The organism is Streptomyces sp. NPDC060002 (assembly GCF_042737245.1).
GTDB lineage: Bacteria > Actinomycetota > Actinomycetes > Streptomycetales > Streptomycetaceae > Streptomyces.
On the sequence record NZ_JBHWUW010000004.1, the window covers coordinates 226,250 to 282,354 of the forward strand.

Consider the following 56,105-nt stretch of genomic DNA (forward strand, 5'->3'; position numbering starts at 1 on the left):
GCCGAAGGCCACCGCTCCGGCGACCAGCACCCGCATCCGGGCCGTGCCGCGCCGGGCCGCGAGCAGGGCGCCGGCCAGGGAGCCCACCGCCATCAGCGTGTTGAACAGGCTGTAGGAGCCGGCGCCCGCGTGGAAGACGTCGTCGGCGAAGGCGGAGAGGTAGACGGGGAAGTTGAAGCCGAAGGTGCTGACGAACCCGACCAGGACGATCGTCCAGATCAGCTCGGGGCGCCCGGCGACGTAGTGGAGACCCTCGCGCAGCTGGCCCTTGCCGCGTGGGGCGCGGTGGACGGCGTGCAGGTCGCGCGAGCGCATCAGCAGCAGGCCGGCGAGGGGGGCGACGAAGGACAGTCCGTTGAGCAGGAACGCCCAGCCGGTCCCGACGCCGGTGATCATCACGCCTGCCACCGCGGGGCCGACCAGCCGCGCCGACTGGAAGTTCGCGGAGTTGAGGCTGACCGCGTTCTGGAGCTGGTCGGGGCCGACCATCTCGGAGACGAAGGTCTGGCGGGCCGGGTTGTCCACGACGGTCGCGAGGCCCACGGCGAAGGCGGCGACGTAGACGTGCCAGACCTGGACGTGGCCGGAGAGGGTGAGGACGGCGAGCGCGATGCCGGTGAGGGCCATCGCGGACTGGGTGAACAGCAGCGTCCGGCGCTTGGGCAGCCGGTCGACGAGCACACCGCCGTAGAGCCCGAAGAGCAGCATCGGCAGGAACTGGAGGGCCGTCGTGACGCCGACGGCGGTCGCGGAGCCGGTGAGGCTGAGGACCAGCCAGTCCTGGGCGATGCGCTGCATCCAGGTGCCGATGTTGGACACGACCTGGCCCATGAAGAACAGGCGGTAGTTCCTGACCTTCAGAGAGCTGAACATGGATGACTTGCGGGCGCCCGCGGCGGGCTCCTCGGCAAGGGTCTCGTGGGTGGTCGGTGCGGGGGCGGAGTCTGCTCCGGATCCCGAACTCAAAAGGGTCGCCTCCTCGTGGCTGACGGCTGTCTACAGGTGTGCGAGTTTTTCCAGCACGGGGGCGGCGGCGCGCAGTTTCGCCCACTCGTCCTCGTCGAGGCCGTCGACGAGGGTCGCCAGGAAGGCGTTCCGCTTGACGCGGCTCTCCTTGAGCATGGCCTCGGCCTGCTCGGTCTTGGTGACGACCTTCTGGCGCCGGTCCTCGGGGTGCGGCTCCAGCCGGACCAGCCCCTTGGCCTCCAGCAGCGCCACGATGCGGGTCATCGACGGCGGCTGCACATGCTCCTTGCGGGCGAGCTCGCCCGGGGTGGCACTGCCGCAGAGGGAGAGGGTGCCGAGCACCGACATCTCGGTGGGGCTCAGCGACTCGTCGACCCGCTGGTGCTTGAGCCGGCGGGACAGCCGCATCACGGCTGAACGCAGGGAGTTCACGGCGGCAGCGTTGTCGCCATGGGTGAGGTCAGGCATCTCTTTAGGATAACTCATTACTCTGGCTAAACAAGCTGGGGGTGCCGGGATTCCCCATGACCCCGGCCGCGGAAACCTCTCCATCACTCGAACGAGTGAGTAGGCAGCGGAAAGTGACCGGATTGCGGTACGCGCCCGCGACCCTCGTCTCATGGGGACCAGTGTGCTCAGCCTGCGGATAGACGAGGAGCTGCTCGAGCGGCTCCGGCAGCATGCCGCGAAAAGGGGAATGAGCGTCCAGGACTATGTCGTCCGGACGCTCATTCGCGATGACTTCGACGAGCGGTTCCAGACCGCCGTCGAGGAGACGGACAAGTTCTACGGGCTCACCTGAGCCCGTAGCCCTGAGCCGCCGCGGGCGGGCGGGGATCAGGTGAGGCCGAGGGCCGGCATCAGGTAGTAGAAGGCGAAGACGGCGGAGACCACGTACATCGGCGCCGGGACCTCCCGGCCACGCCCGGCCGCCAGGCGCAGCACCACGAAGGTGATGAAGCCCATGCCGATGCCGTTGGTGATCGAGTAGGTGAACGGCATCATCACCATGGTGATGAAGGCCGGGACGGCGATGGTGGGGTCGGCCCAGTCGATCTCCTTGACCGAGCCGGCCAGGATCAGGAAGCCCACCGCGAGCAGGGCCGGGGTGGCGGCCTGGGACGGGACCATCGTGGCGACCGGCGTGAGGAACAGCGCGACGGTGAAGAGGCCGCCGGTGACGATGTTCGCGAGGCCGGTGCGTGCGCCCTCGCCGACGCCGGCCGTGGACTCCACGAAGGCGGTGGTGGCGGAGGAGGAGCTGGCACCGCCCGCGGCGACCGCGAGGCCGTCGACGAAGAGGACCTTGTTGATGCCGGGCATCTCGCCCTGGGCGTTGGTCAGCTTGGCCTCGTCGCTGACGCCCATGATCGTGCCCATCGCGTCGAAGAAGCACGACAGCAGGACCGTGAAGACGAAGAGGACGCCGGTCAGGACGCCGACCTTGCCGAAGCCGCCGAAGAGGCTGAACTCGCCGATGAGCCCGAAGTCGGGGCCGGCGACGGGGTTGCCGGGCCACTCGGGAGTGGTGAGGCCCCAGGACGGGATCGTCGCCACCGCGTTGATGATCAGCGAGAGGACCGTCATGGCGACGATCGAGATCAGGATCGCGCCGGGCACCTTGCGGGTGATCAGGGCCAGCGTGAGCAGGGCGCCCAGGATGAAGACGAGGACCGGCCAGCCGTTCAGGTGACCGTCGGCGCCGAGCTGGAGCGGGACGGTGGTGTGGGCGGCGTCCGGGATACGGCTGACGAAGCCGGAGTCGACGAGCCCGATCAGCATGATGAACAGGCCGATACCGATGCTGATCGCCTTGCGCAGGCCGAAGGGCACCGCGTTCATGACGCGCTCACGCAGACCGGTGGCGACGAGGAGCATGACCACGAAGCCCGCGAGCACGACCATGCCCATGGCGTCCGCCCAGGACATCCGGGGCGCGAGCTGGAGCGCGACCACCGAGTTCACGCCGAGGCCGGCGGCCAGCGCGATGGGCACGTTGCCGATCACGCCCATGAGGAGCGTGGTGAAGGCGGCGGTCACACAGGTGGCCGTGACCAGCTGGCCGTTGTCGAGCTGGTGCCCGTACATGTCCTTCGCGCTGCCGAGGATGATCGGGTTCAGCACGATGATGTACGCCATCGCGAAGAAGGTGGCGAAACCGCCGCGGATCTCGCGGGGCAGGCTGCTGCCCCGTTCGGTGATCCTGAAGTATCGGTCGAGGGCGCCGAAGAGGGGCGTGGCTCCCGGCTGTTCAGGGGCGGGGACCTTGGCGGGGGCCGACGTGGGCATCTTTTTGGAGTTTCCTACGAAGAGAAGTGGTCAGTACCAAACCGTTTCAGTATGAACATATAACGTTCGGATCGGCCATCTCCGCGCGTAGACCTGACCGCCTCGTAAGCTGAGCACCATGAAGAAGTGGATCCCTGAACACGAGGCGCCGGAACCCCTGGAGGGCCCCGTGGTCGCCACCGTCACCGGCGGCACGATCCTCTGGTTCGTCCTCTTCCTCGTCCAGCTCCCCTTCTACGGCTGGTACGACGACCACGGCCATCTGTGGTGGATCTGGACGTGCCTCGCGGGGGCCGGACTCGGCCTCATCGGCATCTGGTACGTCCGCAAGCGGGACGCGGCGATCAAACGGGACGCGGCACGCGAGCCGGCCGAGCCCGTGCGCCCGGTCACCGACTAGGGGCTGTCCCCAGGCAGGTACCGGGGCGCTACTACCGAGGTACTGGAGGGCACCGCGCCCGTCCTCCCGAGGTCTGATCTTCGGCGTCCTCAGGGGGTGGACCCCCAGATCCGCACGTACCGTCGAACCCATGGCCCACACCGACGCCCCCGCCTCCGCGCCGACGGCGACCGGCCTCACCGCCGCCGAGGTCGCGGACCGGGTCGCGCGCGGTCAGGTGAACGACGTACCCGTCCGCAGCAGTCGCTCCGTCGGCGAGATCGTCCGGGCGAACGTCTTCACCCGGTTCAACGCGATCATCGGTGTCCTCTGGGTGGTCATGCTGTTCGTCGCGCCCATCCAGGACGGCCTGTTCGGCTTCGTGATCCTCGCCAACACCGGCATCGGCATCATCCAGGAGTGGCGGGCGAAGCAGACCCTGGACTCCCTCGCGGTCGTCGGCGAGGCCCGGCCCACCGTCCGCCGCGACGGCACGGCCGTCGAGGTCTCCACCTCGGAACTCGTCCTGGACGACCTCATCGAGATCGGGCCCGGGGACAAGGTCGCCGTGGACGGGGTGTGCGCCGAGGCGGACGGACTGGAGATCGACGAGTCACTGCTCACCGGCGAGGCCGACCCCGTCGTCAAACGGCCGGGCGACCAGGTCATGTCGGGCAGTTTCGTGGTGGCCGGCGGCGGTGCCTTCCAGGCCACGAAGGTCGGCCGGGAGGCCTACGCCGCCCAGCTCGCCGAGGAGGCCTCCCGCTTCACGCTCGTCCACTCCGAGCTGCGCTCCGGCATCTCCACGATCCTCAAGTACGTGACCTGGATGATGGTCCCGGCCGCGATCGGCCTGGTCGTCACGCAGCTCTTCGTCAAGAACAACGACCTCAAGGAGTCCATCGCCCGCACCGTCGGAGGCATCGTCCCGATGGTCCCCGAGGGGCTCGTCCTGCTCACCTCGGTCGCCTTCGCGATCGGCGTCATCCGACTCGGCCGAAAACAGTGCCTGGTGCAGGAGCTGCCGGCCATCGAGGGCCTCGCCCGCGTCGACACCGTCTGCCTGGACAAGACCGGCACGCTCACCGAGGGCGGCATGGACGTCACCGGCCTGAGCACCCTCGACGGCTACGACGAGTCCTACGTACGCCGGGTGCTCGGGGCCCTCGGCGAGTCCGACCCGAGGCCGAACGCCTCGCTCCAGGCGATCATCGACGCCTACCCGGACGCCGAGGACTGGCGCTGCACCGAGTCCCTGCCCTTCTCCTCCGCCCGCAAGTACAGCGGCGCCAGCCTCAGCGAGGGCAACGGGGAGAACGGCACCTGGCTGCTGGGAGCGCCGGACGTGCTGCTGACCGACGACGATCCCGCCCTCGCCGAGACCGAGCGGCTCAACGAGCAGGGTCTGCGGGTGCTGCTGCTGGCCCGTGCCGCCCGCGACCTCGACGACCCCGAACCCGCACGCGGTGCCAGGCCCGCCGCACTCGTCGTACTCGAACAGCGGCTGCGGCCGGACGCCGCCGAGACCCTGCGCTACTTCGCCGAGCAGGACGTGCGCGCCAAGGTCATCTCCGGCGACAACGCGGTGTCGGTGGGGGCGGTGGCCTCGAAGCTCGGGCTGGACGGCCGTACGGTCGACGCGCGCCGGCTGCCCGCCGAGCCGGAGGGCATGGGCCGGGCCCTGGACGAGGGCACGGTGTTCGGCCGGGTCACCCCGCAGCAGAAGCGGGACATGGTCGGCGCGCTGCAGTCGCGCGGGCACACGGTCGCGATGACCGGGGACGGCGTCAACGACGTCCTCGCGCTGAAGGACGCCGACATCGGCGTCGCGATGGGCTCGGGTTCCGAGGCCACCCGGGCGGTCGCGCAGATCGTGCTGCTGAACAACAGCTTCGCGACCCTGCCGTCGGTGGTGGCGGAGGGCCGGCGGGTCATCGGCAACATCACCCGCGTCGCGACCCTCTTCCTGGTGAAGACGGTCTACTCGGTGCTGCTGGCCCTGCTGGTGGTCTGCTGGCAGGTCGAATACCCCTTCCTGCCCAGGCACCTGACCCTGCTGTCCACCCTCACGATCGGCATCCCGGCCTTCTTCCTCGCCCTCGCCCCCAACACGGAACGGGCCCGGCCGCACTTCGTACGACGGGTGATGCGGTACTCGGTCCCGGGCGGGGTGGTGGCCGGGGTCGCGACCTTCGCCACCTATCTGGTCGCCCGTCACCACTACACCGGTGCGGGCTCCTTGGAGGCCGAGACCAGTGCGGCGACCCTCACGCTGTTCCTGATCTCGATGTGGGTGCTGGCGATCATCGCCCGCCCCTACACCTGGTGGCGGGTGCTGCTGGTGGCTTCGATGGGCGGAGCGTTCGTGCTGGTGCTGGTGGTCCCGTGGCTTCAGGACTTCTTCGCGCTGAAGCTGGTCGGGATGACCATGCCGTGGATCGCGGTGGGGGTGGCGGCGGTGGCGGCGGCCGCCCTGGAGTTCTCCTGGAGATGGGTCGACCGCCGCTTTCCTGCCTAGCTGTCGTTTCCTGCCCAGCTGTTACTTGACGTCGACGAAGTCGCCCGCCGCGCTGACCGCCGGGGTCGTCGTGGTGCCGGCGAAGCTGTAGCGGTAGTAGCCGTCGGCGACGGCCTTGACCGTGGTCTTCAGGGCGCCGGTCGAGCTGGTCTTCACGGTCTTGACCGTGGTGTACGTGGTGCTGCCCTTCTTCTTGAACTGGAGCTTCACCGGCTGGGCCGCGTAACCGCCGAGCTTGTTGGTGTCCCAGTTGGCGCGGGTCAGCTTGCCCGTGATGGTGAGGGTCTTGCCCTTCTTCACCGGCTCGGGCGTGGCGTCGGCCGTCAGCTGCGCCTGGCGCTGCACGTTGACGGCGCCCAGGTTGCTCTGCCACTTGAGGTCGGCTTCGCTGCCGGCGTCGTCCGGGACGGCGAGCGCGCCCACCTTCCAGGTGCCTGCCTGGCTGTTGGCCAGGTCGTCGTACGCGCTGGAGACGGTGGGACGGAACTGGATCTTCGCGGTGCAGTTGAGGACCGTCGTGGAGACGGCCTTGCAGGTGCCCGGCTCGTCACCGGCGATGATCTGCGAGTTCGCGCCGAGCGCGGTACCCCGGTAGAGCATCGGACCGTTCTCGAAGGAGCTCGCGCTGAGGCTCGCGGGCTTCGTCACGGTGTACGTGGCGGTGACGGTGACCTTGGCCGAGGGGCCGACCACGACGGCCTTGCCCGCGTTGATGCGTTCCCCAGATGGAGGAGAGATCTCGGAGTCTGTTGACCCATCGGGTGAGATCCATGACGAAGGGCGCCGGTTGCGCGGCGGGAGGTAAGAGCAGAGGAAGAACAGAGGAAGAGCGGCGAACGGCCGGCCCCGGAGATCCGGGGCCGGCCGCTCTTGCTACGGCGTCCTGTCTCGGCGTCCTACTTGACGTCGATGAAGTCGCCCGCGGCCTTGACCGCCGGGGCGGTCGTGGTGCCGACGAAGCTGTAGCGGTAGTAGCCGTCCACGCCCGCCTTGACGGTGGTCTTCAGAGCGCCGGTCGAGGTGGCCTTGACCGACTTCACCGTGGTGTAGGTGGTGGAGTTCTTCTTGCGGAACTGGAGCTGGGCGTAGACGCCGGAGTAACCGGTGTACTTGCCGCTGTCCCAGTTGGCACGGGTCAGGCTGCCCGTGACGGTGATGGTCTTGCCCTTCTTCACCGGCTCCGGCGCGGCGTTGACCGTCAGCTTGGACAGCCGCTGGAGCTTGGTGGTGGCCAGGGCGTCGCCCTCGGCGTAACCGACCTTGGTCCAGTCGATGTCGTCGGTGGTGTACGGGTCGACGTCGTTCCAGTCGATGACGTAGCCGAGCGCCTTCCAGGTGGTGGCGTCGGCGTTGACCAGCTCCTCACCCGGGTAGATGTCGAGGGTGCCCTTGCAACTGGCGACCGTGGCCGAGGTGTTGGTGCAGGCCGGCCAGTCGTCGCCGACCAGGATGTTGGCCGGGCTGCTGTACGAGCCGCGGTAGATGACCAGGTCCAGCTCGGTGTCGTCGGCGGTGACGTCGACGTCCGCGCCGTGCGTGACCGTGAAGGTGACCGGGACCGTGACCGTGGCGGTGGTGCCCGCGACGATCGGCTTGCCGCTGTTGATCTTGACGTTGCCGAACTTGGCGTCCAGCGCGTACGGCGTGCCGGTGTCGGCGGTGGCGCCGGTGAAGGCGTTCTGGCCGGAGGTGGCCGCGTGGAGGGCCTTCAGAGTGTCGACGGGGTTGTGCGTGTCGCTACCGGCGGCCTGCGCGGCCGGCACGGCGAGGGCGGACAGGGCCAGGGCGCCGGTGACGGCGGCCACGGTGGCTCGTATGCGCATGAATGTCCCAAGGGGATCAAGGGGCTCTCCGGGCGGGTGCCACCAGCGAGCCCAAGTGGTCGACGAGCCTGTCGGCTCGCATGATCAGATTCCTGAAACCGGGAAATGGTTGTACGGAAAACGGTTTCCCGGACGAGCGGCCGTTCCGGAGGGCGGGCCTGCTACTTGACGTCGACGAAGTCGCTCGCGGCCGTGACCGCCGCCGTGGTCGTGTTGCCCACGAAGGTGTAGCGGTAGTTGCCGTCCGCCGTCGCCTTGACGGTGGTCTTCAGACCGCCGGTGGAGGTCGTCTTGACGGTCTTCACGGTGCTCCACTTGGTGGAGCCCTTCTTCTTGTACTGGAGCTGCACCGACTGGGCGCCGTAACCGCCGAACTTGAGCGTCTCCCAGTTGGCGCGGGTGAGGGAGCCGGTCACGGTGATCGTCTTGCCCTTCTTCACCGGCTCCGGCGTCGCGTTGACCGTCAGCTTGGAGACGCGCTGGAAGTGGAAGGAACCGGCCTTCTCCTTCCACACGAAGTCGCCGTCATTGGCGTCGATCCACGCGTCGACGTACCAGGTGCCGGCGTTCTTGTTGCTGAAGTAGTCGGTCCTCGGGTCCACCTTCACGGAGGCGGTGCACGTGGAGGTGGTGGCGTTGACCTTCTTGCAGGTCGGGGTGCCGGTCATCTCGAAGCCGTAGTCGGGGCCCGTCAGCGTGAAGTGCTCGGCGCTCTTGATGCCGGAGTCGTCCGTGGCGGTCACGCTGATGGAGATGGTCTTCGCCGCGTTGGTGGAGACGGGCACCTTGTTGTCACCGTCGACGACCACCTTCGTGATCCGTATGTCGCCGGTACCGCCGTCGCTCGGCGCGGCCTGCGCGGCGGGAACGGCCAGGCCGGCGAGGGCCAGAGCACCGAAGGAGACGGCGGCTGTCGCGCGGATGCGCATAGGTTTTCCCCCCGTTGGAAATCGCGATTCACGGGAAGAGACTCGTACCCCTGTCCGACGGTTGCACGTTCGATGGAGAAATCGCGGAGAAGATGTGAGCGCCCCCGCGTATACCCGCGAGGGCGCTCGGACCCGGACCGTGACGCTGTCAGTCGAACCAGCGGTCGCGGGCCAACTCCGCGGTCCGGGACGGGTCCTCGAGCAGGGCGGCGACCTCGAAGCGGCGTGGCCACTGCCTCGCCGCCCAGGCGAGTCCGGCGGCGACGCCCTCCAGGGTCGCGGCGTGCAGGACGCCGTCGTCGGTCAGCCGCCAGTCGATCTCCACGCCGTCGACGACGAGTTCCTCGTGCTCGACGTACGTGTCGGGCGTGCCCGGCCCGAGCAGCACCCGCACCGACTCCGGTACGTCGTGCTCGGCGCCCTCGGAGTCGACCCGCCCGGTCACGGACTCGCTCAGCCGCCGCACCTGGAACAGTTCGGCCAGTTCGGCGGCCCGGGACGGCCGTACCGGAAGCAGCGGCACACCCTCGGTGAAGGGCAGCAGATCGGGCGAGTCGACGACGACGGCGTCGGCCGCGTCCACGACGTCGACCCGGCCGTCGACGACCGCCCGCAGCTCGTCCGGGAGGGTCACCCGCTCGGGATCCAGCTCGGCCAACGCACCGTATAGACCGTGCAGTTGGGCGGCAGTGACGGGTCGTTCCGGGTCGGCGAGGCGGTCGAGGAGTTCGGCGGCGCCGCCGGGCTCGTCGAGCAGCGCGGCCACGGAGGTCCGCACGCCGAGGGCGCGCAGCACCTGCTCGTCGTCGAAGCCGGTGGCGTCGGCCTCCTCGTACAGCCCGTGCAGGAGCGGATCCCCGCCGGCCGCCAGCAGACCGGCCGGACGGCGGCCGTCGAGCACCGGGTTCCCGCGCAGCCACCAGGCGGTGTACGGCCGGACGACCTCGTGGGTGCCGTCGGGCAGCAGGATCCGGACGGGCTGGGTGAGGGCGTCCCGCAGGGGCGGCCGGGCGAGCAGCGCGAGGGCCTGCGGCCAGCGGTCCTCGTCGACGAGGTCGAGGTCGCGGACGGCGACCAGCTCGGTGGCGACGGGAGGCACCGGGCTGTCGGGGAACCGGTCGAGGATGTCCTCGCACCACACGTCGACCGCGTCCAGCAGGCCCGCGTCGTCGGGCTCGGCGAAGTCCCCCTCGCGGGGCTCCAGTTCGTCCGGGTCGAGGACGACGTCGGTGGCGCGGACGAGCGCGAAGTTCGCGAGGACACCACAGGCGGCGAGGGGCTGTTCGCCCCACCGGTCCGCCAGTTCGGCGTCGACGTGGGCGAGTTCGTCCTCCCGGATGACGGAGGCGAACGGGCTGCCCGGCAGCACCAGTTCGCCGGCGGGGACGAGTTCCCCCTCCTCGTCGGGCAGCGCGAGGGCACCGAGCCAGGGTTCGTCGCCGGGGTCCAGGCCGGCGTCGCGGACCAGCGCGAGCACGGTGTCGGCGAGCTCCTCGGCGTCCGGAGTGTCCTGGTCGTCCCAGGCGCCGCGGTCGTCGTCCAGGGACGCGGCGACGGCGGCCCGCACCTGCGGGGTGGTCAGGACGGCGCGGGGGGTGGCGGGCAGGGCGCCGAGCTTCTCCAGGAGGGGGTGCACGGCGTCCTGGTGGGCGACCTTGAGGCCGAGGCGGGCGAGGATCTCCGGGGCGGGACCCCCAGCGTCCGCGGTGGGCAGCAGCACCTGGCGGGGGCCGATGGTGGTCCTCCCTCCCCCAGTGCCGAAAGTCTGGGAGGTACCCCCGGCGAGCGGCACCGGAAGCCCGGAGAGCCGGTCCGGGTCGACGCCGGCGAGGCTGTCGTAGAGCCGGTACCACCACTGCGGGTCCTTCTCCAGACCGGCCAGCCGGTCCACGGCGTCGGCGAGCGGGATCCGGGCGACGCCCAGCGTGCGCAGCTCGACGCGCCGCTCCAGCCCGGCGGGCAGCAGGGTGGGCAGCACCTCCGCCAGCACCCGCACGGTGTCGGCGCCGGCGCCCTCGACGACCTCGGCGTCCCGGGGACGGAGGGCTTCGGGGAACTCGACCGCGTCGTCGCCCTCGCCCTCGTCCTCGGGGACGGGCCGGACGGCGGGCGGCAGGAACGCGGTCCGCGGCAGCCGCTCCAGGATCGCCTGGCGCAGCGCCCCGTCGAGCTCCCCCTTGCCCAGCGGCCCGGGCACGAGATCGATGATCCCGGCGCCCACCGGCCGCCAGCCGGCGAGGAGTTCGGCGTACGCGTCCGCCGCGCGCTGCACCAGATGGTCGGTGAGCGGGCCGGGGGCGGCGTGCCGGCGGGTGGTGTCGAGCGGGAAGGAGGCGATGAGCAGGGCGGGGACGCCGAGGGGCTCGTCGCTGGGGGTGGGGGCGTGCACGACGGGGGTGGTGCGGGGCCGGGCGGGCGAACCGTCGTCGTCGACCGGTACGGCCCAGGTGACCGACCAGTGGGGGCGCAGCCGCTCCTCCACCGGGCGGTCGACGAGGAGGTCGGGCGTGAGGGGGCCGTACGCGGCGGCGACGCGCCAGCGGGTGGTCCCGTCCCGCGTGTCCGCCACGACGGTGAGGGCGTCGTCGCCGGCGTCGGTGTCCCGGCGCAGGACGCGTGGCGCGTCGTCGCCGATCTCGATCACGACCTCTTCCAGGCCCGGGAGGGCGAGGAGGAGGGCGTCGTCGACGGCGGCGAGGAGACGTTCGGCGAGATCGGCGGCGGCGGTGTCCCGCAGGGGCAGGATGACGGCCGTGTCGTACGGGTCGGGGGCGGTGCCCTGGGCGGCGAAGGGAAGCCGGAGCAGGGGCACATGGCCGTCCCGCCGCCGGACCTCGTCGCCCAGCCCCGGGCTGTGCCGGGCGGTCTCGGAGGCGAGCGCGCGGGCCTCGGCCAGGTCCCAGCGGACTCCGCCGTGCCGCCCGACGACGGCGGGCTCGTCGGTGACGGCGAGGACGGCGGCGAAGCCGACACCGAACCGCCCGACGGCCACGGCCGACTGCCGGGCCTCGCGCTTGGCGGAGGCACGGAGGGTGGCGAGGGACTCCACACCGGTGGCGTCCAGGGGTGCTCCGGTGTTGGCGGCGACGAGGACGCCGTCCCGGAGGGTGAGCCGCAGCCGCCCCGGCACGCCGGCCCTGGCCGCGGCGTCGGCGGCGTTCTGAGCGAGCTCGACGACGAGCCGGTCCCGGTACCCGCCGAGGACGAGGTCCTCCTCGGCGTTGGCGTCCTCCCGGAATCGGGCGGGGCTCGTGGCCCAGGCGTCCAGTACTCCGCGACGCAGGCGGGCCGTGCCGAAGGGGTCCGCGCCCTCGGGTGCCGGCCGCACGAACTTGCTCACGTTAACTCTCCTCATCGGCGTGGGCTCGAAGGTACCGCGCGGCGGAGTGACGGCAGAACGCCCCTCAAAGCCGTGCCCGGGCCCCGGGCGCCCCCACATCACAATCACACAACGACTACGGGCCCCGACCGCCGAGCAGGGCGGGACGCGCCCCGTGTGGACCCGCGCGTGGACCCCGGGAGCAGCGGGGAAGGCGCCGCGGACGGCCCGGGAAGGCGGGCCCCGGGATGGCACCTGAGGTGGCCCCGGACGACCCCGAACGGCCCAGGGGCCTGCGCCAGAGGGTGGCCCCGGGGGCCTGCGGCCGCACCGCGGGAGCGGCTTCGGAAGGCCCCGGAGCCCCAGGAGCAGCGGGGACGCCAGCAGGGCCGGCCGCGGGAGGCCCGAGGAGCCAGTGGCACCGGGGGCCCCGCGCGGGCGGGCCCGGGCCCTAGGAGTGGCCCAGTTCTGCCGTGTCCTCGTCCGTCGTGTCCGGCACGGAACCCGAGTCCGGTGCCGGGCGCAGGGGGAACGGGTCCACCCGGGTCTCGTCGATCACCGGTGGGGCCGGCCGCGGGGGCGTCGGCATGACCGCCGCCTCCGAGTGGCCGCCGCAGCCGTACGCCAGGGAGACCACCCGGCCGTCGGCCGGGGAGAACTCGTTGGCGCAGACGCCGAAGGCCTGACCGAGGGAGCCGCCGATGGGAGTGAGGAAACCGCAGCTCACACAGGCCGCGGGGGCCGCCTGGGCCATGGGGGTCTTGGGGCCGAAGCCGTCCTCCCAGCGGTCGGCCGCGATGTGCAGACCGTAACGGGAGAGGACCCGGGCGCGACGCAGGCCCAGTTCCTCGGCGACCGCGGCGATGGTGCCCCGGCGCGGAGCCGCCGGGAGGGCCGCGGGCGCGGTCGGCGTCACCTCCGCGTCCTCCGCCTCCACCAGCTCGGCCATCTCCTCGGAGAGGGGCGAGTTCGGCGTCGGCTCGTCCGAGTCGAAGTAGCCCGGTTGCAGGCGCGGATCGTCCTCGCCGGTGTAGCCGGACTCCAGACGCAGGTCCTCCGCGTCCGTGGGCAGGAGGTCGCCGGGGCCCATGTCGCCCGGGCGCAGCCGGTCGCTCCACGGAACCCATTCGGGGGCCAGGACCGCGTCCGGGCCGGGCAGCAGCACCACCTCGTCGAGCGTGACGACCTTGGCGCGCGAGGCGCGGGCCACCGTCGCCGCCCAGCGCCAGCCGCGGTAGCCCAGCTCCTTGCACTCGAAGTAGTGGGTGACCACCCGGTCACCCTCGGAGACCAGCCCCGCATGCTCGCCGACCACACCGGGGGCGGCTGCCTCCTCGGCTGCGGCGCGTGCGAGGTCGACGGCCTCGGCGCACAGGCGGTCGGGGGTGCGGCTTCGCGTGGTCGCTGCGCTCACAGGTATCGCTTCTCTCCTACGCCGTCTCTCGGTGCGCCGGCCTGAAGGCGGCGGGTGCGGACGGAGCGGCTGGGGGTACCTCCCAGGCTCTTCAAGCACTGGGGGAGGGCCGCGTCGACGTCCGCGCCCGATCGCGCTCGGGCGCACCTGCTGTCATCCATTCTGCGGGATGGCCGGGAGGCGCGCGGCCGAGAACAATCGCCACGGCGCGCTACGCACGCTACCTGCTCGCGGACGCTCGGCCTACACCGACGGGACGTTTCCCGCTCACAGAAGCCGCCGAACCGCCGCCGAACCCCCTCCCGACCGGCCCGGCGCGGCGACGATCACACGCCCATACGCGCGGGAACCGCACTACGTACCGCTTTTCCGGGGCACTATGACGGGGTGGCAGCCGCGAGGACACCCCAGGGCGCCACCGGGATCGGTGCGACGAAGGGGAACAAGGGGAGGAGCCGGGTGAGCGGTTCGGGCCGGATGAGCGGGTCCGTCCGCGCGGTCGGCCGTGCCCTGCACTTCCCGTTCACCGGCACCGCCCGCGGGATCCGGAAGGCCACGCACGCGCACGGCGCCGGCGAGTCCGGCCTCGGCAAGCTGATCGAGCTGCACGGCGTGAACGGCGCCGGCGATGTCATGATCACCATCGCGCTCGCCTCCACCGTGTTCTTCTCGGTGCCCACGGACGAGGCCCGCGGACGCGTCGCGCTGTACCTCGCCATCACCATGGCCCCCTTCACCGTCCTCGCCCCCGTGATCGGCCCCCTGCTCGACCGGCTCCCGCACGGGCGGCGCGCCGCCATGGCCGGGGCCATGCTCGCCCGGGCGCTCCTGGCGCTCGTGCTGTCCGGCGCCGTCGCCACCGGCAGCATCGAGATGTATCCGGCCGCGCTCGGCGTGCTCGTCTCCTCCAAGGCGTACGGGGTGGTCAGAAGCGCCGTGGTGCCCCGGCTGCTGCCGCCCCGGTTCTCCCTGGTCAAGGCCAATTCACGGGTCACCCTGGGTGGTCTCCTCGCCACCGGGATCGCCGCGCCCGTCGGGGCGGGGCTCCAGGCCCTCGGGCCGCGTTACCCGCTCTACGGCGCCTTCCTGATCTTCGTGGCCGGTACGTTCCTGTCCTTCTCGCTGCCCCGCAAGGTCGACTCCGCCAAGGGCGAGGCCGTGGCGCTGCTCGCCGCCGACGAGCAGCACCTGCACGGCCCGCACCGGCAGCCGGTGAAGCGGCCGGGCCTCAGGACCGTCGGCATCGCCGTCACGCACGCCCTCGGCGCCAACGCGGCCCTGCGCTGGCTGTCCGGGTTCCTGACCTTCTTCCTGGCGTTCCTGCTGCGCGAGCATCCGCTGACCGGGCAGAGCGCGGCCGTGTCGCTGGGCATGGTGGCGGTGTCGGCGGGCGTGGGCAACGCGCTCGGTACGGCGGTGGGGGCGTGGCTGCGTTCCAAGGCCCCGGAGCTGATCATCGTGACGGTCGTGGCCGTCGTGCTGGGCGCGACGATCACCGCCGCGGTGTTCTTCGGCGCGTTCCTGGTGGCGTGCATGGCGGCGGTCGCCGGGTTCTCGCAGGCCCTGGCGAAGCTGTCGCTGGACGCGCTGATCCAGCGGGACGTGCCCGAGCTGGTGCGCACCTCGGCGTTCGCCCGCTCGGAGACGATGCTCCAGGTGTGCTGGGTGTTCGGCGGCGCGGTCGGCATCGTGATGCCGCTGAACGGCGCGCTGGGCCTTTCGGTGGCCGCCGCGGTGGTCGCGCTGGGCTGGCTGACCACGGTCCGCGGTCTGCTGTCCTCGGTGCGGCACGGAAGCGGTGCGAAGCCCCGCGTGGCGTAACCGCGCGGCCCAACACACAGCCACGCCGCCCCCCGCGTAAAGAGACGGCCGGGCGTGCCCGATAGCCTTCCGCCATGACCACGATGCCCCGCGGCGGAGCCGCTGATGTACCTGGCGTCGCGCGACGCCGTCGCGTCGTCGCCGCCGCCGGCGCCGTTTGTGCCGGACTGCTCGTCCTGTCGGCCTGCGACAAGCCGACGCCGCTGTCCACGATCACCGTCGGCCGCGCCTCGGTCAGCGCCGAGGCCACCTGTGGCGGGGAGGGCGAGACCCTCCAGGCCGCCGCGCTGACCAAGTGCCTCGCGGACAAGGACATCAAGTCGATCACCGTCGACCCGGACGAGACCGTCCGCTTCGGCGTCGACCCCGACGTGGCCGACAAGCGCTGGACGATCCTGATGAACGGTCAGCCGCTCACCGAGGACAGCGACAAGACCTACCGCACGATCCCGGGCAGCGTGTTCTTCAACGCCCAGTACGGCGCCCAGGGCGACTCCACCCTCGTCTCCATCAAGGCCGGCGACGGGAAGAAGGACGGCCAGGCGGTGACCGGCCTGTGGTCGTTCAAGCTCAAGAAGGACGACTGACCACGTCCCGCACCCGCGTCCTCGTGGCCACCGCGGTCCCCGCCGAACGGGACGCGGTGGCGCGGGCGCTGCCCGGGACCGGCCGTGAGCTGCGCCTGCCGGGCGTGACCCTGCACCGCACGGGTGAGGCCTACGACCTCCTCGCCGCCGGGGTCGGCCCAGCCCTGGCCGCCGCCTCCGTCTCGGCCGCCCTGACGGCCGCCGCGCTGAGCGGCGACCCCTACGGCCTCGTCGTCTCGACGGGCATCGCCGGCGGCTTCGCGCCCGCCGCCCCGGTCGGCTCCCTGGTCCTCGCCGACGAGATCACCGCCGCCGACCTGGGCGCCGAGACCGCCGACGGCTTCCTGCCCGTCACCGAGCTGGGCTTCGGCGCCGTCACCCACCGTCCGCCGGAGTCCCTCGTCCGCGAGACCGCGGCCGCCACCGGGGCCCTGACCGGCGTCGTCCTGACCGTCTCGACGGTCACCGGCAGCGCCGCCCGGGCCACCGTCCTGCGCGCACTGCACCCGCGTGCCCTGGCCGAGGCGATGGAGGGCTTCGGGGTCGCCGAGGCCGCCGCCGCGCACGGCGTGCCCGTGCTGGAGATCCGCGCGGTCTCCAACCCCGTCGGCCCGCGCGACCGCGACGCCTGGCGCATCGGCGCGGCGCTCGCCGCACTGACCACGGCCTTCGGGAAGCTCACACCCGTCCTGGAGAGTTGGAACCCACATGACCGGTGACGATCTGAAGATCGCGTACTCGCCCTGCCCGAACGACACGTTCGTGTTCGACGCCCTCGCCCACGGCCGTGTGCCGGGCGCGCCGGGGCTCGACGTGACGTTCGCGGACATCGACATCACCAACGGCATGGCCGAGCGCGGCGAGTTCGACGTGCTGAAGGTGTCGTACGCCGTGCTGCCGTACGTCCTCGACGAGTACGCGCTGCTGCCGTGCGGGGGCGCGCTGGGCCGGGGCTGCGGCCCGCTGGTGCTGACGAAGGAGGCCGGGACCGGGGACGGCCCGCACGCTTTCGGCGGTGGGGAGCTGACCGGCCGCACGGTCGCCGTGCCGAGCGAGAGGTCGACGGCGTACCTGCTGTTCCGGCTCTGGGCGGCGGAGAAGGTCCCGGGAGGCGTCGGCGAGATCGTCGTCATGCCGTTCCACGAGATCATGCCGGCCGTACGGGACGGAAAGGTCGACGCGGGGCTGGTGATCCACGAGGCCCGCTTCACCTACCGCGACTACGGGCTGCACAAGCTCGCCGACATGGGCGAGTACTGGGAGTCCACGACCGGGCTGCCGATCCCGCTCGGCGCCATCATCGCCAAGCGCTCGCTGGGCGGGCAGGCCCTCACCCGGCTGGCCGACTCGATCCGCACCTCCGTACGCGCCGCCTGGGACGCCCCCGGGGTCTCCCGCCCGTACGTCATGGAACACGCCCAGGAAATGGACCCGTCCGTCGCCGACCTGCACATCGGTCTGTACGTCAACGAGTTCACGGCCAACCTGGGCGAGGACGGTTATGCGGCGGTCAGGGGATTGCTGACCCGCGCGGCGGCCGAGGGACTGTTGCCGCCCCTCGGCCCGGACGCGCTCGATTTCCCGTAACGCCCGTAACGCCGGTAACTCCCGTGACGGATCACGATTTACCGTCGGCCGGTACCCGTCAGACGTCCAACTGGTCGGCGACCGCGCGCAGCAGACCGGCGATCTGCTTGCCGGAGGTCTTCTCCGGGTAACGGCCCTTCTCGAGCATCGGCGTGATGTTCTCGAGGAGGGTCGTCAGGTCCTGGACGATGGAGGCCAGTTCATCGGGCTTCTTGCGCTGTGCGGCGGCGACCGAAGGGGTCGGGTCGAGAATGATGACGGAGAGCGCCTGGTCGCCGCGCTGTCCGGCGACGACGCCGAACTCCACTCGCTGGCCCGGCTTCAGCGCCTCGACTCCGGCAGGCAGGACGGAGGAATGGACGAAGACGTCGCCGCCGTCGTCACGGGAGAGAAAGCCGAAGCCCTTCTCGGTGTTGAACCACTTGACCTTGCCGGTAGGCACGTCTGTCCTCGTCCTCGTACTCGTCGGAAAGCTGCTTCTCGACTCCGAAACAGCTCTGAACGGCTCTGGATAGCACTCGGGCGGGTCGACCACGACCCGCCGGTACCAAGGCTAGTGGTCTTCGGGCCGGTGACAAGACGTCCCCCGGTTGTTCCTTCGCGCAGGGAACTACCCTGGTCGGGTGCGTGACAAAACCCAAACGAATTCCGCCGCTCCCGGTGACCGACTGATCCGTGCCGGTGCCATCGTGTTCTTCGTCGGCACTGTGGCCACACTGGTCACAGTCGCCCCACTGCTCCTCGATGCGACGCCTTTTCCGACGTACATGTTCGGGTTGAGCATGCTCATGGGCGTCGGATTCCTCGTCGCCGGCGCAGGCGTCCTGCAATCGGTCGCCGCGGGCCGGCGTCAGGCGCGGGGCGCCGCACGGTAGGCGTCGAGGTGACCGGCGAGCCAGGCCGGGAATTCGGTGAGGTCGGCGAGCACGACATCCGCACCGGCCGTCCGCAGTTCCTGCGCACCGATCGGCCCGGTCGGCACGGTCACCGACAGCGCCCCGGCGGCGCGCGCACCGCGTACGTCGCCCACGTGGTCGCCGACGTAGACGCTCGCGCCGTGCTCGCGCAGCGCCTGCGCCTTCTGCTCCGCCCACAGGTCGCCGATGACCGCGTCGGGGCCGAGGCGCAGATGCTCCACCTGGAGCTCGGCGTTGGGCTGGTGCTTGGCGGTGACGATGATCGCCCGCCCGCCCGCCGCCCGCACCGCCGCGATCGACTCACGGGCGCCGGGCAGCGCGCTCGCGCCGGTGACGCCGTGCTCGGGGTACAGCGAGCGGTACAGGTCGGCGACGGCCGCGACCCGCTCCGCCGGGTACCAGTGGGCCAGCTCGGTCTCGGGCGGCGGCCCGAGCCGGGTGACCACCAGATCGGCGTCGATGTACGTCCCCGTCCGCTCGGCGAGCGCCACATAGGTGGCGCGGATACCGGGCCGGGAGTCGATGAGGGTCATGTCGAGGTCGAAGCCGACGGTGAGCACGGGTGACGTCATACGGCCATTCTGCCTGGCCGGTACACCCTTCCTACCTCGGTTTCTGTGACCGCCAGACCAGGAACAGCGCCGACGCCACGGCCGCGCCCCGGATCACCCACGGCCAGGTCTGGGCGACGGCGTCGTTCAGGTGCCCGTCGGCGATGGGGTCGCCCCAGCGCCCCTCGGACCGCCCCCACAGCCAGCCGAGCCCGGCCGTGAGCGCGAGCCCCGGCAGCCCCATGACGGCGAACTTCGTCTCCCGCTCGGTCAGCCGGCGCGAGGCGTAGGCGATGAGCCACCCCAGGATCAGCGCGAACCAGTTCCCGAGGACCGCGCCGGCGACGAGACAGGCGGCGGCGATCAGCAGCAGGGGGTTGCTCCAGCGGGCCCGCTCGGCGGAGGGCGAGCGCCGAAGGAGGCGGAGCCGACGCCGGCGCGGCCGACCGCCGCCCTCGTCCTCACCGGGCTCCCCCTCGGCCTCCCCGTCGGCTTCCTCCTGCTCCTGCTCCTCCTCGAGTTTCCTGGGCCGCGGGGGCTTGAGCAGGTCCGGGATCTCCACTCCGCCGACGAACCCCGGCACGTCCTCGCCGATGCCCAGCGGGGTCGGGTCGTTCAGCCACCAGTCGGGCGTCTCGCGGCTGTCGCCCAGCTCGTGCGCGGGGGCGCGGTGCGGCGGGGACGCCACGTCGGAGGGGGCGGCGGGAGGCGGCGCGCCGGTCCGGGGCCGCGGCACGACCCGCCGGATCCCCTTCGGCCGCTCCGGCCCCTCCTCGCGGTCGCGCTGTACGGGCACGGAGGGCGCCGGCGTCTGCGTCTGCGGCGCGCCGCCGCCCCGGTCGGCCGCGGCCGCGACGATGTCGTCGGGACTGCCGAGGCGGTCGATGATGCGGCGGACGGCGGCGGGAGAGTCGACGGCCGCCTTCGCCCGGCGCCGGTCGATCTCGTTGCGCAGCTCGGAGACGAGCCGCATCCGCGTGGCCGACGACAACTGCCGCTGCTGCGCGACGTCCCCGACCCGGCTCAGGTACTCATAGACGACTTGGTCGCTCTCGATCCCCACGGGAGGACGCTATCGCGCAGGCCCCCACAAACCAGCCCACGGGACGCCGGCCGTCGAGCACCGGCCGGACAACTCAGCCCGTCCGGCGATTGAGGACGAGGCCCCTTCAGGGCCGAAGCGGGGTTCCGGGGGCGCAGCCCCCAGGGGACGCCAACCGCTACCGTGGGCAAGATGAGCACCGAGGACCAGCGGGCCCCCCGTTCCCTAGCGGCAGCGCTCCGCGCCCGGGACGACGCTTCCCTTGCCGCACTCCTGCGCGCCCGCCCCGACCTCATCACCCCGGTCCCCACCGACCTCACCCAGCTCGCCACCCGCGCCGGCACCCGCGCCTCCGTCGTCCGCGCGCTGGAGCGGCTCGACCGGTTCGCCCTCCAGACCGCGGAGGCGCTGGCCGTGGCCGGCGACCCGGCGACGTACGCCGAACTGCTCGGGCTGATGGCGGGCGACACCCTCGACCCGGCGGTGGCCGACGCGCTGCCCGGCGCCCTGGCGGCCCTGCGGGAACAGGCCCTGGTCTGGGGTGACGAAAGCTGCCTCCGTCTCGTCCGCACCGCCCGTGAACTGCTCGCGCCGTCCGCGCAGCACCCGTCCCCGACGGGACTCGGGCCGAGCGTGCGGGAGGCGACGGCGGGCATGTCACCGGGCCGGATCCAGGAGTTGGTGGCGACGGCCGGGCTGCCGTCCACGCACGACGCGGTGTCCGCCGTCGGCGCGCTCACCGCCCTGTTCACCCACCGCAGGAAGATGACCGCGCTGCTCGCGAGCGCGCCCGCCGACTCCGTCGACGTCCTGAAGCGGCTGATGTGGGGGCCTCCGTACGGGCAGGTCACGGCTGATCCGGCGGCGCGGCTGCGCTGGCTGCTCGATCGCGGGCTGCTGCTGCCGACGGCGCCCGGGACCGTCGTACTGCCCCGCGAGGTCGCCCTGCATCTGCGCGGGGGCCGGGCGCACCGCACGGCCGAACCCGTGCCGCCCGTCGTCGAGGCGGTCGCCACGCATCGTCCACAGGTGGTGGACGCGACGGCGGCCGGGCAGGCGTACACCTCGCTGGCGACCGTGGAGGAACTGCTCAAGGACTGGCACGAGGGCGGCCCCGCGGTCCTGCGGGCCGGCGGTCTGAGCGTGCGCGACCTCAAGCGGACGGCCGTCGCCCTCGACGTGTCCGAGCCGATGGCCGCGTTCTGGGTCGAGCTGGCGTACGCGGCCGGGCTGCTCGCCTCCGACGGGGAGGCCGACGAGCGGTACGCGGCCACCCCGGAGTACGACGAGTGGCTGGAACGGCCGCCCGCCGACCGGTGGGCGCAGCTCGCGCAGGTGTGGCTGGCGGCGACCCGGACGTCCGGGGTGGTCGGCGGCCGGGACCTCAAGGAGCGGGCGCTGTCGGCGCTGGGTCCTGGGCTTGACCGGTCCGCCGCGCCCGAGGTGCGCCATCGGGTGCTGGCCCTGCTGGCCGGGCTGCCCGAGGGCGCCGCACCGGACCCGGAGGCGGTGCTGGCCCGGCTGCGCTGGGAGCGCCCGCTGCGCGGACCGCAGAGCCAGCAGAGTGCGCAGGGCCAGCAGGGTTCGCAGGGCGACGACGACCTGCGGTCCCGGCTGGCCCGCTGGACCCTGATGGAGGCCGAGCTCCTGGGCGTGACCGGCCGGGGCGCGCTGGCGGCGCACGGGCGGGCCCTGCTGGGCGGACGGTCCGCGACCAGACCGGCCGCCACCGCCACCGCCGCCGCCACCGACGCTCGGACCGGCCCGACCGGCTCGACCGGCCCCGGCGACAAGCTGCCCGCCCCGCACCGGGCGACCGCCGCCGTATCCCCGGCCGCGTCCCTCTCGCCTCCCGAGCAGGCCGTGGCCACCGCGGCCGCCGCCCGGCTGCTCGCCCCGCTGCTCCCCGAGCCCCTGGACCACGTCCTGCTCCAGGCCGACCTGACCGCGGTCGCCCCCGGGCCGTTGCGGCGCCCGCTGGCCGACGTGCTGAGCGTCCTCGCGGACGTCGAGTCCAAGGGCGGCGCGACCGTCTACCGCTTCACACCGGGCTCGGTGCGTCGCGCCCTGGACGCCGGCCGCAGCGCCTCCGACCTGCACGCCTTCCTCACCGAGCACTCCCGTACGCCGGTGCCGCAGCCGCTGGCGTACCTGATCGACGACGTGGCCCGCCGGCACGGCCATCTGCGGGTGGGCGCGGCCTCGGCCTACGTCCGCTGCGACGACGACGCCCTGCTGAACGAGATCCTCGCCGACAAGCGCGCGGCGCCCCTGCGGCTGCGCCGCCTGGCCCCGACGGTGCTCGCGACGCAGGCCGACCCGGCGGCCCTCCTCGAGGGTCTGCGCGCGATGGGCTTCGCGCCCGCCGCCGAGTCGGCCGAGGGGGACGTCCTGATCACCCGCGCCCATGCCCACCGCACCCCGCCCCGCACGGCTCCCGAGCCGGTGCCGGACGGTCCGCCGGTGCCCGACACCACCCTGCTCACCGCGGCGATCCGCGCGATCAGGGCCGGTGACCTGGCCGCCACGACCCCCCGCAAGCCGACGGAGGACGCCGCCCCGCTCGCCCCCGGCCAGCTCCCCCGGACCAGCTCCGCGGAGACCCTCGCCACCATGCAGGCCGCCGTCCTCACCGGCGAGGCCCTGTGGATCGGCTACGTCAACGCCGAGGGCACCGCCAGCCAGCGCGTCATCGCCCCGGTCCGGGTGGAGGGCGGCTTCGTGACGGCGTACGACCACACGGCGGACGAGGTCCGCACCTACCCCCTGCACCGGATCACAGGCGTGGCGGAACTGGCCGACGACTGACCGATCCGCCCGACTGCCTCGGCCACCGCTTCAGGGCCGACCGACCAAGCGGCCGCCAGGCACATGGTTGCCAGGCACATGGTTGCCGGACACATGGCTGCCAGGCACATGGTTGCCAGGCACATGGCCGCAGGCCACACGGGCTACGGCCGTCGGCCGACGACCGCCCGTCGGATGTGGGCGGCCCCGTGGGCGCCGGTTCAGCACTGTCCGACCGAGGCGTCCACGGGCAGGCCGAAGTGGGCTCGGGCCGTGGCTTCCAGGGTCCGGGGCGACATCGGGTCCTGGAGGGAGGACCTGGCGAGGGCCCCGAAGTGGGACTCCGCCCACCGCCCGTACCCGTCGCCGTCCGGCGGCTCCTCCCGGGCGACGACCCGGTAGCCCCCGGCGGCCGCTTCGTCCCGCTCCAGCCGCACCACCTGCGGATACTGTCCGGCGCCGCACTCGACCAGGTTGTCGTCCTGCACCCCGTACTCGACGCACAGCGTGTTGACGCCCGCCCGCACCTCGCCCGCGTGCTCCTCCAGTTCGAGCGCCTTCGCCTGGCAGAACCAGCGTGCCTCGAGCGCGGGCACGGTCTCGCCGTAGCCGCTCCCCCGCGACTCCGCAGCGATCCTGGCCTCGATCACCGGCCGTACCTCGCTCCACAGCCGCCCGTCGATGTCCGCGGGCCACATCACCCAGGTGCCCGTGGCCGCCAGCACCGCCGCGGCTCCCACGCCGACCGCACCCCTGCGGAACGACAGGACCGACATACCGTGACTCCCCACCGCGTCGCGCCCATCGCGCTGCTCCCACGGTCAGACCCACGAACGCAGGTCAGGGTTGCGCAGGGCCGCGAGGAAGAAGCGGACCACCGCCACGGCGCGCCGTACGGCACACTGGAGGTTTGGCCCGTGCGGAAGGGATGGCGTACGTGAACGGACCGCTGATCGTCCAGTCGGACAAGACTCTGCTCCTGGAGGTCGACCACGAGCAGGCGGACGACTGCCGTCGTGCCATCGCGCCGTTCGCGGAGCTGGAGCGGGCGCCGGAGCACATCCACACCTACCGGCTGACCCCGCTGGGCCTGTGGAACGCGCGGGCCGCCGGGCATGACGCCGAGCAGGTCGTGGACGCGCTCGTGCAGTACAGCCGCTACCCGGTGCCGCACGCGCTGCTCGTCGACATCGCCGAGACGATGGACCGCTACGGCCGTCTGACGCTGAGCAAGCACCCGGCGCACGGACTCGTGCTCACCAGCACCGACCGGCCGGTGCTGGAGGAGATCCTGCGCTCCAAGCGGGTCGCTCCGCTGGTCGGCGTCCGGATCGACCCGGACAGCGTCGCCGTGCACCCCTCCGAGCGCGGACAGATCAAGCAGACGCTGCTGAAGCTGGGCTGGCCGGCCGAGGACCTCGCGGGCTACGTCGACGGCGAGGCGCACCCGATCGAGCTGGCCGAGGACGGCTGGGCGCTGCGGCCCTACCAGAAGCAGGCGGTGGAGAACTTCTGGCACGGCGGCAGCGGGGTCGTGGTGCTGCCGTGCGGTGCGGGCAAGACCCTCGTCGGCGCCGGGGCGATGGCGCAGGCGAAGTCGACCACGCTGATCCTCGTCACGAACACCGTCTCCGCGCGCCAGTGGAAGCACGAGCTGGTGAAGCGGACGTCGCTGACCGAGGAGGAGATCGGCGAGTACAGCGGGACGCGGAAGGAGATCCGGCCCGTCACCATCGCCACGTACCAGGTGCTGACGACCCGGCGGAAGGGCGTCTACCCGCACCTGGAGCTGTTCGACTCCCGGGACTGGGGGCTCATCCTCTACGACGAGGTGCACCTGCTGCCCGCGCCGGTCTTCAAGTTCACGGCGGATCTCCAGGCGCGCCGCCGCCTCGGGCTGACCGCGACCCTGGTCCGCGAGGACGGCCGTGAGTCGGACGTGTTCTCCCTGATCGGGCCGAAGCGGTTCGACGCGCCGTGGAAGGAGATCGAGGCGCAGGGCTACATCGCGCCCGCCGACTGCGTCGAGGTCCGGGTCAACCTGACGGACTCCGAGCGGCTGGCGTACGCGACCGCCGAGGCGGAGGAGAAGTACCGCTTCTGCGCGACGACGGCGACGAAGCGGAAGGTGACGGAGGCGCTCGTCCGCCGCTTCGAGGGGCAGCAGATCCTGGTCATCGGCCAGTACATCGACCAGCTGGACGAGCTGGGCGAGCACCTGAACGCCCCGGTGATCAAGGGCGAGACCTCCAACGCGCAGCGCGAGAAGCTCTTCGGCGCCTTCCGGGAGGGCGAGATCAGCGTGCTGGTGGTGTCCAAGGTCGCGAACTTCTCGATCGACCTGCCGGAGGCCACGGTCGCCATCCAGGTCTCGGGCACCTTCGGCTCCCGCCAGGAGGAGGCCCAGCGCCTGGGCCGTGTCCTGCGCCCGAAGGCGGACGGTCACCAGGCCCACTTCTACTCGGTGGTGGCACGGGACACCCTCGACCAGGACTTCGCGGCGCACCGCCAGCGCTTCCTGGCGGAACAGGGCTACGCGTACCGGATCATGGACGCGGACGAGCTGCTCGCGGGTGAGGCCTGAGTCACCTGCGGCGGCGGACGCCCGCTTCCTCGCCGTACTCGCCCAGGATGACCACGTCGAAGGCGGCGCCCGCGAAGACCCTCATGGCTCGCAGGGCGTCGCCGAGGCGGTGGCGGTGCGTGTCGTACAGGGAGGTCGCACCGGACGGGCGACCGGGGGCCGGGGTGAAGGTCGCTGCACTCATGTCTCCATGATGGACTCCGGGGCATAAAGCGGGCATCGGCCCCAGGTCCCCGTTCGGCGTACTCCTCGGGTACACCTGTGGGCGGGGTCTCCCCTACGGGACGGAGGGCCGCGAGGCAGGGGTGCGGAGAGGATCCACGGGCCCGGAGAGGGGTTCGGCCGAGGGCCCGGCCGGGGCTCCACCGAGGGTGTGGCCAAGCTCCGCCGAGGGTGTCGCCAAGCTCCGCCGAGGGTGCGGCCAAGCTCCACCGACGGTGCGGCCGGATAAATGCGTTGGCACGCCCTTCCCCCGTTCACCTACAATCCTCGCTCTTGCCCGCCTCCCTTCCCGGAGTGCCGCCGTCCGGACGGAAACCGGACGGACTCACCGCAGCGCCACCTCAGCCGGTCCGGAGGCACCCCCTTGTCCACGCCGTCCACACCGTCCACGCCGTCCACGCCTGTCGACGACGATCCGCTCGCCCGCGAACGCGCCCACCTCTCCTCGTCCCGGGGCGCCCTGCGTGCCATGCGCGAGGACGTGGAGGCCCTCGACATCAGCGACGTCACCGCGAACTGGGTCAACGCCCAGATCCTGGAGCGTCAGATCGAGGAACGGATCAAGGCGCTCGCCGACCTCAACGACACCCCGCTGTTCTTCGGCCGGCTCGACTACCTGCACGCTCCCGGCGCCGACCGGGCGGAGGGCGCGGAGGGGGAACAGTTCTACATCGGGCGTCGGCATGTGCACGACGGCGACGGCGACCCGATGGTCATCGACTGGCGTGCGCCGGTCTCGCAGCCGTTCTACCGGGCCTCGAAGAAGGACCCGATGGACGTCGGGCTGCGCCGCCGCTTCGGCTACACCGGCGGCGACCTCACCGCCTACGAGGACGAGCACCTGTCCGACCCGGCGGAGGCGGCACGGACCAGCAAGCTGCTCCAGCGGGAGATCGAGCGGCCGCGTGTCGGACCGATGCGTGACATCGTCGCCACCATCCAGCCCGAGCAGGACGAGATCGTGCGCAGCGGGCTGGGCGGGACGGTCTGTGTCCAGGGAGGGCCGGGGACCGGTAAGACGGCCGTCGGTCTGCACCGGGTGGCGTATCTGCTGTACGCGCACCGCGAGCGGCTCGCCCGCACCGGCACGCTGGTCATCGGGCCGAACCGGTCCTTCCTCCACTACATCGAGCAAGTGCTGCCCGCGCTGGGCGAGTTGGCGGTGCGCCAGGGCACGGTCGACGACCTGGTGGCGCATGTGGAGGTACGGGGCACGGACGACGCGGCGGCGGCGGTCGTCAAGGGTGACGCGAGGATGGCGGAGGTGCTGCGGCGGGCCGTGTACTCGCACGTCGGCAAGCCGGGCGAACCGCTCGTCGTCGTGCGCGGCTCGCGGCGGTGGCGGCTCCCGGCGTACGAACTCGAGGAGATGGTCCGGGAGCTGCTGGACCGGGACATCCGCTACGGCGCCGCCCGCGAGGCCCTGCCGCAGCGCATCGCACACGCGATCCTGGTGCAGATGGAACGCTCGGGCGAGGCCCCGGACGACCGGGTGCAGGACGCCGTCGCCCGCAACAGCGCGGTGAAGGCGGCCGTGAAGGAGGTCTGGCCGGCCGTCGATCCGGCGAAGCTGGTGCTCCGGCTGCTCACGGACGCGGAGTTCCTCGCCGAGCACGCGAAGGGCCTGCTGAGCGAGGACGAGCAGAAGACGATCCTGTGGGCGCTGCCGGGATCCGGCAGAAGGCCTGCCCGGTCGGTGAAGGCGGCCGCGTGGTCGGCGGCGGACGCGGTGCTGATCGACGAGGCGACCGACCTCGTCGAGCGCACCCACTCCCTCGGCCATGTGGTCCTGGACGAGGCGCAGGACCTGTCCCCCATGCAGTACCGGGCGGTCGGCCGCCGCTGCACGACGGGTTCGGCGACCGTGCTGGGCGATCTGGCCCAGGGCACCACCCCGTGGGCGACCCGGAGCTGGCAGGAGGCCCTCGGTCACCTGGGCAAGGCGGACGCGGTGATCGAGGAACTGACGGCGGGTTTCCGCGTGCCGACGGACGTCATCACCTACGCCTCGCGCCTGCTCCCGCACATCGCGCCGGGCCTCACCCCCGTCGCCTCGGTCCGCGAGAACCCCGGCTTCTTCGACCTCCGGCCGGTGGCCGGAACCGCCGAGACCGTCGCGGCCTGCGAGGAGTTGCTGCGCAATGAGGGCTCCACGGGCCTGATCGCGGCCGACGCGAGGATCCCGGCGCTGGCCGAAGCGCTGACCGCGTCGGGCATCGGCCACCTCTCCCCCGGCGAGGAGACCACGGCCGAGACCCGCCTCACCCTGGTCCCGGCCTCCCTGGCCAAGGGCCTGGAGTACGACTACGTCGTTCTGGACGAACCCCAGGCCGTGGTCGACGGCGAACCGGACGAGCGGACGGGCCTGCGACGGCTGTACGTGGCGCTGACCCGAGCGGTGTCGGGCCTGATCGTGACGCACGCGGCCCCGCTGCCACCCCAGCTGCACTGACGGACCCAGCTCGACCGACCGACACGGACACCGGCCGGTGCTCGGGCCCCAGCCCAGGCCCCGGCCCCTGCCCCGACCGACACGGACACCGGCCGGTGCTCGGGCCCCAGCCCAGGCACCGGCCCCTGCCCCTGCCCCTGCCGGGCCCCGGCCACTGCGCTTGCCCGGCCCGCCCGGCCTGCGGCCCGCCAGGCCCGCAGGGGCCACGGGCCCACCTGACCCACCGGGCCACCGGGCCACCCGACCCACCGAGTCCGCCAAGGCCGCCCGGCCCACCGGGCCTGCCGGGCCTGCCGGGCAGGCCGGGCCTGCCGGGCAGGCCGGGCCTGCCCGGCCTGCCCGGCCTGCCCGACCCGCCAGGTCCATCGAGTCCGCCAAGGCCACCCGGCCACCGGGGCCACCGGGGCCACCCGGCCACCGGGCCCACCGGGCCCACCGGGGCCACCGGGCCCACCCGGGCCACCGGGCCCACCCGGGCCACCGGGCCCACCGGGGCCACCGGGGCCACCGGGTGGGCCACCCGGCCTGCCGGGCCCGCAGGGCCTACTCGCCGTCCACCGCTCGCCGCCACTCCTTCACGGCCCGCGCCGACACGGGTCCGGTCCAGCCGTCGGGCCGGGCCGCGCCGCCGATGTGGAAGGCGTCGAGGCCCCCGGCCCTGAGCACCGGCACATGGTCGAGGCGCAGGCCGCCGCCGACGAGGAGCTGCTGCTCGTAGCCCTGTTCCCCGTGCCGTGCCGCCTCCGCCAGCAGGGTCGGCAGGCCGGCGTCGACGCCGGTGGCGGAACCGGCGGTGAGGTAGGTGTCCAGTCCGGGCAGGCCGTCCAGCTGCTTGCGCAGGGCGTCGCGGTCGCCGGCGTGGTCGAGGGCGCGGTGGAAGGTCCAGGGGCAGCCGTCCAGCTCGGCGACGACCCGCTCCACCGCCGCGAGGTCCACCCCACCCCCCGCGTCGAGGAACCCGAGCACGAACTCGTCCGCGCCGGCCGCCCGCAGCTCGCCGGCGAGCCGTACGAGGGAGTCGACCTCCTCGGCGGCTCCGGCCGCGAAACCCTCGGAACGTCTCAGCATCACGCGCAGGGAGAGGTCGACGGCGGCCCTGATCCCGGCGAAGACCGCGACCGGCGGCGTGAGCCCGTCGGCGGCCATGTCGGTGACCAGCTCGAGGCGGTCCGCGCCTCCGGTCTGGGCGGCGACCGCGTCCTCGACGTCGAGGGCGATCACCTCCAGAACTGCACGCATGCTCATGGCACCCCATTCGTCGGCGTTCATCGCGTTCATCGGCTTCATCGGCTTCATCGGGCGACTACAGGTCTAGTCCAATTCAGAATACGCCGGAGAACCCCGCCCGCACGCGCGACAATGGGGCCATGGCCGATCTCGACGCCCTGCGCACCCGTTTCAGCCACACCCTGGACAGGACCCGGGGCCCGGCAGGCGGCCCCGACCCGGCGCCGTACGCCGACGACCTCCTCGCCCGCTGGCAGGAGCCGCAGCGCCGCTACCACACGCTCACCCACCTCACCGAGGTCCTCGACCGCGTCGACGTCCTCGCGGAGCACGCCGCCGACCCGGACGTCGTCCGGCTGGCCGCCTGGTTCCACGACGCCGTCTATCTGCCCGACCGGTCCGAGAACGAGGAGCGCTCCGCCCGCCTCGCCGAGCGCGCCCTGCCCGAGGCGGGGGTGTCGCCGGAGCGGACCGCCGAGGTCGCGAGGCTCGTCCGGCTCACCGTCACCCACGATCCGGCGGACGACGACCTCGACGGCCAGGTCCTGTGCGACGCCGACCTCGCGATCCTCGCCGCACCGCCGAGCGCGTACGCCGCCTACACCGCCGCCGTCCGCGAGGAGTACCACTTCGTTCCGAACGACGCCTTCCGGGCCGGCCGGGCGGACATCCTGCGCCGGCTCCTCGAGCTGCGCCGGCTGTTCAGGACCTCGTACGGGAGCGAGCGGTGGGAAGCCACGGCCCGGTACAACCTGCGGGGCGAACTGGAACTGCTCGCCTCGTGACCATCCCGCGCATCCCCACCGACCGCCTCACCCTCGAAGGCATCTCGCCCAGTGCCGCCGCCGGACTGCGGGCGGGCGGCGGCGGAGGCTACGTGTGGGTCGGCGGCGAACCGTTCGAGGGGACGCGGAACGCCGCCGGGATGATCGTGCGGGCGTATGTGTCCGGCGTGCACCGGACGGAGTTCGGCCTCTACGTCCTCGTGCGGCGGGAGGACGGCCGGGCCGTCGGCAGCATGAGCTTCCACGCGGCTCCCGACGAGGACGGCCGCACGGAGGTCGGCTACGACCTGGTCGAGGCCGCCCGCGGCCACGGCTACGCGACCGAGGCGCTGCGCGCGCTGGCCGGCTGGGCGCTGGCGCGGGACGACGTACGACGCCTGTTCGCGGTCGTCGAGCACGCCAACGCCCCCTCCCGTGGCGTGCTCGAACGGGCCGGGTTCGTGAAGGTCGCCGCGGGCGACGAGGAGGACGCGTACGAGCTGCGCGGGCGGGAGCACCTGACGTAGGACGTCCGAAGGTCCCGCCCCTGCGCACTGCCCACCGGCGCCCCACCTCCGGCGTCCTACCTCCGCCGCCCCACCTACCCGCACCCCGTCTTCCGCCGCCCTACCTCCGGCGCCCCACCTCCGCCGCCCCACCTACCCGCACCCCGGCATCCGCCGCCCTACCTCCGGCGCCCCACCTCCGCCGCCCCACCTCCGCCGCCCCACCTACCCGCGCCCCATCTTCCGCCGCCCTACCTCCGGCGCCCCACCTACCCGCGCCCCATCTTCCGCCGCCCCACCTCCGGCGTCCCACCTCCCGGCGTCCCACCTCCCGGCGTCCCACCTCCCGGCGCCCCACCTACCCGCGCCCCGGCTTCCGGCGGCCTAAGTCCCGGCGCGCCGCCCTCCGGTGCCCTTGCGTCTGCGCAGGCCGGCCGCCGTCAGCAGGCGCACCACCTCGCGGCTGCTCACCTGCACCGCGCCGGCCGCCACCACCTCGGCGTAGCGGTGCGAGGGGATGTCGTAGTGATCGCGCTCGAAGGCGCGCCGCGGGACGCCCAACCCCTCCGCGAAGACGTGCAGTTCGCCGTACGAGACATCACTGACGAGGTGGGACCACATACGGCCGTGTCCCGGCCAGTCCGGCGGGTCGATGTAGACGGTCACGAGAGCCTCACGAGGACGGCTCGCCTCCCATGGCCGGCCCCAGCGAGCCCACCGAGGCGACCTTCACGCCCGCCTGGTGGCACACCCAGTGCGGGTCGGGACCGAGTTCGGGCTCGACCTCGAGGGCGTGCGGGTCGCCCGAGCCGCAGACCGGGCACAGGGGCCAGCGCCCGTGCCTCTCCAGCAGCGCGTCCTGCACGTCCTGCGCCACCAGCCCCGCCACGAACGCCACGCCGTCCGGCCACTGCTCGACCCACCAGCGCCGCTGCACGACGGAGTCCTCGACCAGCGACACCACGTCCGCCGCGGCGACCTCGCCCGAGGCCAGATCGGCCAGCACGAGGGCGCGTGCCGTGTGCAACGCCTGTTCCAGGGGGCTGATGGGGTCCATGCCCCCATTGTGCGCACTCTTGACCCCGAGCCCGAACAGAAAACAGCTTTCAGAGGTGGCCAAGGTCCTACGCGACGGCCGCGCCGGCGTTGGCCGCGTCGTACGAGGCGTTGGCCCGCCGGCACCGGTAGACCGTGGAGTGCAGACAGTTGTCCCGACCCCCACCCGCACCCCGACCCGCACCCCCACCCGCACCCCCACCCGCACCCGCACCCGCACCCGCACCGGAAAGAGCCGTCCCCGATGACCTCCCAGCCCGACCCCAGTGAGCTGCGCGCCGCGCTCGAATCCCTCACCACCGAAGCGTTCCGCTCCGATCTCGCCGAGATCGACCGGCTCCCCACCCTCGACATCGCCCGGCTCATGAACGGGGAGGACTCCGAAGTCCCCACCGCCGTCGGCGCGCGGCTTCCGCAGATCACCGCCGTCATCGACGCGGTCGCCGCGCGCATGGCACGCGGTGGCCGGCTGGTGTACGCCGGTGCCGGTACCGCCGGACGGCTCGGGGTGCTCGACGCCTCCGAGTGCCCGCCGACCTTCAACACCGCGCCCGGCCAGGTCGTCGGGCTGATCGCGGGCGGCCCGTCGGCCGTGGTCACCTCCGTCGAGGGCGCCGAGGACTCCGAGGAGCTCGCCCAAGCCGATCTGGCCGCCCTCGCGCTCACCCCCGACGACACCGTGGTCGGCGTCTCCGCCTCCGGTCGCACCCCGTACGCCGTCGGCGCCGTTCGGTACGCGCGGACCCGGGGCGCCCTGACCGTCGGGCTGGCCTGCAACCCGGGCAGCGCGCTGGCCGCCGCCGCCGAGCACGGGATCGAGGTGGTCGTGGGACCCGAGCTGCTCACCGGCTCCACCCGGCTGAAGGCGGGCACGGCGCAGAAGCTGGTGCTGAACATGATCTCGACGATCACGATGATCCGGCTGGGCAAGACGTACGGGAACCTGATGGTCGACGTCCGTGCCTCGAACGAGAAGCTGCGGGCCCGTTCCCGGCGGATCGTGGCGCTGGCGACCGGGGCGGACGAGCCGGAGATCGAGGCCGCCCTCGCGGCCACCGACGGCGAGGTGAAGAACGCGATCCTCGCCCTGCTGGCCGGGGTGGACGGGCCGGCGGCCGCCCGCCTTCTGGAGGAGTCCGGGGGACATCTGCGCGCCGCGCTCGGTGCGGCGGGCGGCTGAGCCGCACGCTCGGGGGGTGCGTATCGACTCCTCCTCCACAGCCGCCGCGATCCTGCCCCTGGTGGGCGGCCCGGCGAACGTCACGTCCGTCGCCCACTGCATGACCCGGCTGCGGCTGGGCCTCGCCGATCCGTCCCGCGCGGACGAGGAGGCGCTGCGGGCGGTGCCCGGGGTGCTCGGGGTCGTCGTGGACGACGGCTCCTACCAGGTGGTCCTCGGGCCGGGCGTGGTGACGCGGGTGACGGCCGACTTCGAGCAGCTGCTCGCCCGGCCGTCCACCGCCGACGAACTGGGCGCGCGCGGGGCCGAGTTGCGGGAGGAGCGGCGCAGGGGCAACGCGACTCCGTTCAAGGCCGCGCTGCGCCGGCTGGCCGCTGTGTTCGTCCCGCTGATTCCCGCCCTCATCGGCTGCGGGATCCTCGCCGGGATCAACGGTCTGCTGCTCAACGCCGGGTGGCTGCCCGGCCTCAGCCCCGCCCTGACCGCCGTCGCCTCCGCCTTCATGGCGCTGATCGCCGTCTTCGTCGGCCACAACACGGCGAAGGAGTTCGGCGGCACCCCGATCCTGGGCGGTGCGGTCGCGGCGATCGTCGTCTACCCGGGGGTCGCGAAGGTGACGGCGTTCGGGGTGACCCTCGCCCCCGGCCAGGGCGGGGTCCTCGGCGCGCTGGCGGCCGCGCTCCTTGCGACCCGCGTCGAGAAGTGGTGCCGCGGCCGGGTCCCGGAGGCGCTGGACGTACTCCTCACCCCGACCCTGACGGTCCTCGTCGCCGGGCTCGGCACGCTGTACGGCCTGATGTACGCGGCCGGCGCGATGTCCTCGGCCATCGGCACGGCGGCGAACTGGCTGCTGGCGACGACGGGCGCCTTCGCGGGCCTGGTGCTCGGCGGCCTCTTCCTGCCGCTGGTGATGCTCGGCCTGCACCAGGCCCTCATCCCCATCCACACCACCCTCATCGACCAGCAGGGCTACACGGTGCTGCTGCCCGTCCTGGCTATGGCGGGCGCGGGCCAGGTCGGCGCCGCGATGGCGGTGTACGTCCGGCTGCGCCACGACACATCCATCCGGACGACGATCAGGTCGGCGCTCCCGGCCGGGCTGCTGGGCGTCGGGGAGCCCCTGATCTACGGGGTTTCGCTCCCGCTGGGCCGCCCCTTCCTCACCGCCTGCGCGGGCGGGGCGGCCGGCGGGGCCTTCGTCGGCTTCTTCGCGATGCTCGGCGACAAGGTGGGGGCGACGGCGATCGGCCCGTCCGGCTGGGCCCTGTTCCCGCTGCTGGCGGGCAACCGGGGGCTGGGCCTGACGGCGGCGGTCTACGCGGGCGGGCTGCTGACGGGGTACGCGGTCGGCTTCGCGGCGACCTGGGCCTTCGGCGTCACCGACCGCGTCGCCGCCCGCGTGCCGGCCGGCGCTACTTCCCGCGGGAGCGGGAGCGGTGACCCGGGTGGCCCGGGTAGCCCGACACCTCGCCGATCCAGCTGACGAAGTCGCCCGGGTCCAGGTCGGCGCCGTGGCCGGCGTCCCAGTAGTAGGACGTGTCGACGTCGTCGCCGAGGGCGGTCAGACGGGTGGCGAGGTTGGCGGCCACCGACAGCGAGGTGTCGCTGTCCTTCGTGCCGAGCCGTATCCACCAGTGCTTCGCGCGGTGCGGATTGACCTTGTCGACGAGGTGGTACATCGGGTTCATCAGGTGGAGCTTGGCGGGGAGGTCGGCGTCCAGGCGGGCGCTGTCGCCGGCCTCGTGGCGGAGGCTGTAGAGCGTGAAGTGGCGGGCCTTGGTGGTGCCGGTGCCGAAGAGGTTGCACTCGGGCGTGGACAGGTCGAAGCCGTCGAAGGAGGGGGCGTTCTTCTTGCGGGCGCCGACGTGGGTGAGGAAGTCCGCCCAGGTGAAGGCGGCCTTGCCCGCGGACCAGGTGATGAAGGGGTTGGCGGCGAGGTAGGCGTCGCGGGCGGTGTCCGTCAGGGCCGCCAGGTACTTGGTGGCGGAGGGTTGGATGAACGTCTCCAGCAGGTAGGTGTCCAGGTTGCGGGCGGTGAGGGCGCCGTAGCCCCTGGCGCGCAGTTTCAGGGACGCCAGGTAGTCCGTGAACTGCGCTTTCAGGTCGGCGGAGATCGTCGCGTCGACCGTCGCGCCGGAGGCGAGCGGGTTGGCGCCCCAGCACCACTCGTAGGCGGCGTCGGCGTGCTCCAGGTCGGTGATGGGGCACCAGTCGCCGCTGGCGAAGATGGCGTCGGAGGTGTCCGCCGCGCCGATCTCGGCCAGGTAGGAGTCGTACAGCGGGCTGTCGCCGGAGGCGCCGAGCAGCGCGGAGAGGGCGCCTCCGGCGCTGACGCCGGAGGAGACGATCCGCTCGACGTTGCCGGGAACGCGGCCCTTGTTGAACTTCAGGTACCGCACCGCTGCCTTGAGGTCGACGATCGCCGCGGGCGCGGTGCCGTAGTACGTGCCGTTCGCGTCGACGAGGCTACGGCCGCGGGCGCCGGGCTCCACGACGACGTACCCGGCGGCCAGTGCCAGTCCCTGCCGGCTGGTGCCGCCGCCCATGCCTGACGCGCTGATCCCGGTGGCGTTCGCCACGGAGGACGGCATGTAACCGCCGACGGCGTTGGCGAAGAGGATGGGCGCGTCGGAGGCGTCCACGGCGGTGCCGTCGATGGACACGGGAACGCTGACGTTCAGGGACTGGTAGGCCGTGTTCACCGGATCGGCCACGTAACTGGCGACCTTGAAGAAGCGGTAGGTCACGCTGTGCGCGGTGCCGGTGGTGTCCTTGATGCTGATGGTCTGCTCGGTGTAGGCGGTGGGGTCGAAGACCAGGGAGGCGTCGGCCGCCGACCCGGAGCCCGCGGAAGCCCTGCCCGGCCCGGCCGCAGCGGCCTCCGGGGCGAATCCGAGGGCGGGTACGGCCCCTGCCGCGGTGAGCCCCATGACCACAGTCCTGCGCTTCACTCGCTTCACTTCCGTCTCTTCAGTAGGCAGCTCTTGCCGTCGCCCCCTTTGCTACCACCCACACCCTTCAATCGTCACCGAAATTGTCAACAATCACAGCCGCGCAGCCCAGATTGGCCGAGAGCAGCCTCCCGTCCCGCCCGCCCTACCCTGGAGCCATGAACCACGCCCAGCTCACCGCGCTCGGCCGTGCCCTCCGACTCCTCGGCGAGCACGGCGACGCGCTCACCGCCGACGCCCCGGACACCCGGCTGCACGAGGTCAAGGCCGATCTGCGGCGCGCCCTGAACCTGCTGGACGACAGCGTCGTCGGCGCCACGCCCACCACCCGCTGTGCCGAGCACCCGCACGGCCCGGTCGACGAGGCGGCTCCCGACCTGTGCCTGCTCTGCGAGACCCGCCGCCGGGCGGCCCGCCGCGCCGAGTTCAACGGCCCCGCCCCGCAGGCGCCGTACACCCCCACCCCCTCCACCTCCCGTTACGGCACCCGCGCCGACCGTCCGCAGCCCCAGCAACGCTGGCTGGCGGAGCTGTGGAACGGCCAGGAGTGGCAGCTCTGCGGAACGCCGCGCAGGGACCGCCGCGAGGCCGAGCTCTACATCGCCGCCCTGCGCCGCGGATCCCGGCCCGCGATGGCCTACCGACTGGTGCACGAGTTCACCGACTACGAGGTGCTGCGCATCTGGGGCACCCCGGTGAAGGTCGACATCGAACCCCTCGGCAACCTCTAGCAGTTCCGGGGCCTCTCAGGCCTCTGGCGCCCCTCCCCCCGCACTGCCCGCGACGCCGCCCTCGACGCCTTACTCAGCGCCGTCCTTGACGCCTCCGTCCGGCAACGGCAGTGGCGGGAAGCCGTAGCCCTCCCACAGCCTGCGGGACGTCTCCTCCGGGTACGGGCGCACCTCCGGCTCGGCGTCCAGCACCTGTACCAGCCTGCGCTCCGGGTCGTAGGCCGGCCAGCCCGGGTCTCCCGTCCGCGCGAAGGACGTCCACGACCGGTGGAAGCCCGCCGTCAGGGCCCGGGCCTCGTCCGTCACCTCCGCCCCCGCGAACAGCAGGTTCCCCAGGTCCGCCGCGTAGGTGCCGAACAGCAGCGGGATGTCCAGGCCGTGGCACGCGCCCAGGGTGCCGCCGGCTCCCGGGGCCGGCCAGGTCAGTTCGTAGACATGGGCCCGGCCACCGCCCGCCACCTGCGCCTCGGCCAGGTGCAGGGAGGGTATGTGGAACAGCCAGTCCGACTGCACCCTCTCGTACAGCTCGCCGGGATCCGCGTCCGGGAAGGCCGACCGGTAGGCCTGCTCGCCCTCCGGTCCCCCACCCGGCGCGAACAGCCGGAGCACGGCCGTCGCCTGTTCCTCGGTCACCTTGCCCAGCAGACCGCCCAGGACGAGGAACAGCCGGAACTCCTGCGCGTTGTGTCCGACGATCAGCTCGACGTCCCGAGCGGCGCCCGCCGCCAGCGCCTCCCAGGGAGTCGTCGGCAGGACCTCGCCGTCGACCACCGGAGAGAACGGGGTGACCGTGGGCGCGACCTGCCCCCACCGGTCCACCCGCTGCGCCATCTTCGCGCCCAGCGCCGCACCGGCCTCGGTCAGCGTGCGCGGGTCAACCGTGCCCAGGTCGGCGGCCGTCGGACGCAGACCGGCCTCCGCGGCGATCGCGCTCGCGAGGTCGCGGGCCAGTTCGTCGGAGAAGTAGGTGCCGGGCACGCTCTGCGCGATGGCCCGCCCGAACAGGCCCCGGGCACTCGGCATGGCCAGCAGCGCGGCCACCGAACCGGCCCCCGCCGACTCGCCGAAGACGGTCACCCGGCCGGGGTCGCCGCCGAACGCCGTGATGTTGTCCCGCACCCACTCCAGCGCGGCGACCTGGTCCAGCAGCCCCCGGTTGGCGGGCGCGCCCTCGATCCGCGCGAACCCCTCTATGCCGACGCGGTAGTTGAAGGTGACGATGACCAGGTCGCCGGCGCGGGCGAGGTGCTGCGCGTCGTAACCGGGGCTGCCGGAGTGGCCGAGCTTGTAGGCGCCGCCGTAGATCCACACCATCACCGGCCGGGCGGCCGACGGGTCCGGTTCCGTGTCCGGGGTCCAGACGTTGACCGTCAGCCAGTCGTCGCCGGTCGGGGCGTCCAGGTTCCCTGCCCGGCCCTGGATGCCCGCCTCCTGCGGGGGCGGCGGGCCGAAGGCGTACGCCTCCCGTATCCCGTCCCACGGGTGGGGCGGGCGGGGGGCCTGGAAGCGGGCCTGGCCGACCGGGGGCGCGGCGAAGGGGATCCCGCGGAAGACCGTCAGGTCCTCCTCACGGCGGCCTCGTACGGCGCCGGCGGTGGTGCGGGCGACTAGCCGGTCAGTGGCGTCGGTGGCGTCGGGTGTCGTCATTGATCACTCCTGGAATGGCGGCTGTTCAGGGAACGGGCGGTGATCGGGGAAAGTGCCGAAGACGGCTGCCACCCCTCGTGTGGGTGACAGCCGCCTCGGGCCGGTCAGTCGGCTTCCGGCAGGCCGGTCGGTAGCTCAACCGGCCGGCCGGTCGGCTTCCGACAGGTCAGTCGGTACGTCGGTCGGCGCTCACGCCTTGACCGGGGCGGCCTCATCGGCGCCTTCGACCACCGAGAGCCCGGCCGGGGCCCTGCGCTTCGGGATGAACGTGGCGAGAAGGAAGGCGGCCAGGGCCGCGCCGGCGCCGATGGCCATGACGACCTTGAAGCCGTTCTCCGAAGGGAGGGCGTAGCCGCCGAAGTCGGTGGTCATCTGGGCGAGGATCACACCGGCGATGGCGCTGGCGAAGCTGGTGCCCAGGGACCGCATCAGGGTGTTGAGACTGTTGGCCGCGCCCGTCTGGGAGGGGTCCACGGCGCCCATGATCAGGGCCGGGAGCGCGCCGTAGGTGAAGCCGATACCGGCGCCGATGATGCAGGACACCAGGATCAGGTGCCAGACCTCCGACATGAGCAGGATGTTCAGGCCGTAGCCGGAGGCGACGATCAGCGCGCCGATCATCAGGGTGACCTTGGGGCCCTTGGCCTTGGTGATCTTGGCGGACACGGCGGACATGACCATCATGACCAGGCCCTGCGGGGCCAGCACCAGACCGACGGTCAGCATCGACCTGCCCAGGCCGTAGCCGGTCTGCTCGGGGAGCTGGAGCAGTTGCGGCAGGACGAGGGACATCGCGAACATCGAGAAGCCGAGGGCGATCGAGGCGAGGTTGGTGAAGAGCACCTGGGGCTTGGCTGTGGTGCGCAGGTCGACCAGCGGCTGCTTGGCCTTCAGCTCCCACCAGCCCCAGGCGGCCAGGATCAGGACGGCCGCGACGCCCAGGCCCAGCGTCGTACCGGAGGTCCAGCCCCAGTCGGCGCCCTTGGACACGGCCAGCAGCAGCGAGACCAGACCGGCCGACAGACCGAGCGAGCCGACCAGGTCGAAGCGGCCGCCGACGCGGTTCTGCGATTCCGGCACGAACACCAGCACGAGCAGGAAGGAGACGACGCCGAGGGCGGCGGAGGTCCAGAAGAGGATGTGCCAGTCCCAGTTGTCCGCGATGAACGCGGCGGTGGGCAGCCCGAGCGCGCCGCCGACACCGAGGGAGGCGCTCATCACCGCCGTCGAACCGGCGAGCTTCTCGGCGGAGACCGTGTCCCGCAGGATGCTGATGCCCAGCGGCACCACGGCGGCCGACAGCCCCTGAAGCGCACGGCCGGCGATCATCGGGACGAGCGAGTCGGCGAGGGCGCAGACCACCGAGCCGGACACCAGCAGCACGATGCTGGTGAGCAGCATCCGCCGCTTGCCGACCATGTCGCCGAGCCGCCCCACGACCGGGGTGGCGACGGCGGCGGCGAGCAGCGTGGCGGTGACCGCCCAGGCGGTGTCGGAGGCGGGCGCGTCCAGCAGCTTGGGCAGCTCGGGGACGATCGGGATGACCAGGGTCTGCATCAGTGAGACGACGATCCCGGCCAGGGCCAGCACCGCCACCACGGCGTTCGACCTCGGTGGGGCGGATGTTCCCGCCGCAGCGGGTCGGGCAAGGGCGTCGGACATGACAGGGCCTCCGTCGGATGCACGAGGGATGTGAACTGCTTGACTCAAGCAAGCTTATGCAGATTGATTGAGTTAAGCAAGCTAAATTTCCCGTGCTCGCGCCGACCAGGGAGAACGCCGCCACACCATCGGACGAGGTGGGCGAGGCGGGCGAGGCGGACGACGTGGGCGAGGCGGGCGAGGCGGACGTGCCTCATGGGGCCATGAGGCCATGAGGCCATGGGGCCTATGAGCCTCACGAGGCGAACAAGGCGCGGGCGGCGAAATCCGCCCCGGCCTCAGCCGTGCCGCGCGATGAGCTCCCGGGTCCGCTCCTCGTCCAGCTCGTAGACCGTCTCGTGGGCCCGCGGATCCCGTGCGTGCAGGGTGTGGAACATCGGCCCCGTCGCCCCGCCCAGCTCCACCAGGGACGCGGACGCGCCCCGCACCGCCCTTTCGGTGCCGGGCGCGGTGGCCAGGTCGATGCGGTTGACCACCCCGGGCGTCACCCACACCGGCACGGCGGCCAGCAGCCCGAACAGCTGGAGATGGAAGTGCCCGGTGAGCACGACACGGACGTCACTCCCCCGGATCACCTCCGCCAGCCCCTCGGGCTCGCGCAGCCCGAAGACCCGCTGGGTCGCCGAGCTGCCGAGGCAGATCGGGGGGTGATGGAAGGCGAGGACGGTGCCCAGCTCGGCCGGGGTGCTCAACACGTCCCGCAGCCAGTCCAGCTGGCCCGCGCCGAGCCGGCCGTACACCTCCCCCGGCACCAGGGAGTCCAGGGTGACGAGCCGCCAGCCGCCCACCGTGCTGACGGCGGCCCGCTCGGCACCGGGAAAGGCGAGGACGGCGTCCGGATGCCCGCTGCCCAGCACCTTCGTGAAGGCGGACCGCTCGTCGTGGTTGCCCGTGGTGTAGAAGACGGGCGCGTCCAGGGAGCGCGCGAAGTCGCCGATCAGCTTCCGTACGGTCGTGTACGCCGCCACCGAGCCGTCGTCGGCGAGGTCGCCGGTGACGACGACCGCGTCCACGTCCCGCTGGTGGCGGAGTTCACCGAGGAGGAGCCGCAGGGAGTCGGCGGCGTCGACCCGAAGGCCGTCGGGCCCGTCGACGCGGCCGATATGGGTGTCCGAGAGATGCAGGATTCTCATCTCCCGGACCATACCCGCGAGTTGACGCTCAGCGAGGTGTCGCTCTTCGAGGTGTCTGTCAGCTGAGGGTGCGCAGCGCGGCGGCGTCGAAAGGCTTCAGCTCGTCGAGACGGCCGTCGAGCACCTTGGCCGCCCACTCCGGGTCCTGGAGTAGCGCCCGCCCCACGGCCACCATGTCGAACTCGTCGCGCTCCAGCCGGTCGAGGAGGTCGTCGATCCCCTTGGTCGGGGCGCCCTCGCCCGCGAAGCCCTTGAGGAAGTCGCCGTCGAGGCCGACCGAGCCGACCGTGATGGTGGGCTTGCCGGTGAGCTTCTTCGTCCAGCCCGCGAGGTTGAGGTCGGAGCCGTCGAACTCCGGGAGCCAGTAGCGGCGGGTGGAGGCGTGGAAGGCGTCGACACCGGCGGCGGCGAGCGGAGCGAGGATGGCCTCCAGCTCCTCCGGCGTCTCGGCGAGTCGCGCCCGGTAGGCCTCCTGCTTCCACTGCGAGTAGCGGAAGATGACCGGGAACTCGGCCGAGACGGTCTCGCGCACGGCGGCCACGACCTCGGCGGCGAACTTCGCACGGGCCACGGCGTCGCCACCGTAGGCGTCGGTACGGCGGTTGGTGCCGGCCCACAGGAACTGGTCGACGAGGTAGCCGTGGGCACCGTGGATCTCGACGCCGTCGAAGCCGATGCGCTCGGCGGCGGCCGCGGCCTCGGCGAACGCGCCGATGACGTCGTCCAGGTCGCGCTGGGTCATCGCCCGGCCGGCGCCCTCGGTCCCGTCGAGACGGATACCGGAGGGGCCGACGGCGGGCGCGTCCGCGTACGGCGGCTCACCCTGGCTGCGCACCATCCCGATGTGCCACAGCTGCGGCACGATCGTCCCGCCGCCCGCGTGCACGGCGTCGGCGACCTTCGCCCAGCCCGCGAGCTGCTCCGCGCCGTGGAACCGGGGTACCCGGTCGCTCTGCCCCGCGGACTCGTGCCCGACGTACGTCCCCTCGGTGACGATGAGGCCGACACCGGCGGCGGCCCGACGGCCGTAGTACGACACGACGTCCTCGCCGGGAATGCCGTCCGGGGAGAACATGCGCGTCATGGGCGCCATGGCGATGCGGTTCGGAACGGTGAGTCCGTTGATGGACACCGGGCGGGAAAGGATCTCGGCGGCGCGCGTGGCGGCAGGCGGGGTGATGCTCACGTGGGGGGCTCCTCGGGACGATGGACCAGTGGGTATGTGCACATGCATTGAGTGCCTCTCCCACTGAAACCCCCCGACCACCCGAGCCATTCCGAGCCCCGGAAGACAGCCACTGTGATTCCGGCCACGCGTCGGCCAGGGGGGGGGCGGTGCCGCGCTCCACCACGGCCACGAAGCCTCCGCGAAAACCCGTTGGCGGACCACGGCGACCACTGCTACCTTCCCGGAGGCCGTGCGAGAGAACGAGGAGGTGGTACCCGTGAACGCAGTATCGACATGGGTGCTCCCCTCCGGGGTCACGGTCGGACGGTAGGTCGTCCGGGAGCGCCGTTCCAGCGCACTCCCGAAAGGCACGACCATGCAGTTCACTTCCGAGCAACGCCTCGACGACGGCGTCCTCGAACGCGAATTCACCCTCGGCGAGATCCCCGGCACCCTGTGGACGCCTGAATCCGCCGCACCGGCCCCGCTGATCCTGATGGCCCACAACAACGGCCTGCCCAAGGCGGACCCCCGGCTGGTGGCCCGGGCCCGGTACACCGCGGCGCACGGCTACGCGGTGGCCACCATCGACGCCGCCGGGTGCGGCGACCGGCCCCGTTCCGCGGCCGACGAGCAGGCCCGCGCCCACCTCCGCCGGGCGATGCAGGCCGGCGAGCCGGTCGACGAGATCTTCGAGTCCTTCGTCGGCCCGCTGGTCGAAAACGCGGTCCCGGAATGGCGGACCACCCTGGACGCCCTCCTTGCGCTGCCCGAGATCGGCGGCCCGGTCGGGTACTCGGGGTGGACCGCCGTCGGCATTCGGCTGGCGGTGGCCGAGCCGCGCATCACGGCCGCCGGTTTCTTCGCCGGGGGTTTCGTGCCCCGCGCCCAGCGCGAGGAGGCCCGGCAGATCACCGTTCCGCTGCTGTTCCTGCTGCAGTGGGACGACCATGGGAACCCCCGGCAGCGCGCCCTGGACCTGTTCGACGCCTTCGGCAGCAAGGAGAAGACGCTGCACGCCAATCTGGGCGGGCACACCGGCACCCCGTCGTTCGAACTGGAGGACGGGTGCCGGTTCCTGGACCGACATCTGAAGTGAGGCCGGGCCGTCTGGCGGGCAGCAGACAGTAGTTGGTGCCGGCCAGGATGCCGCCCATCGAGGACAGGCCCCGGCCTTCCTCGATGGCGGTGGCGGCGACCAGCCCACCGTCCGGGTCGATCAGGGTGCGGGACGGCCACCCGCGCCCCTATGTGCGGGCTCCTCCTGCGTGACGCGCGGCCCCGCGGGACCGCGCGTCACGATTCAACCGCCGCACCCTCTCCCGCAGCACCTCGGCGGGCGCCGCCTCTTCCACGTCCTCCGGCAGGCAGTCCCACTCCCGCCCACCACCCACCGGCCGCAGCACCACCCGGCCTTCCAGCCGTTCCATGACCTCCCCGATCCGCCCGCTCCTCGCGTCCAGGACGTACACCCCGCTCACGCGTCGGCCCCCGCCCCACGCAGGGCCGCCGCCAGCCGCGAGGCCACACCCAGGTTGCAGCGGCCCAGGTCCACCAGAGCGTACGGATCGCCGTGCGCGCCCGACACCGGATCGATCCGCAACGACGGCAGGATGATCCCCGCGTCGTGCAAGGCCGCCCGCAGTTGCTCCACGGCCTCCTGGACCGTCCGCGCCGGCCGGTCACCCGTGCTCGTCTCCGCCATACCCATCCCTCCACGCTGAGTGTTCACGTTCGCCACACAGCGTGGCCGACCCGCTTCTAACCTGGCCAGATACGGCGCCCCAACAACCACGTCTGTAGGACCAGGGAGTTGCCTGTGTCAGGCCCGAAGGACCTCGACCCGTCGTCGTCGCCGCGTTCCCTGCTGGGGGCGGAGCTTCGGCACGCCCGCGAGCGGAAGGCACTCAGCCAGGCCGAGCTGGGTGAGCCGCTCTTCGTCAGCGGCTCGTTCATCGGCCAGCTGGAGGCCGGAACACGGCGCATGCAGCTCGACTACGCCGTCCAGATAGACGAGCTCCTGGGCACGGGCGGGTTCTTCGCCCGCAACTGCCGGGCCCTGGCCAAGTCCAAGTACCCAAACCACTTCGCGGAGGCGGCGGAGGCGGAAGCGGTCGCTACGGCGATCAGGGAGTACTCACAGTTGCTGATCCCGGGCCTGCTGCAGACGAAGGCCTACGCGGAGGCGGTGTTCCGTGCGTACAAGCCGACTGCCCCGGACAGCGATATCGACGATTTGGTGGCCGCCCGCCTTGAGCGCGCACGTCTCCTCGACGATCCAACAACGCCGTTGTTGTGGGCGATCCTCGACGAAGCGGTGGTCCGTCGGACGGTCGGCGGAGGCGCGGTGATGGCGGAGGCGCTCCGCCGTGTGGCGGGTCTGGCCCAAAAGCATCGGATCATCGTGCAGGTGCTGCCGTTCGGTGCTGGGGCTCACGCGTCGATGCACGGCTCGCTGAAACTCATGGAATTCGAGGACGCTCCCCCGCTCTCCTTCGTGGAGGCACCGGATATGGGGAAGTTGCAGGACGACCCGGCTACGGTCGCCCGCCACACTCTGATGTTCAACCTCCTCCAGGCAGCGGCCCTTTCACCGCAGGATTCACTGGCCCTGCTGGAGTCGGTGGCGCAGGATTACGAACATGGAGAACCGCAGCCGTAAGTACGACCTGAGCACTGCCACCTGGCACAAGTCCAGCTACAGCGGCGGGGACGGCGGCAACTGCCTGGAGGTCGCCCTCGGCCACCCCGCCCTCGTCCCCGTCCGGGACTCCAAGACCCCCCTGGGCCCGAGGCTCGCGTTCCGGGCGGAGGCGTGGTCCGCGTTCGTGGAGAACCTCAAGGTGGGCTGATCCGCACCCGTCCCGAAGCTCAAGCGCCCAGCGCCGAGCCCTCTTTGCAAGGAACGGGTCAGGGGTCTCAACCCACCCTCCCACCCCGCGAGTTGACGCGACGTGACCGACTTGCCACGGAAGGTCACCAGGCTCTAGCGTGCGCATAACGAAACAGCCCCCGCCAGGTGCGCCAACACCTGCGGGGGCTTGACCTACAAGATCGAATGAGAGTCGATCCGTGGCTGATGCCAAGCTTAGTGCCGCCTCCCCGCCCGCGCACGTATCCCCGCACCCGATGGCCAATCCGGGTTACGGAAAACGCTCCGCACCGGGCCAACTCCGCCGCACCCGTCACGACTTCGCTCACCTCCCGCCCCGCGAGGCGGCCATCGCCGCGTACCTCGACCGCCTCCCCGACGGCACCGACATCTCCGTGAAGACGCTGGCCAAGCAGCTCCCGTACGGACAGTGCGCCCTCCGCACAGCCCTCAACCGCATTCAGCAGGCCGGGCACCTGAGGCGGGGCCGGGAACGCGTGGCGACCGCTTCGGGCGAGTCGCGCTGGATCACCCGAACGTGGTTCACCCGTACCGCGCGCGACGACCGCTGGTGGGTGACCTTCACCCGAGGTGACGTACCGGAAGACGCGCCGGACCCCGAACGAGCCCGGTCCGCCACCCGCTCCCGCGCCCACATCCTGCTCGCCGCCCTCGGCCGCACGGCACCCGCCCTCTCCCTGTCCGCAGCCGACTGCGCGCAGCTCGCCCCGCTGGTGGAGGAGTGGTTCGCACGCGGGGCCACCGAAGACACGCTCCTCGCCGCCCTCACCGCCGGCCTGCCGACCCCGGTCCACAGCCCCGCAGCCCTGCTCCGCCGCCGCCTGACGGACAAACTCCCACCGGAGCCGCCTGCCCCCCGGCCGCCCCGCCGGATGCTGGAGTGCGCGGAGTGTCGTGTCCCGGGCCGCCCCGAAGCGCTGCCGGGGGGCGTTTGCAGCGGCTGCCGGGGTGCGCGCGCCCACGCCCACGCCAATGCGCCCCTGCCCGCTGCGGCCATCCACGCCCACGCGACGGAGATCCGTGCGGCGATGTCCCTGCGACAACAGGAAAGGACACCCGTATGACAGCTCCCACGGTCCGACGAGACCACACCGGGGCACGATGGAAGGAAGGAGGCGACGCCATGACCCCTGACACCGCTGAACGCCCGCAGATGTCCGTCGAGGACTTCGAGGAACTCGTCGGCAAGGCTCCGAGGGAGCTACGCAACCGGCTGGAGTTCCTCGGCGGGAGGCTGTGCATCCGGCACGGGCCGCTCGACGTCGAGGAGTTCGAGGAACTGGCCGAGGCGGCTCCCGAGACCGTGCGGCTGGAGTACATCAACGGGAAGGTAGTTGTAAAGGCCATGCCGGACGGCAACCATGGCGAGATCTTCGTCTGGCTTCAGGAACAGTGCATGCAACATCGCCCTGATCTGCGCGTCTACCCCGAGTCCGGCGTCAAAGCCGAGGCATACCGCAAGGGCCGGGCCCGCACGGACGGTGCGCTCGCGCCGAAGGGCCACTTCAAGGGCCGCACGGAATGGTCTGCGGCCGACGGCATCCTGATGGCCGTGGAGATCACCTCCCACGACAGGGACACCGACCAGCGCGACCGTATCGACAAGCCTGTCGGCTATGCCGGGGCCGACATCCCCGTCTACCTCCTCATCGACCGCGACCACAACACGATCGTCGTGTTCAGCGAGCCCAAGGATGGCCGCTACCAGCAGTCCGACTCCTACACCTGGGGTGCCACCGTGCCGCTTCCCGCTCCGGTGAGCGTCACCCTCGACACCGAGGAGCTCAAGGACTACGCCGACTGAAACGCCCGAAGGCGGCACCCCCCGTTTCCGGGAAGTACCGCCTTCGGCCTGTAGGACAGGCGATCAACCGTGAGGTCGATCAGAAGTCCATGTCACCGCCCGGCATGCCGCCGCCGGCCGGCGCGGACGCCTTCTCCGGCTTGTCGGCGATGACGGCCTCGGTGGTGAGGAACAGCGCGGCGATGGAGGCCGCGTTCTGCAGCGCCGAGCGCGTGACCTTCGCCGGGTCGATGATGCCCTCGGCGATCATGTCGACGTACTCGCCGGTCGCGGCGTTGAGGCCGTGACCGATGGGCAGGTTGCGGACCTTCTCGACGACGACGCCACCCTCGAGACCACCGTTGACGGCGATCTGCTTCAGCGGGGCCTCGAGCGCGATGCGCACGGCGTTGGCGCCGGTCGCCTCGTCACCCTCGAGCTCCAGCTTCTCGAAGACGGCGGACGCCTGGATGAGCGCAACGCCACCACCGGCGACGATGCCCTCCTCGACGGCGGCCTTCGCGTTGCGGACGGCGTCCTCGATGCGGTGCTTGCGCTCCTTGAGCTCCACCTCGGTGGCGGCGCCGGCCTTGATGACGGCGACACCGCCGGCGAGCTTCGCCAGGCGCTCCTGCAGCTTCTCGCGGTCGTAGTCCGAGTCGCTGTTCTCGATCTCGGCGCGGATCTGGTTGACCCGACCCGCGACCTGGTCCGAAGAGCCGGCACCGTCGACGATGGTGGTCTCGTCCTTGGTGATGACGACCTTGCGGGCCTTGCCCAGGAGGTCGATGGAGGTGTTCTCGAGCTTGAGACCGACCTCCTCGGAGATGACCTCGCCACCGGTGAGGATGGCGATGTCGTTCAGCATCGCCTTGCGGCGGTCGCCGAATCCCGGGGCCTTGACCGCGACGGACTTGAAGGTGCCGCGGATCTTGTTGACGACCAGCGTCGACAGCGCCTCGCCCTCGACGTCCTCGGCGATGATCAGCAGCGGCTTGCCGCCCTGCATGACCTTCTCGAGGAGCGGGAGCAGGTCCTTGACGTTGGCGATCTTGGAGTTCGCGATCAGGATGTACGGGTCGTCGAGGACGGCCTCCATACGCTCCATGTCGGTGGCGAAGTACGCCGAGATGTAGCCCTTGTCGAAGCGCATACCCTCGGTGAGCTCCAGCTCCAGACCGAAGGTCTGGGACTCCTCGACGGTGATGACGCCTTCCTTGCCGACCTTGTCCATCGCCTCGGCGATGAGCTCGCCGATCTGGGTGTCGGCGGCGGAGATGGAGGCCGTGGAAGCGATCTGCTCCTTGGTCTCGACATCCTTGGCCTGCTCGAGCAGGGCACCGGAGACGGCCTCGACGGCCTTCTCGATACCGCGCTTGAGGGCCATCGGGTTGGCGCCGGCGGCTACGTTGCGCAGGCCTTCCTTGACCAGGGCCTGGGCGAGGACGGTCGCGGTGGTCGTACCGTCACCGGCGACGTCGTCCGTCTTCTTGGCGACTTCCTTGACCAGCTCTGCGCCGATCTTCTCGTACGGGTCCTCGAGCTCGATCTCCTTGGCGATGGAAACACCATCGTTGGTGATCGTGGGTGCGCCCCACTTCTTCTCGAGGACGACGTTGCGGCCCTTGGGGCCGAGCGTCACCTTCACGGCGTCCGCGAGCTGGTTCATGCCGCGCTCGAGGCCGCGCCGTGCCTCCTCGTCGAACGCGATGATCTTGGCCATGTGAAGTGGTCCTCCCGGACTGGGGTGGATTGCTCCGGACCGCGCTGGCGCCCGCGACGGACGGCTCGCCGGCCTCGTGGTTCCTTGCCCCACCTGGCCTGCGGGCCTCACCGACCCGATCCTCGTTGTCACTCTCACCTTCAGAGTGCTAACGCCAATGATTAGCACTCGACCCATGAGAGTGCAAGCGCCTCCGCCGGACCGGCGCCCTTCCGGACACCCCTCGCGGACGTCTCACCGACGCCTCGCGGACGTCCCCGGACAGACTGAAGGGCTCGCACCCGGTGGAGGTGCGAGCCCTTCGTCAGATGTACAGAAGAACGACGCTTTCAGTCGGCGCGTGCTTCAGCCGGTCGCGAGCCGGACCATGTCCGCCTGCGGCCCCTTCTGGCCAGCCGAGATCTCGAAATCGACCCGCTGACCCTCTTCCAGGGTGCGGTAGCCGTCCATCTGAATCGCGCTGTAGTGGACGAAAACATCCGCACCACCGTCGACCGCGATGAAGCCGTACCCCTTCTCCGCGTTGAACCATTTGACGGTGCCCTGAGCCATGCCTAACTCCCCTATTACTGGCCCTTGCACAGATCCACACTTCGCGGATCCGGGTCAGACCTCACCCCCCGGTTGGCTTGGGGGCGTGCGCCGGAACGCGTCGACCGCGGCCGAATGTATCTGTCCAACTGCCGTCTGCAACAGGTCAGTCGGACGAGAATTCCGGACGCGTGGGATCCGGAATGTGGCGAGAATTCGCCTGAATTGAGGGCAAGTCGGGCCCTACATAAGCCACAAAAGCCACGAGAGAGGCGCAGACATTGGCTGCTTCTTGTCGGGCGTGGGGCAGAAATCAAAGGTTCCGGATACGGCGATCCGGACCGGGTTCCCCAACTGTACCGCGCTCAACCACACTGAATTGCCCCCTCCGCTTCTATCGCGGAGAGGGCAATTCGATGAACGCTCGGTAATCGCTGTTACCGACGGTTACTACCGATGGGTACTGAACGACGGTCAGTCATCCGCCCAGCGGTCGCCCGCCCGTCGGCTCAGCCACCGGCGACGGCCGGGATGATGGAGACGCCGGCGCCGTCCGGGGTGGCCGTCTCCAGACCCTGCTCGAAGCGGACGTCGTCGTCGTTCACGTAGACGTTGACGAACCGGCGCAGCTTGCCCTGGTCGTCCAGGACCCGGGCGGCGATGCCGGTGTGGTTCTTCTCCAGATCGGAGATGACCTCGCCGAGGGTGGCACCCTGGGCACTCACCTCGGCCTGGCCGCCCGTGTAGGTGCGCAGGATGGTGGGGATGCGGACGTTGACGCTCATGTCTTGTGATCTCCGGTCGGGTAGTAAGCCTCAGGGGCGCGGGGCCGTGCGGATCGTGCCGCTGCCGCCGCGTGGGCGCGACCGGCCCACACCGGCCCGCAGCGCCCATACGGTCTTATAGCGGAGCGCCCCGCTCAGGACGCGAGGCCGGCCTCTCGGAAGGAGTCGAGGTTCGGACGGATGGTCGCGGTCAGCCCGGTGCCGGCCACCGCGTCCAGGGTCTTCAGCCCGTCGCCCGTGTTGAGGACGACGGTCGTCCTGGTCGGGTCGAGAAGACCGTTCTCGATCAGCTTGCGCGTCACACCCACCGTCACACCACCGGCGGTCTCCGCGAAGATGCCCTCGGTCCGCGCCAGCAGCTTGATCGCGTCGACGATCTGCTCGTCGCTCACGTCCTCCACCGCGCCGCCGGTGCGCCGTGCGATGTCGAGGACGTACGGACCGTCCGCCGGGTTGCCGATGGCCAGCGACTTGGCGATGGTGTTCGGCTTCTGCGGGCGGACCACGTCGTGCCCGGCCTTGTAGGCGACGGAGACCGGGGAGCAGCCCTCGGCCTGCGCGCCGAAGATCTTGTACGGCCTGTCCTCGACCAGCCCGAGCTTGATCAGCTCCTGGAGGCCCTTGTCGATCTTCGTCAGCTGCGAGCCGGAGGCGATCGGCACGACCAGCTGGTCCGGCAGCCGCCAGCCGAGCTGCTCGCAGATCTCGTACGCCAGCGTCTTGGAACCCTCGGCGTAGTACGGCCGCAGGTTGACGTTGACGAAACCCCAGCCCTCGCCCGCCGAGTCGCCGATGAGCTCGGAGCAGAAGCGGTTGACGTCGTCGTAGTTGCCCTCGATGCCGACGAGTTCGCCGCCGTAGATCGCGGCCATGACGACCTTGCCCTGTTCCAGGTCGTGCGGGATGAACACGCAGGAGCGGAAGCCCGCCCGGGCGGCGGCGGCGCCGACGGCTCCGGCCAGGTTGCCCGTGGAGGAGCAGGAGAGCGTGGTGAAGCCGAACGCGCGGGCGGCCTCGATGGCCTGGGCGACGACCCGGTCCTTGAAGGAGTGCGTCGGGTTGCCGGAGTCGTCCTTGACGAAGAGCTTGCCGGCGTCGACGCCCAGCTCGCGGGCGAGGTTGTCGGCCTGGACGAGCTTGGTCCAACCGGGGTTGATGTTGGGCTTGTCGGCCACGTCCGCCGGGACCGGCAGCAGCGGCGCGTAGCGCCAGATGTTCGCGGGTCCGGCCTCGATGCGCTTGCGGAGCTCCTCCGTGTCGTAGGAGGAGAAGTCATACGCGATCTCCAGCGGGCCGAAACACTCCTCGCAGGCGAACACCGGGCCGAGGGGCACACGGTGACCGCACTCGCGGCAGTTCAACGCCGCGGCCGGACCGAGGTCGACAGCAGAGGACGTCGTAGAGTCGGTGGTGCTTGCATCAGCGGTGCTTGCAACAGTCTGCGCAGCCATGTGAGGCGAGGCCCTTTCTCCTCATCTTCCTCACGACGCATCTCGCCGTGAGACGGATTTGGCACCTTCCCGAGCCGGGAGCCTCGCGGAGCGATCACCACATGTGTCAGTGATCGTCACGAGACCGGCTGGAGGGTTGCCGGGGCTTCATCGGGCCGTATCCCTCTGCCCCTCTGGATGAGCGGTATGAAGTTGTCGACGGGGGCGACCTCGGACATGCGATGGTCATCCGCGTTGTTCAAGACTGTAACCGAAGGCCAGGACAGTTGAGATAGTCGTCCGAACCGCGAGATGGATCACACGGTCACCTCCTGTGCACCCGGTGTGATCACGACAGTGAGGAGCCGCGGACTGTGCTTCCAGAAACTGAGCGCTGGCTGACCACCCGCTCCTGGTCCGTGACCGATCGTCCGCTGCACCGGATCCTGGCCGCGAAGCGCGCCACGAACCAGTCGGTGTCCGTCGTCCTGCCCGCGCTGAACGAGGAGGAGACGGTCGGCGACATCGTCGCGATCATCCGTCACGACCTCATGCACCAGGTCCCGCTCGTCGACGAGATCGTGGTCGTCGACTCGGGATCGACCGACCGCACGTCCGAGGTCGCCGCGGCGGCCGGCGCGCGGGTCGTCCACCGGGACGACATCCTGCCGCGCATACCGGCCGTGCCCGGCAAGGGCGAGGTCCTGTGGCGCTCCCTGCTGGTCACCACCGGGGACATCGTCTGCTTCATCGACGCCGATCTGAGGGAGTTCTCCTCCGACTTCGTCTCGGGGATCGTCGGCCCGCTGCTCACCGACCCCGGGGTGGATCTGGTCAAGGGCATGTACGACCGTCCGCTGGGCGGCGCGGCCGGCCAGGGCGGGAGGGTCACCGAGCTCATGGCCCGCCCGCTGCTCAACATGCACTGGCCGCAGCTGGCCGGATTTGTGCAGCCGCTCGGCGGGGAGTACGCGGCCCGCCGCGGTCTGCTGGAGCAGCTGCCGTTCCCCGTCGGCTACGGCGTGGAGCTGGGCATGCTGGTCGACGCCCTGCACCTGGTGGGGCTCGACGCCCTGGCCCAGGTCGACATCGGCGTGCGCAAGCACCGTCACCAGGACGGCCAGGCGCTGGGCCGGATGGCGGCGGCCATCTACCGCACCGCCCAGCTCCGGCTGGCCCGCGGGCACCTGATCCGCCCGTCCCTCACCCAGTTCGAACGGAGCATGGACGGCTTCGAGCCGCGCACCTACTCCGTGGACACCGAGGAACGGCCGCCGATGGCGGAGATCGCGGAGTACGCGACCCGCAAGGTCGCGTGAGGGCCGGACGGGCCGTATACGGCATGCCGCCGACAGCGGCGACACGGCCGGACACGGCCCGTCCACACAGCGCGACCGTACGTTTGAGCGTTTCCCGACCGGGCTAGGTTGGGCGTATGGCTTCCACGCACGACACTGCAGCCCGGGCCGCCGAGGTGCTGGTCGCGTCCAACCGCGGCCCGGTCTCCTACGAGGTGCGCGAGGACGGCTCGCTGCACGCGAAACGCGGCGGCGGCGGGCTGGTCTCCGGCCTGTCCGCCATCGGGCCCGACACGGGCGCCCTCTGGGTGTGCTCGGCGCTCTCCGACGGCGACCGGGAGGCCGTCCGGCGCGGCGTCGGCGAGGAGGGCGTGCGCATGCTGGCCATTCCGGCCGACGTGCACGCCGACGCGTACAACGGCATCGCCAACTCCGTGCTCTGGTTCGTCCACCACCTGCTCTACCAGACACCGCTGGAGCCCGCCTTCGACGCGGAGTTCCGCCGCCAGTGGGCGTCGTACGAGACCTACAACCGGGCGTTCGCGGAGGCGCTGGCCCAGGAGGCGGCGGACGGCGCGGCCGTCCTCGTCCAGGACTACCACCTGTGTCTGGTCCCCGGGATGCTCCGCGAGCTCCGCCCCGACCTGCGCATCGGCCACTTCTCGCACACGCCGTGGGCGCCGGTGGACTACTTCGCCCTGCTGCCGGGGGACATCCGCGAGCAGTTGCTGACCGGGATGCTCGGCGCGGACCGCCTGGGCTTCCTCACCCGGCGCTGGGCGGACGCGTTCACCGCGTGCTGTACGGAGTTCGCCGACGGCCCCGGCAAGACACAGATCGGCGTGCACGGCCTCGGAGCGGACGCCGACTTCCTGCGCGAGCGCGCGCACCGGCCCGACGTCGAGGAGCGCCTGACGGCGCTGCGGGCGGAGATCGGCGAGGGCCGCAAGGCGATCGTCCGCGTCGACCGCACCGAGCTGTCGAAGAACATCGTGCGCGGGCTCCTGGCCTACCGGCAGCTGCTCGACGACCACCCGGAGTGGCGCGAACGGGTCGTCCACGTGGCCTTCGCCTACCCGTCCCGCCAGGACCTCGCCGTCTACCGCGACTACACGGCCGAGGTGCAGCGCCTGGCCGAGGAGATCAACGAGCAGTACGGCACGCCCGGCTGGACCCCGGTCCTGCTGAACCTCAAGGACGACTTCGCCCGCTCCCTCGCCGCCTACCGACTGGCCGACGTGGCCCTGGTGAACCCGATCCGCGACGGCATGAACCTGGTCGCCAAGGAGGTCCCGGTCGTCTCCGACGAGGGCTGCGCGCTGGTCCTGTCCCGGGAGGCCGGGGCCTACTGGGAACTGCGCGAGGACGCGATCACGGTGAACCCGTACGACGTCCTGGAGACCGCCCGCGCCCTGCACGAGGGGCTGACCATGAAGCCGGAGGAGCGGGCCGGGCGCACGAAGCGGCTGTCCGCGGCGGCGACCGCGCTTCCCCCGGCCCAGTGGTTCCTGGACCAGCTGAACGCCCTGCGGGAGATTCAGCCGAGCTGAGCGGCCAGCTCCCGCAGCAGCCTTACGACGCCGGCGGGGCCGTCGACGACGAGGTCCGCGCGTTCGGCCAGTTCGCCGACCTCCGTGCTGCCGCTGCACACCAGCAGTCCGGGGAAGCCGTCCGAGCGGAGCTTCTCCACGGCGGCGAAGGCGGGCAGGTCGCCGAGGTCGTCTCCGGCGTAGAGGACGGACCGCGCGCCGGTCTCGCGGACGTGCTCCAGCAGGGCGACGCCCTTGTCCATGCCCGGCGGGCGCAGCTCCAGGACCATCCGGCCGGGTTCGACGATCAGGCCGTGCCGGGTGGCCAGGTCGGTGAGCGGGGCCCGCAGGGCTTCGAAGGCGGCCCGGGGGTCGTCGGCGCGGCGGGTGTGGACGGCGACGGCCCGGCCGCCCTTCTCCTCGACCGAGACACCCGGATGCCCGGCGTCGGCCAGGACCCGCGGTAGTTCGGCGCGGACGGCGGCCACTCCCGGGTGCGGCGCGGGGGCGCTGAGGGCGCCGGTGCGGGCGTCCCAGCGTTCGGCGCCGTAGTGGCCGAGGACGGAGAGGTGCTCCAGTCCTTCGGCCCCGGCGAACCCGCCGTGCCGTACGGCGACCTCGGCGGGCCGCCCCGTGATGACGGCGACGGCGGCGACCTTCGGCGCGAGGGCCGTGAGCGCGGGGACGGCGTCGGGATGCGCCCGGGCGTCCTCCGGGTTCTCGACGATCGGGGCGAGGGTGCCGTCGAAGTCGAGCGCGATGAGGGTGGTGGAGGGCCGGCCGACGATCGCGTCGAGCGCGGCGCGGCCCGCCGGGGTGACCGGAACGGGGAGCGAAAGGGGGCCGGGTTCCGTGGAGTGCGTCTCGTGGGTGCCCATACGGCGACGATAACCAACGCCCGCCCGCTACTGGCGCTCCCCCCGCCTCGCCTCCCGCACCCTGCGCAGTCTGTTCACCGTGACCGGGTCGTGGGCCAGGGCGCGCGGGTCGTCCAGGAGGGCGTTGAGGAGTTGGTAGTAGCGGACCGGGGACAGGTCCAGTTCCTCGCGTATCGCCCGTTCCTTCGCGCCGGGGCCCAAGAACCCGCGCCGCTCCAGGGCGAGGATGTCCCGCTCCCCCGCCCCCAGCTCGTCCGCTTCCGCTCGCCGCTCCATGTCCGCACGGTAACGCCCGGCACCGACAGCGGCTCGGCGGCCCGGCCCGGCGGCCCGGCTCAGCCGTCGGAGCCGGCGTCCAGCGTCGTGGCCGTGGTCTGGAGTTCGCCCAGTACGCCGGCCGGGTCGCCGTTCGCGGTCACGGCCTGGCCGATCCGCTTCTTGATCTCCGCGCTGACCTTCGCCCAGGAGGTCCGTCCGACGGGGTAGGTCTCGGAGAGCGCGAGCTGGTCGAGGAACGGCTTGAGGTCGGCGTCCTCCTTGGCCGCGCCCATGACCTGGGAGGCCGAGTTGGTGACCGGCAGCAGGTCGTACTCGCGGGAGAAGTCCAGCACGTTCTTCTCGCTGTAGACGTAGTCGAGGAAGTCGCCGACCTGCTCGGCGTGCCCGTTCTGCCTGAAGGCGGTCATCCAGTCGGCGACGCCCATGGAGACCTTGGTCGGGCCGACGACGCCGGGCAGCGGCACCATGCCGAACTTCACGCCCTTGCTCTCGGCCGCCTTCATCAGCGAGGGGTGCCCGTTGAGCATGCCCACGTCGCCGGCGGCGAACGCGGTGAACGCGGCGGCCCGGTTCAGCTTGTCCGGCGCGACCGGCCCGGTGAGGCCCTTGCCGACCAGGTCGTCCTTCAGCCAGTCGAACGTCTCCACGTTCTCGGTGGAGTCGATGCTGTAGGCGCTGACGGTCTGCGTGTAGCCGCCCCCGCCGCTGAGCAGCCACTGAAGGGTCTCGGCCTGTGCCTCCTCGGGCCCGAGGGGCAGCGCGTA

General features: G+C 71.8%; 52 protein-coding genes, 1 pseudogene and 1 riboswitch (2 of these 54 running past the window's edge). Of the genes and pseudogenes, 23 read left to right on the forward strand and 30 right to left on the reverse strand.

What is annotated here, in order from left to right:
- Positions 1-966 carry the 5' portion of an MFS transporter gene (locus ACFWBD_RS06310; RefSeq protein WP_385663393.1) on the reverse strand. It extends 399 nt beyond the left edge of the window, so only the first 966 of its 1,365 coding nucleotides appear in the window; the start codon lies at positions 964-966; its stop codon lies off the left edge, out of view.
- A 30-nt stretch (positions 967-996) separates the two neighbouring features.
- Positions 997-1,434: a MarR family winged helix-turn-helix transcriptional regulator gene (locus ACFWBD_RS06315; protein WP_385663396.1), complete on the reverse strand. Its 438-nt coding sequence runs from the start codon at positions 1,432-1,434 to the stop codon at positions 997-999.
- A gap of 151 nt (positions 1,435-1,585) precedes the next feature.
- Between ACFWBD_RS06315 and ACFWBD_RS06320 the strand changes: the two genes are divergently transcribed.
- A complete protein-coding gene (locus ACFWBD_RS06320; protein WP_385663399.1) occupies positions 1,586-1,768 on the forward strand; it encodes a CopG family antitoxin in 183 nt (60 codons plus the stop codon).
- Between the two features lie 35 nt (positions 1,769-1,803).
- On the opposite strand, the gene ACFWBD_RS06325 is transcribed toward ACFWBD_RS06320, so the two are convergent.
- Positions 1,804-3,255: an NCS2 family permease gene (locus ACFWBD_RS06325; protein ID WP_385663402.1), complete on the reverse strand. Its 1,452-nt coding sequence runs from the start codon at positions 3,253-3,255 to the stop codon at positions 1,804-1,806.
- Positions 3,256-3,373: 118 nt separating this feature from the next.
- Between ACFWBD_RS06325 and ACFWBD_RS06330 the strand changes: the two genes are divergently transcribed.
- Both ACFWBD_RS06330 and ACFWBD_RS06335 read left to right on the forward strand, forming a co-directional pair.
- Positions 3,374-3,655, forward strand: a complete 282-nt coding sequence (locus ACFWBD_RS06330; protein ID WP_385663405.1) for a DUF2530 domain-containing protein — start codon at positions 3,374-3,376, stop codon at positions 3,653-3,655.
- Positions 3,656-3,785: 130 nt separating this feature from the next.
- Positions 3,786-6,152, forward strand: coding sequence for an HAD-IC family P-type ATPase (locus ACFWBD_RS06335; protein WP_385663407.1), 2,367 nt, complete (start codon positions 3,786-3,788; stop codon positions 6,150-6,152).
- A 21-nt stretch (positions 6,153-6,173) separates the two neighbouring features.
- On the opposite strand, the gene ACFWBD_RS06340 is transcribed toward ACFWBD_RS06335, so the two are convergent.
- The 5 genes from ACFWBD_RS06340 to ACFWBD_RS06360 form a co-directional block, all read right to left on the reverse strand.
- On the reverse strand, positions 6,174-6,845 hold the full coding sequence (locus ACFWBD_RS06340; RefSeq protein ID WP_385663410.1) for a hypothetical protein: 672 nt from the start codon (positions 6,843-6,845) through the stop codon (positions 6,174-6,176).
- 203 nt (positions 6,846-7,048) lie between these two features.
- Positions 7,049-7,975, reverse strand: coding sequence for a hypothetical protein (locus tag ACFWBD_RS06345; protein WP_385663412.1), 927 nt, complete (start codon positions 7,973-7,975; stop codon positions 7,049-7,051).
- Positions 7,976-8,136: 161 nt separating this feature from the next.
- Positions 8,137-8,904, reverse strand: a complete 768-nt coding sequence (locus ACFWBD_RS06350) for a calcium-binding protein (RefSeq protein WP_385663415.1) — start codon at positions 8,902-8,904, stop codon at positions 8,137-8,139.
- 148 nt (positions 8,905-9,052) lie between these two features.
- Positions 9,053-12,244, reverse strand: a complete 3,192-nt coding sequence (locus tag ACFWBD_RS06355; protein ID WP_385663418.1) for a sacsin N-terminal ATP-binding-like domain-containing protein — start codon at positions 12,242-12,244, stop codon at positions 9,053-9,055.
- A gap of 430 nt (positions 12,245-12,674) precedes the next feature.
- Positions 12,675-13,637: a DUF3027 domain-containing protein gene (locus ACFWBD_RS06360; protein WP_385663421.1), complete on the reverse strand. Its 963-nt coding sequence runs from the start codon at positions 13,635-13,637 to the stop codon at positions 12,675-12,677.
- A 387-nt stretch (positions 13,638-14,024) separates the two neighbouring features.
- Between ACFWBD_RS06360 and ACFWBD_RS06365 the strand changes: the two genes are divergently transcribed.
- The 4 genes from ACFWBD_RS06365 to ACFWBD_RS06380 all read left to right on the forward strand — a co-directional run bounded on the left by ACFWBD_RS06365 (position 14,025) and on the right by ACFWBD_RS06380 (position 17,632).
- Positions 14,025-15,458, forward strand: coding sequence for an MFS transporter (locus ACFWBD_RS06365; RefSeq protein WP_385663424.1), 1,434 nt, complete (start codon positions 14,025-14,027; stop codon positions 15,456-15,458).
- A 74-nt stretch (positions 15,459-15,532) separates the two neighbouring features.
- Entirely contained in the window at positions 15,533-16,045 is a 513-nt protein-coding gene (locus ACFWBD_RS06370) for a DUF2771 domain-containing protein (protein ID WP_385663427.1), read from the forward strand.
- Positions 16,015-16,764: a futalosine hydrolase gene (locus ACFWBD_RS06375; RefSeq protein ID WP_385663430.1), complete on the forward strand. Its 750-nt coding sequence runs from the start codon at positions 16,015-16,017 to the stop codon at positions 16,762-16,764. Before ACFWBD_RS06370 ends, ACFWBD_RS06375 begins: the two co-directional genes overlap by 31 nt.
- Positions 16,754-17,632, forward strand: a complete 879-nt coding sequence (locus tag ACFWBD_RS06380; RefSeq protein WP_385663433.1) for a 1,4-dihydroxy-6-naphthoate synthase — start codon at positions 16,754-16,756, stop codon at positions 17,630-17,632. The genes ACFWBD_RS06375 and ACFWBD_RS06380 overlap by 11 nt, the downstream gene beginning before the upstream one ends.
- 58 nt (positions 17,633-17,690) lie before the next feature.
- Here ACFWBD_RS06380 and ACFWBD_RS06385 read toward each other — a convergent pair whose 3' ends face one another.
- Complete coding sequence (locus ACFWBD_RS06385) at positions 17,691-18,074, reverse strand: cold-shock protein (protein WP_385663438.1); 384 nt, start codon at positions 18,072-18,074, stop codon at positions 17,691-17,693.
- 181 nt (positions 18,075-18,255) lie between these two features.
- Between ACFWBD_RS06385 and ACFWBD_RS06390 the strand changes: the two genes are divergently transcribed.
- Positions 18,256-18,507: a hypothetical protein gene (locus tag ACFWBD_RS06390; protein WP_385663441.1), complete on the forward strand. Its 252-nt coding sequence runs from the start codon at positions 18,256-18,258 to the stop codon at positions 18,505-18,507.
- On the opposite strand, the gene ACFWBD_RS06395 is transcribed toward ACFWBD_RS06390, so the two are convergent.
- The gene (locus tag ACFWBD_RS06395; protein ID WP_385663444.1) at positions 18,483-19,121 is read right to left on the reverse strand and encodes an HAD family hydrolase; all 639 of its coding nucleotides are present in this window, start codon (positions 19,119-19,121) and stop codon (positions 18,483-18,485) included. The genes ACFWBD_RS06390 and ACFWBD_RS06395 overlap by 25 nt on opposite strands.
- 31 nt (positions 19,122-19,152) lie before the next feature.
- The gene (locus ACFWBD_RS06400; protein ID WP_385663447.1) at positions 19,153-20,163 is read right to left on the reverse strand and encodes a hypothetical protein; all 1,011 of its coding nucleotides are present in this window, start codon (positions 20,161-20,163) and stop codon (positions 19,153-19,155) included.
- A gap of 171 nt (positions 20,164-20,334) precedes the next feature.
- Here ACFWBD_RS06400 and ACFWBD_RS06405 point away from each other — a divergent pair, with 171 nt between their 5' ends.
- Positions 20,335-22,950, forward strand: a complete 2,616-nt coding sequence (locus tag ACFWBD_RS06405) for a helicase-associated domain-containing protein (protein WP_385663450.1) — start codon at positions 20,335-20,337, stop codon at positions 22,948-22,950.
- A gap of 200 nt (positions 22,951-23,150) precedes the next feature.
- Here ACFWBD_RS06405 and ACFWBD_RS06410 read toward each other — a convergent pair whose 3' ends face one another.
- Positions 23,151-23,705, reverse strand: coding sequence for a hypothetical protein (locus tag ACFWBD_RS06410; RefSeq protein WP_385663453.1), 555 nt, complete (start codon positions 23,703-23,705; stop codon positions 23,151-23,153).
- A 161-nt stretch (positions 23,706-23,866) separates the two neighbouring features.
- On the opposite strand from ACFWBD_RS06410, the gene ACFWBD_RS06415 reads away from it, so the two are divergent.
- The gene (locus ACFWBD_RS06415; RefSeq protein WP_385663455.1) at positions 23,867-25,513 is read left to right on the forward strand and encodes a DNA repair helicase XPB; all 1,647 of its coding nucleotides are present in this window, start codon (positions 23,867-23,869) and stop codon (positions 25,511-25,513) included.
- Position 25,514: 1 nt separating this feature from the next.
- Here ACFWBD_RS06415 and ACFWBD_RS06420 read toward each other — a convergent pair whose 3' ends face one another.
- Positions 25,515-25,697, reverse strand: coding sequence for a hypothetical protein (locus ACFWBD_RS06420; RefSeq protein WP_385663458.1), 183 nt, complete (start codon positions 25,695-25,697; stop codon positions 25,515-25,517).
- 402 nt (positions 25,698-26,099) lie between these two features.
- Between ACFWBD_RS06420 and ACFWBD_RS06425 the strand changes: the two genes are divergently transcribed.
- A complete protein-coding gene (locus ACFWBD_RS06425; protein ID WP_385663461.1) occupies positions 26,100-28,187 on the forward strand; it encodes a HelD family protein in 2,088 nt (695 codons plus the stop codon).
- Positions 28,188-28,730: 543 nt separating this feature from the next.
- On the opposite strand, the gene ACFWBD_RS06430 is transcribed toward ACFWBD_RS06425, so the two are convergent.
- Positions 28,731-29,432, reverse strand: a complete 702-nt coding sequence (locus ACFWBD_RS06430; RefSeq protein ID WP_385663623.1) for a copper homeostasis protein CutC — start codon at positions 29,430-29,432, stop codon at positions 28,731-28,733.
- A gap of 122 nt (positions 29,433-29,554) precedes the next feature.
- Between ACFWBD_RS06430 and ACFWBD_RS06435 the strand changes: the two genes are divergently transcribed.
- Complete coding sequence (locus ACFWBD_RS06435) at positions 29,555-30,199, forward strand: hypothetical protein (RefSeq protein WP_385663463.1); 645 nt, start codon at positions 29,555-29,557, stop codon at positions 30,197-30,199.
- 11 nt (positions 30,200-30,210) lie between these two features.
- A pseudogene (locus tag ACFWBD_RS06440) lies at positions 30,211-30,705 on the forward strand (GNAT family N-acetyltransferase); the annotation flags it as partial.
- 363 nt (positions 30,706-31,068) lie between these two features.
- Here the strand turns inward: ACFWBD_RS06440 and ACFWBD_RS06445 are convergent.
- Positions 31,069-31,350, reverse strand: a complete 282-nt coding sequence (locus ACFWBD_RS06445) for a DUF4031 domain-containing protein (RefSeq protein ID WP_385663466.1) — start codon at positions 31,348-31,350, stop codon at positions 31,069-31,071.
- Positions 31,351-31,357: 7 nt separating this feature from the next.
- Complete coding sequence (locus ACFWBD_RS06450) at positions 31,358-31,741, reverse strand: hypothetical protein (RefSeq protein WP_385663469.1); 384 nt, start codon at positions 31,739-31,741, stop codon at positions 31,358-31,360.
- Between the two features lie 243 nt (positions 31,742-31,984).
- On the opposite strand from ACFWBD_RS06450, the gene murQ reads away from it, so the two are divergent.
- Together murQ and ACFWBD_RS06460 are read left to right on the forward strand one after the other, a co-directional pair.
- Positions 31,985-32,920, forward strand: a complete 936-nt coding sequence (gene murQ, locus ACFWBD_RS06455; protein ID WP_385663472.1) for an N-acetylmuramic acid 6-phosphate etherase — start codon at positions 31,985-31,987, stop codon at positions 32,918-32,920.
- A 16-nt stretch (positions 32,921-32,936) separates the two neighbouring features.
- A complete protein-coding gene (locus ACFWBD_RS06460; RefSeq protein WP_385663475.1) occupies positions 32,937-34,403 on the forward strand; it encodes a PTS transporter subunit EIIC in 1,467 nt (488 codons plus the stop codon).
- Here ACFWBD_RS06460 and ACFWBD_RS06465 read toward each other — a convergent pair.
- On the reverse strand, positions 34,333-35,850 hold the full coding sequence (locus ACFWBD_RS06465) for a subtype B tannase (protein WP_385663625.1): 1,518 nt from the start codon (positions 35,848-35,850) through the stop codon (positions 34,333-34,335). The two genes, ACFWBD_RS06460 and ACFWBD_RS06465, sit on opposite strands and share 71 nt — an antisense overlap.
- A 179-nt stretch (positions 35,851-36,029) precedes the next feature.
- Here ACFWBD_RS06465 and ACFWBD_RS06470 point away from each other — a divergent pair, with 179 nt between their 5' ends.
- A complete protein-coding gene (locus tag ACFWBD_RS06470; RefSeq protein WP_385663478.1) occupies positions 36,030-36,602 on the forward strand; it encodes a hypothetical protein in 573 nt (190 codons plus the stop codon).
- A 69-nt stretch (positions 36,603-36,671) separates the two neighbouring features.
- Here ACFWBD_RS06470 and ACFWBD_RS06475 read toward each other — a convergent pair whose 3' ends face one another.
- The 4 genes from ACFWBD_RS06475 to ACFWBD_RS06490 all read right to left on the reverse strand — a co-directional run bounded on the left by ACFWBD_RS06475 (position 36,672) and on the right by ACFWBD_RS06490 (position 42,230).
- Positions 36,672-38,249, reverse strand: a complete 1,578-nt coding sequence (locus tag ACFWBD_RS06475) for a carboxylesterase/lipase family protein (RefSeq protein WP_385663481.1) — start codon at positions 38,247-38,249, stop codon at positions 36,672-36,674.
- A gap of 189 nt (positions 38,250-38,438) precedes the next feature.
- Positions 38,439-39,911 (reverse strand): MFS transporter, encoded by a 1,473-nt coding sequence (locus tag ACFWBD_RS06480; protein WP_385663484.1) that lies wholly within the window; start codon positions 39,909-39,911, stop codon positions 38,439-38,441.
- A 278-nt stretch (positions 39,912-40,189) separates the two neighbouring features.
- Positions 40,190-41,044, reverse strand: coding sequence for a metallophosphoesterase (locus tag ACFWBD_RS06485; protein ID WP_385663487.1), 855 nt, complete (start codon positions 41,042-41,044; stop codon positions 40,190-40,192).
- 58 nt (positions 41,045-41,102) lie between these two features.
- Positions 41,103-42,230 carry an NADH:flavin oxidoreductase gene (locus tag ACFWBD_RS06490; RefSeq protein ID WP_385663490.1) on the reverse strand — a complete coding sequence of 376 codons (1,128 nt, stop codon included), beginning with the start codon at positions 42,228-42,230 and terminating at the stop codon, positions 41,103-41,105.
- A 358-nt stretch (positions 42,231-42,588) separates the two neighbouring features.
- Here ACFWBD_RS06490 and ACFWBD_RS06495 point away from each other — a divergent pair, with 358 nt between their 5' ends.
- Complete coding sequence (locus ACFWBD_RS06495; protein ID WP_385663492.1) at positions 42,589-43,311, forward strand: dienelactone hydrolase family protein; 723 nt, start codon at positions 42,589-42,591, stop codon at positions 43,309-43,311.
- Between the two features lie 148 nt (positions 43,312-43,459).
- Here the strand turns inward: ACFWBD_RS06495 and ACFWBD_RS06500 are convergent, their stop codons facing one another.
- On the reverse strand, positions 43,460-43,693 hold the full coding sequence (locus tag ACFWBD_RS06500) for a hypothetical protein (RefSeq protein WP_385663494.1): 234 nt from the start codon (positions 43,691-43,693) through the stop codon (positions 43,460-43,462).
- Positions 43,690-43,917 carry a hypothetical protein gene (locus ACFWBD_RS06505; RefSeq protein WP_385663497.1) on the reverse strand — a complete coding sequence of 76 codons (228 nt, stop codon included), beginning with the start codon at positions 43,915-43,917 and terminating at the stop codon, positions 43,690-43,692. The genes ACFWBD_RS06500 and ACFWBD_RS06505 overlap by 4 nt, the downstream gene beginning before the upstream one ends.
- A 114-nt stretch (positions 43,918-44,031) precedes the next feature.
- Between ACFWBD_RS06505 and ACFWBD_RS06510 the strand changes: the two genes are divergently transcribed.
- From ACFWBD_RS06510 to ACFWBD_RS06525, 4 genes are all read left to right on the forward strand, one after another.
- Positions 44,032-44,874, forward strand: a complete 843-nt coding sequence (locus ACFWBD_RS06510) for a Scr1 family TA system antitoxin-like transcriptional regulator (RefSeq protein ID WP_385663499.1) — start codon at positions 44,032-44,034, stop codon at positions 44,872-44,874.
- Positions 44,855-45,064: a DUF397 domain-containing protein gene (locus tag ACFWBD_RS06515; RefSeq protein ID WP_385663501.1), complete on the forward strand. Its 210-nt coding sequence runs from the start codon at positions 44,855-44,857 to the stop codon at positions 45,062-45,064. Before ACFWBD_RS06510 ends, ACFWBD_RS06515 begins: the two co-directional genes overlap by 20 nt.
- A gap of 277 nt (positions 45,065-45,341) precedes the next feature.
- Positions 45,342-46,169 carry a hypothetical protein gene (locus ACFWBD_RS06520; protein ID WP_385663503.1) on the forward strand — a complete coding sequence of 276 codons (828 nt, stop codon included), beginning with the start codon at positions 45,342-45,344 and terminating at the stop codon, positions 46,167-46,169.
- Between the two features lie 59 nt (positions 46,170-46,228).
- Positions 46,229-46,909 carry a Uma2 family endonuclease gene (locus ACFWBD_RS06525; RefSeq protein ID WP_385663505.1) on the forward strand — a complete coding sequence of 227 codons (681 nt, stop codon included), beginning with the start codon at positions 46,229-46,231 and terminating at the stop codon, positions 46,907-46,909.
- Positions 46,910-46,988: 79 nt separating this feature from the next.
- On the opposite strand, the gene groL is transcribed toward ACFWBD_RS06525, so the two are convergent.
- From groL to thrC, 4 genes are all read right to left on the reverse strand, one after another.
- A complete protein-coding gene (groL, locus tag ACFWBD_RS06530; protein ID WP_171397996.1) occupies positions 46,989-48,611 on the reverse strand; it encodes a chaperonin GroEL in 1,623 nt (540 codons plus the stop codon).
- Positions 48,612-48,956: 345 nt separating this feature from the next.
- Positions 48,957-49,163, reverse strand: a complete 207-nt coding sequence (locus tag ACFWBD_RS06535; RefSeq protein WP_062645468.1) for a cold-shock protein — start codon at positions 49,161-49,163, stop codon at positions 48,957-48,959.
- 488 nt (positions 49,164-49,651) lie between these two features.
- Positions 49,652-49,927, reverse strand: a complete 276-nt coding sequence (locus tag ACFWBD_RS06540; RefSeq protein WP_351762954.1) for a MoaD/ThiS family protein — start codon at positions 49,925-49,927, stop codon at positions 49,652-49,654.
- Between the two features lie 134 nt (positions 49,928-50,061).
- Positions 50,062-51,378 (reverse strand): threonine synthase, encoded by a 1,317-nt coding sequence (gene thrC, locus ACFWBD_RS06545; RefSeq protein ID WP_385663510.1) that lies wholly within the window; start codon positions 51,376-51,378, stop codon positions 50,062-50,064.
- A gap of 18 nt (positions 51,379-51,396) precedes the next feature.
- Positions 51,397-51,562, reverse strand: a riboswitch (SAM riboswitch).
- A gap of 169 nt (positions 51,563-51,731) precedes the next feature.
- Between thrC and ACFWBD_RS06550 the strand changes: the two genes are divergently transcribed.
- Both ACFWBD_RS06550 and ACFWBD_RS06555 read left to right on the forward strand, forming a co-directional pair.
- Entirely contained in the window at positions 51,732-52,676 is a 945-nt protein-coding gene (locus ACFWBD_RS06550; protein WP_385663513.1) for a glucosyl-3-phosphoglycerate synthase, read from the forward strand.
- Between the two features lie 116 nt (positions 52,677-52,792).
- Positions 52,793-54,205 (forward strand): trehalose-6-phosphate synthase, encoded by a 1,413-nt coding sequence (locus ACFWBD_RS06555; protein WP_385663516.1) that lies wholly within the window; start codon positions 52,793-52,795, stop codon positions 54,203-54,205.
- Here ACFWBD_RS06555 and otsB read toward each other — a convergent pair.
- The 3 genes in view from otsB to ACFWBD_RS06570 are tightly spaced (at most 59 nt apart) and all read right to left on the reverse strand, a layout consistent with a single transcriptional unit that may run on beyond the window.
- A complete protein-coding gene (otsB, locus tag ACFWBD_RS06560; RefSeq protein WP_385663519.1) occupies positions 54,193-55,062 on the reverse strand; it encodes a trehalose-phosphatase in 870 nt (289 codons plus the stop codon). The two genes, ACFWBD_RS06555 and otsB, sit on opposite strands and share 13 nt — an antisense overlap.
- Before the next feature lie 27 nt (positions 55,063-55,089).
- A complete protein-coding gene (locus ACFWBD_RS06565; protein ID WP_385663522.1) occupies positions 55,090-55,338 on the reverse strand; it encodes a DUF3263 domain-containing protein in 249 nt (82 codons plus the stop codon).
- Positions 55,339-55,397: 59 nt separating this feature from the next.
- A protein-coding gene (locus tag ACFWBD_RS06570; protein ID WP_385663525.1) for an ABC transporter substrate-binding protein crosses the window boundary here: on the reverse strand, positions 55,398-56,105 show its 3' portion. It continues 582 nt past the right edge of the window; only the last 708 of its 1,290 coding nucleotides appear in the window; its start codon lies off the right edge, out of view; its stop codon occupies positions 55,398-55,400.

Coding starts and splice junctions, on each gene's coding strand:
- ACFWBD_RS06495 (WP_385663492.1), top strand. CDS start 42,589: ATGCAGTTCACTTCCGAGCAACGCCTCGACGACGGCGTCCTCGAACGC.
- ACFWBD_RS06515 (WP_385663501.1), top strand. CDS start 44,855: ATGGAGAACCGCAGCCGTAAGTACGACCTGAGCACTGCCACCTGGCAC.
- ACFWBD_RS06420 (WP_385663458.1), bottom strand. CDS start 25,697: ATGAGTGCAGCGACCTTCACCCCGGCCCCCGGTCGCCCGTCCGGTGCG.
- ACFWBD_RS06505 (WP_385663497.1), bottom strand. CDS start 43,917: ATGGCGGAGACGAGCACGGGTGACCGGCCGGCGCGGACGGTCCAGGAG.
- ACFWBD_RS06330 (WP_385663405.1), top strand. CDS start 3,374: ATGAAGAAGTGGATCCCTGAACACGAGGCGCCGGAACCCCTGGAGGGC.
- ACFWBD_RS06470 (WP_385663478.1), top strand. CDS start 36,030: ATGAACCACGCCCAGCTCACCGCGCTCGGCCGTGCCCTCCGACTCCTC.
- ACFWBD_RS06350 (WP_385663415.1), bottom strand. CDS start 8,904: ATGCGCATCCGCGCGACAGCCGCCGTCTCCTTCGGTGCTCTGGCCCTC.
- ACFWBD_RS06555 (WP_385663516.1), top strand. CDS start 52,793: ATGGCTTCCACGCACGACACTGCAGCCCGGGCCGCCGAGGTGCTGGTC.
- thrC (WP_385663510.1), bottom strand. CDS start 51,378: ATGGCTGCGCAGACTGTTGCAAGCACCGCTGATGCAAGCACCACCGAC.
- otsB (WP_385663519.1), bottom strand. CDS start 55,062: ATGGGCACCCACGAGACGCACTCCACGGAACCCGGCCCCCTTTCGCTC.
- ACFWBD_RS06535 (WP_062645468.1), bottom strand. CDS start 49,163: ATGGCTCAGGGCACCGTCAAATGGTTCAACGCGGAGAAGGGGTACGGC.
- ACFWBD_RS06315 (WP_385663396.1), bottom strand. CDS start 1,434: ATGCCTGACCTCACCCATGGCGACAACGCTGCCGCCGTGAACTCCCTG.
- ACFWBD_RS06480 (WP_385663484.1), bottom strand. CDS start 39,911: ATGTCCGACGCCCTTGCCCGACCCGCTGCGGCGGGAACATCCGCCCCA.
- ACFWBD_RS06405 (WP_385663450.1), top strand. CDS start 20,335: ATGAGCACCGAGGACCAGCGGGCCCCCCGTTCCCTAGCGGCAGCGCTC.
- ACFWBD_RS06320 (WP_385663399.1), top strand. CDS start 1,586: ATGGGGACCAGTGTGCTCAGCCTGCGGATAGACGAGGAGCTGCTCGAG.
- ACFWBD_RS06525 (WP_385663505.1), top strand. CDS start 46,229: ATGACCCCTGACACCGCTGAACGCCCGCAGATGTCCGTCGAGGACTTC.
- ACFWBD_RS06435 (WP_385663463.1), top strand. CDS start 29,555: ATGGCCGATCTCGACGCCCTGCGCACCCGTTTCAGCCACACCCTGGAC.
- ACFWBD_RS06450 (WP_385663469.1), bottom strand. CDS start 31,741: ATGGACCCCATCAGCCCCCTGGAACAGGCGTTGCACACGGCACGCGCC.
- ACFWBD_RS06475 (WP_385663481.1), bottom strand. CDS start 38,249: ATGACGACACCCGACGCCACCGACGCCACTGACCGGCTAGTCGCCCGC.
- murQ (WP_385663472.1), top strand. CDS start 31,985: ATGACCTCCCAGCCCGACCCCAGTGAGCTGCGCGCCGCGCTCGAATCC.
- ACFWBD_RS06325 (WP_385663402.1), bottom strand. CDS start 3,255: ATGCCCACGTCGGCCCCCGCCAAGGTCCCCGCCCCTGAACAGCCGGGA.
- ACFWBD_RS06430 (WP_385663623.1), bottom strand. CDS start 29,432: ATGAGCATGCGTGCAGTTCTGGAGGTGATCGCCCTCGACGTCGAGGAC.
- ACFWBD_RS06335 (WP_385663407.1), top strand. CDS start 3,786: ATGGCCCACACCGACGCCCCCGCCTCCGCGCCGACGGCGACCGGCCTC.
- ACFWBD_RS06410 (WP_385663453.1), bottom strand. CDS start 23,705: ATGTCGGTCCTGTCGTTCCGCAGGGGTGCGGTCGGCGTGGGAGCCGCG.
- ACFWBD_RS06540 (WP_351762954.1), bottom strand. CDS start 49,927: ATGAGCGTCAACGTCCGCATCCCCACCATCCTGCGCACCTACACGGGC.
- ACFWBD_RS06565 (WP_385663522.1), bottom strand. CDS start 55,338: ATGGAGCGGCGAGCGGAAGCGGACGAGCTGGGGGCGGGGGAGCGGGAC.
- ACFWBD_RS06370 (WP_385663427.1), top strand. CDS start 15,533: ATGACCACGATGCCCCGCGGCGGAGCCGCTGATGTACCTGGCGTCGCG.
- ACFWBD_RS06465 (WP_385663625.1), bottom strand. CDS start 35,850: ATGGGGCTCACCGCGGCAGGGGCCGTACCCGCCCTCGGATTCGCCCCG.
- ACFWBD_RS06485 (WP_385663487.1), bottom strand. CDS start 41,044: ATGAGAATCCTGCATCTCTCGGACACCCATATCGGCCGCGTCGACGGG.
- groL (WP_171397996.1), bottom strand. CDS start 48,611: ATGGCCAAGATCATCGCGTTCGACGAGGAGGCACGGCGCGGCCTCGAG.
- ACFWBD_RS06345 (WP_385663412.1), bottom strand. CDS start 7,975: ATGCGCATACGAGCCACCGTGGCCGCCGTCACCGGCGCCCTGGCCCTG.
- ACFWBD_RS06380 (WP_385663433.1), top strand. CDS start 16,754: ATGACCGGTGACGATCTGAAGATCGCGTACTCGCCCTGCCCGAACGAC.
- ACFWBD_RS06395 (WP_385663444.1), bottom strand. CDS start 19,121: ATGACGTCACCCGTGCTCACCGTCGGCTTCGACCTCGACATGACCCTC.
- ACFWBD_RS06520 (WP_385663503.1), top strand. CDS start 45,342: ATGGCCAATCCGGGTTACGGAAAACGCTCCGCACCGGGCCAACTCCGC.